This window comes from Marinobacter sp. Arc7-DN-1 (assembly GCF_003441595.1).
GTDB lineage: Bacteria > Pseudomonadota > Gammaproteobacteria > Pseudomonadales > Oleiphilaceae > Marinobacter > Marinobacter metalliresistant.
In genome coordinates, this window is record NZ_CP031848.1 from 2,931,826 (window position 1) to 2,988,851 (window position 57,026).

At 59.5% G+C, this 57,026-nt stretch carries 54 protein-coding genes and 1 riboswitch (2 of these 55 only partly in view); of the genes, 40 read left to right on the forward strand and 14 right to left on the reverse strand.

The features are described 5' to 3' along the window. A protein-coding gene (locus tag D0851_RS13745) for a putative nucleotidyltransferase substrate binding domain-containing protein (protein WP_117619150.1) crosses the window boundary here: on the reverse strand, positions 1–127 show its beginning. The gene continues 1,748 nt to the left of window position 1, outside the view; only the first 127 of its 1,875 coding nucleotides appear in the window; it begins with the start codon at positions 125–127; the stop codon falls past the left edge of the window. Positions 128–248: 121 nt separating this feature from the next. After that, positions 249–472, forward strand: a riboswitch (cobalamin riboswitch). A 135-nt stretch (positions 473–607) separates the two neighbouring features. Between D0851_RS13745 and D0851_RS13750 the strand changes: the two genes are divergently transcribed. Genes D0851_RS13750 through D0851_RS13765 form a run of 4 tightly spaced genes read left to right on the forward strand, consistent with a single transcriptional unit; the run spans position 608 to position 5,089 of the window. Continuing rightward, positions 608–2,449 (forward strand): TonB-dependent receptor plug domain-containing protein, encoded by a 1,842-nt coding sequence (locus D0851_RS13750; RefSeq protein WP_117619151.1) that lies wholly within the window; start codon positions 608–610, stop codon positions 2,447–2,449. A gap of 30 nt (positions 2,450–2,479) precedes the next feature. Continuing rightward, positions 2,480–3,364, forward strand: a complete 885-nt coding sequence (locus tag D0851_RS13755; RefSeq protein ID WP_117619152.1) for a cobalamin-binding protein — start codon at positions 2,480–2,482, stop codon at positions 3,362–3,364. Then, on the forward strand, positions 3,351–4,325 hold the full coding sequence (locus tag D0851_RS13760) for a FecCD family ABC transporter permease (protein ID WP_117619153.1): 975 nt from the start codon (positions 3,351–3,353) through the stop codon (positions 4,323–4,325). Before D0851_RS13755 ends, D0851_RS13760 begins: the two co-directional genes overlap by 14 nt. Next, complete coding sequence (locus D0851_RS13765; protein WP_117619154.1) at positions 4,325–5,089, forward strand: ABC transporter ATP-binding protein; 765 nt, start codon at positions 4,325–4,327, stop codon at positions 5,087–5,089. Before D0851_RS13760 ends, D0851_RS13765 begins: the two co-directional genes overlap by 1 nt. Positions 5,090–5,104: 15 nt before the next feature. On the opposite strand, the gene D0851_RS13770 is transcribed toward D0851_RS13765, so the two are convergent. Beyond that, on the reverse strand, positions 5,105–5,284 hold the full coding sequence (locus tag D0851_RS13770) for a tyrosine-type recombinase/integrase (protein ID WP_205422205.1): 180 nt from the start codon (positions 5,282–5,284) through the stop codon (positions 5,105–5,107). Positions 5,285–5,697: 413 nt separating this feature from the next. Here D0851_RS13770 and D0851_RS13775 point away from each other — a divergent pair, with 413 nt between their 5' ends. After that, positions 5,698–6,183, forward strand: a complete 486-nt coding sequence (locus D0851_RS13775) for an acyl-CoA thioesterase (protein ID WP_117620411.1) — start codon at positions 5,698–5,700, stop codon at positions 6,181–6,183. A 40-nt stretch (positions 6,184–6,223) separates the two neighbouring features. Then, the gene (locus D0851_RS13780) at positions 6,224–6,799 is read left to right on the forward strand and encodes an acyloxyacyl hydrolase (RefSeq protein ID WP_117619155.1); all 576 of its coding nucleotides are present in this window, start codon (positions 6,224–6,226) and stop codon (positions 6,797–6,799) included. 168 nt (positions 6,800–6,967) lie between these two features. Here the strand turns inward: D0851_RS13780 and D0851_RS13785 are convergent, their stop codons facing one another. Next, entirely contained in the window at positions 6,968–8,008 is a 1,041-nt protein-coding gene (locus tag D0851_RS13785; RefSeq protein ID WP_227539307.1) for a hypothetical protein, read from the reverse strand. Continuing rightward, positions 8,005–9,489: a hypothetical protein gene (locus tag D0851_RS13790; RefSeq protein ID WP_117619157.1), complete on the reverse strand. Its 1,485-nt coding sequence runs from the start codon at positions 9,487–9,489 to the stop codon at positions 8,005–8,007. Before D0851_RS13790 ends, D0851_RS13785 begins: the two co-directional genes overlap by 4 nt. A gap of 226 nt (positions 9,490–9,715) precedes the next feature. Here D0851_RS13790 and D0851_RS21095 point away from each other — a divergent pair, with 226 nt between their 5' ends. From D0851_RS21095 to D0851_RS13835, 8 genes are all read left to right on the forward strand, one after another. Continuing rightward, positions 9,716–9,859 carry an ATPase domain-containing protein gene (locus tag D0851_RS21095; protein ID WP_117619158.1) on the forward strand — a complete coding sequence of 48 codons (144 nt, stop codon included), beginning with the start codon at positions 9,716–9,718 and terminating at the stop codon, positions 9,857–9,859. Positions 9,860–9,920: 61 nt separating this feature from the next. After that, a complete protein-coding gene (locus D0851_RS13800) occupies positions 9,921–10,643 on the forward strand; it encodes an ATPase domain-containing protein (protein ID WP_227539548.1) in 723 nt (240 codons plus the stop codon). A gap of 12 nt (positions 10,644–10,655) precedes the next feature. Next, positions 10,656–11,807: a GAF domain-containing protein gene (locus D0851_RS13805; RefSeq protein WP_117619160.1), complete on the forward strand. Its 1,152-nt coding sequence runs from the start codon at positions 10,656–10,658 to the stop codon at positions 11,805–11,807. Between the two features lie 20 nt (positions 11,808–11,827). Continuing rightward, positions 11,828–12,433 (forward strand): EAL domain-containing protein, encoded by a 606-nt coding sequence (locus D0851_RS13810; RefSeq protein ID WP_264756449.1) that lies wholly within the window; start codon positions 11,828–11,830, stop codon positions 12,431–12,433. Positions 12,434–12,913: 480 nt separating this feature from the next. Next, positions 12,914–13,171, forward strand: coding sequence for a type II toxin-antitoxin system Phd/YefM family antitoxin (locus D0851_RS13820; RefSeq protein WP_117619162.1), 258 nt, complete (start codon positions 12,914–12,916; stop codon positions 13,169–13,171). After that, positions 13,159–13,461, forward strand: coding sequence for a type II toxin-antitoxin system RelE/ParE family toxin (locus D0851_RS13825; RefSeq protein WP_117619163.1), 303 nt, complete (start codon positions 13,159–13,161; stop codon positions 13,459–13,461). The genes D0851_RS13820 and D0851_RS13825 overlap by 13 nt, the downstream gene beginning before the upstream one ends. Before the next feature lie 296 nt (positions 13,462–13,757). Then, on the forward strand, positions 13,758–14,027 hold the full coding sequence (locus D0851_RS13830; protein ID WP_117619164.1) for a type II toxin-antitoxin system Phd/YefM family antitoxin: 270 nt from the start codon (positions 13,758–13,760) through the stop codon (positions 14,025–14,027). Continuing rightward, the gene (locus D0851_RS13835; RefSeq protein WP_117619165.1) at positions 14,028–14,327 is read left to right on the forward strand and encodes a type II toxin-antitoxin system RelE/ParE family toxin; all 300 of its coding nucleotides are present in this window, start codon (positions 14,028–14,030) and stop codon (positions 14,325–14,327) included. Between the two features lie 118 nt (positions 14,328–14,445). Here the strand turns inward: D0851_RS13835 and D0851_RS13845 are convergent, their stop codons facing one another. After that, on the reverse strand, positions 14,446–14,976 hold the full coding sequence (locus D0851_RS13845) for a cytochrome b (RefSeq protein WP_117619166.1): 531 nt from the start codon (positions 14,974–14,976) through the stop codon (positions 14,446–14,448). Between the two features lie 243 nt (positions 14,977–15,219). Between D0851_RS13845 and D0851_RS13850 the strand changes: the two genes are divergently transcribed. Both D0851_RS13850 and D0851_RS13855 read left to right on the forward strand, forming a co-directional pair. Then, positions 15,220–15,945: a response regulator gene (locus D0851_RS13850; protein ID WP_117619167.1), complete on the forward strand. Its 726-nt coding sequence runs from the start codon at positions 15,220–15,222 to the stop codon at positions 15,943–15,945. Then, positions 15,942–17,384, forward strand: a complete 1,443-nt coding sequence (locus D0851_RS13855; protein WP_117619168.1) for a sensor histidine kinase — start codon at positions 15,942–15,944, stop codon at positions 17,382–17,384. Before D0851_RS13850 ends, D0851_RS13855 begins: the two co-directional genes overlap by 4 nt. 49 nt (positions 17,385–17,433) lie before the next feature. Here D0851_RS13855 and D0851_RS13860 read toward each other — a convergent pair whose 3' ends face one another. The 8 genes from D0851_RS13860 to D0851_RS13895 form a co-directional block, all read right to left on the reverse strand. Then, complete coding sequence (locus D0851_RS13860; protein ID WP_117619169.1) at positions 17,434–19,182, reverse strand: ArnT family glycosyltransferase; 1,749 nt, start codon at positions 19,180–19,182, stop codon at positions 17,434–17,436. Positions 19,183–19,191: 9 nt separating this feature from the next. Then, positions 19,192–19,860 (reverse strand): TVP38/TMEM64 family protein, encoded by a 669-nt coding sequence (locus D0851_RS13865; RefSeq protein WP_117619170.1) that lies wholly within the window; start codon positions 19,858–19,860, stop codon positions 19,192–19,194. Between the two features lies 1 nt (position 19,861). Continuing rightward, a complete protein-coding gene (locus tag D0851_RS13870; RefSeq protein ID WP_117619171.1) occupies positions 19,862–20,629 on the reverse strand; it encodes a glycosyltransferase family 2 protein in 768 nt (255 codons plus the stop codon). Between the two features lie 95 nt (positions 20,630–20,724). Then, the gene (locus D0851_RS13875) at positions 20,725–22,137 is read right to left on the reverse strand and encodes an ATP-binding protein (RefSeq protein WP_117619172.1); all 1,413 of its coding nucleotides are present in this window, start codon (positions 22,135–22,137) and stop codon (positions 20,725–20,727) included. Continuing rightward, positions 22,134–22,817, reverse strand: a complete 684-nt coding sequence (locus D0851_RS13880) for a response regulator transcription factor (protein ID WP_117619173.1) — start codon at positions 22,815–22,817, stop codon at positions 22,134–22,136. Before D0851_RS13880 ends, D0851_RS13875 begins: the two co-directional genes overlap by 4 nt. Positions 22,818–22,839: 22 nt before the next feature. Beyond that, positions 22,840–24,387: an ArnT family glycosyltransferase gene (locus D0851_RS13885; RefSeq protein ID WP_117619174.1), complete on the reverse strand. Its 1,548-nt coding sequence runs from the start codon at positions 24,385–24,387 to the stop codon at positions 22,840–22,842. Beyond that, a complete protein-coding gene (locus tag D0851_RS13890) occupies positions 24,371–25,378 on the reverse strand; it encodes a glycosyltransferase family 2 protein (RefSeq protein WP_117619175.1) in 1,008 nt (335 codons plus the stop codon). Before D0851_RS13890 ends, D0851_RS13885 begins: the two co-directional genes overlap by 17 nt. Further along, complete coding sequence (locus D0851_RS13895) at positions 25,350–25,763, reverse strand: GtrA family protein (RefSeq protein ID WP_117620412.1); 414 nt, start codon at positions 25,761–25,763, stop codon at positions 25,350–25,352. Before D0851_RS13895 ends, D0851_RS13890 begins: the two co-directional genes overlap by 29 nt. Positions 25,764–25,983: 220 nt before the next feature. Here D0851_RS13895 and D0851_RS13900 point away from each other — a divergent pair, with 220 nt between their 5' ends. The 7 genes from D0851_RS13900 to D0851_RS13930 all read left to right on the forward strand — a co-directional run bounded on the left by D0851_RS13900 (position 25,984) and on the right by D0851_RS13930 (position 34,816). Further along, a complete protein-coding gene (locus D0851_RS13900; protein WP_205422206.1) occupies positions 25,984–26,694 on the forward strand; it encodes a thermostable hemolysin in 711 nt (236 codons plus the stop codon). Continuing rightward, entirely contained in the window at positions 26,678–28,864 is a 2,187-nt protein-coding gene (locus D0851_RS13905; protein ID WP_117619176.1) for an AMP-binding protein, read from the forward strand. Before D0851_RS13900 ends, D0851_RS13905 begins: the two co-directional genes overlap by 17 nt. After that, complete coding sequence (locus D0851_RS13910; RefSeq protein WP_117619177.1) at positions 28,851–29,633, forward strand: SDR family oxidoreductase; 783 nt, start codon at positions 28,851–28,853, stop codon at positions 29,631–29,633. Before D0851_RS13905 ends, D0851_RS13910 begins: the two co-directional genes overlap by 14 nt. Before the next feature lie 233 nt (positions 29,634–29,866). Beyond that, the gene (locus D0851_RS13915; protein ID WP_117619178.1) at positions 29,867–31,381 is read left to right on the forward strand and encodes a GGDEF domain-containing protein; all 1,515 of its coding nucleotides are present in this window, start codon (positions 29,867–29,869) and stop codon (positions 31,379–31,381) included. An 85-nt stretch (positions 31,382–31,466) separates the two neighbouring features. Continuing rightward, a complete protein-coding gene (locus D0851_RS13920; protein ID WP_117619179.1) occupies positions 31,467–32,333 on the forward strand; it encodes an MBL fold metallo-hydrolase in 867 nt (288 codons plus the stop codon). Between the two features lie 8 nt (positions 32,334–32,341). Continuing rightward, complete coding sequence (locus D0851_RS13925; RefSeq protein WP_117619180.1) at positions 32,342–34,075, forward strand: SulP family inorganic anion transporter; 1,734 nt, start codon at positions 32,342–32,344, stop codon at positions 34,073–34,075. A gap of 81 nt (positions 34,076–34,156) precedes the next feature. Beyond that, complete coding sequence (locus D0851_RS13930) at positions 34,157–34,816, forward strand: energy-coupling factor ABC transporter permease (protein WP_117619181.1); 660 nt, start codon at positions 34,157–34,159, stop codon at positions 34,814–34,816. Between the two features lie 12 nt (positions 34,817–34,828). Here the strand turns inward: D0851_RS13930 and D0851_RS13935 are convergent, their stop codons facing one another. Continuing rightward, positions 34,829–36,961 carry a GGDEF and EAL domain-containing protein gene (locus D0851_RS13935; protein ID WP_117619182.1) on the reverse strand — a complete coding sequence of 711 codons (2,133 nt, stop codon included), beginning with the start codon at positions 36,959–36,961 and terminating at the stop codon, positions 34,829–34,831. Between the two features lie 464 nt (positions 36,962–37,425). On the opposite strand from D0851_RS13935, the gene D0851_RS13940 reads away from it, so the two are divergent. The 17 genes from D0851_RS13940 to D0851_RS14020 all read left to right on the forward strand — a co-directional run. Beyond that, positions 37,426–38,874 (forward strand): YfcC family protein, encoded by a 1,449-nt coding sequence (locus D0851_RS13940; protein WP_117619183.1) that lies wholly within the window; start codon positions 37,426–37,428, stop codon positions 38,872–38,874. 24 nt (positions 38,875–38,898) lie between these two features. Next, on the forward strand, positions 38,899–40,128 hold the full coding sequence (locus tag D0851_RS13945; protein ID WP_117619184.1) for an arginine deiminase: 1,230 nt from the start codon (positions 38,899–38,901) through the stop codon (positions 40,126–40,128). Between the two features lie 18 nt (positions 40,129–40,146). Continuing rightward, positions 40,147–41,148, forward strand: a complete 1,002-nt coding sequence (locus D0851_RS13950; protein WP_117619185.1) for an ornithine carbamoyltransferase — start codon at positions 40,147–40,149, stop codon at positions 41,146–41,148. Between the two features lies 1 nt (position 41,149). Then, positions 41,150–42,058, forward strand: coding sequence for a carbamate kinase (arcC, locus tag D0851_RS13955; protein WP_117619186.1), 909 nt, complete (start codon positions 41,150–41,152; stop codon positions 42,056–42,058). A 12-nt stretch (positions 42,059–42,070) separates the two neighbouring features. Then, positions 42,071–43,459 carry a F0F1 ATP synthase subunit beta gene (gene atpD, locus D0851_RS13960; RefSeq protein WP_117619187.1) on the forward strand — a complete coding sequence of 463 codons (1,389 nt, stop codon included), beginning with the start codon at positions 42,071–42,073 and terminating at the stop codon, positions 43,457–43,459. Next, entirely contained in the window at positions 43,456–43,866 is a 411-nt protein-coding gene (locus D0851_RS13965) for an ATPase (protein ID WP_117619188.1), read from the forward strand. The genes atpD and D0851_RS13965 overlap by 4 nt, the downstream gene beginning before the upstream one ends. Further along, positions 43,863–44,171, forward strand: a complete 309-nt coding sequence (locus tag D0851_RS13970; RefSeq protein WP_117619189.1) for an AtpZ/AtpI family protein — start codon at positions 43,863–43,865, stop codon at positions 44,169–44,171. Before D0851_RS13965 ends, D0851_RS13970 begins: the two co-directional genes overlap by 4 nt. Beyond that, a complete protein-coding gene (locus D0851_RS13975) occupies positions 44,158–44,454 on the forward strand; it encodes an ATP synthase subunit I (RefSeq protein ID WP_205422207.1) in 297 nt (98 codons plus the stop codon). Before D0851_RS13970 ends, D0851_RS13975 begins: the two co-directional genes overlap by 14 nt. Further along, complete coding sequence (locus D0851_RS13980) at positions 44,454–45,149, forward strand: F0F1 ATP synthase subunit A (protein ID WP_117619191.1); 696 nt, start codon at positions 44,454–44,456, stop codon at positions 45,147–45,149. The genes D0851_RS13975 and D0851_RS13980 overlap by 1 nt, the downstream gene beginning before the upstream one ends. Continuing rightward, positions 45,146–45,433 carry a F0F1 ATP synthase subunit C gene (locus D0851_RS13985; protein WP_117619192.1) on the forward strand — a complete coding sequence of 96 codons (288 nt, stop codon included), beginning with the start codon at positions 45,146–45,148 and terminating at the stop codon, positions 45,431–45,433. The genes D0851_RS13980 and D0851_RS13985 overlap by 4 nt, the downstream gene beginning before the upstream one ends. 3 nt (positions 45,434–45,436) lie before the next feature. Beyond that, a complete protein-coding gene (locus D0851_RS13990; RefSeq protein ID WP_117619193.1) occupies positions 45,437–46,204 on the forward strand; it encodes a F0F1 ATP synthase subunit B in 768 nt (255 codons plus the stop codon). Beyond that, positions 46,197–47,732 (forward strand): F0F1 ATP synthase subunit alpha, encoded by a 1,536-nt coding sequence (locus D0851_RS13995; RefSeq protein ID WP_319922337.1) that lies wholly within the window; start codon positions 46,197–46,199, stop codon positions 47,730–47,732. The genes D0851_RS13990 and D0851_RS13995 overlap by 8 nt, the downstream gene beginning before the upstream one ends. Next, on the forward strand, positions 47,716–48,606 hold the full coding sequence (locus D0851_RS14000) for a F0F1 ATP synthase subunit gamma (protein ID WP_117619194.1): 891 nt from the start codon (positions 47,716–47,718) through the stop codon (positions 48,604–48,606). Before D0851_RS13995 ends, D0851_RS14000 begins: the two co-directional genes overlap by 17 nt. 86 nt (positions 48,607–48,692) lie before the next feature. Next, entirely contained in the window at positions 48,693–49,772 is a 1,080-nt protein-coding gene (locus D0851_RS14005; protein ID WP_117619195.1) for an efflux RND transporter periplasmic adaptor subunit, read from the forward strand. Beyond that, positions 49,769–53,005: an efflux RND transporter permease subunit gene (locus D0851_RS14010; RefSeq protein ID WP_117619196.1), complete on the forward strand. Its 3,237-nt coding sequence runs from the start codon at positions 49,769–49,771 to the stop codon at positions 53,003–53,005. Before D0851_RS14005 ends, D0851_RS14010 begins: the two co-directional genes overlap by 4 nt. A 63-nt stretch (positions 53,006–53,068) precedes the next feature. Beyond that, on the forward strand, positions 53,069–54,307 hold the full coding sequence (locus D0851_RS14015; RefSeq protein ID WP_117619197.1) for an efflux RND transporter periplasmic adaptor subunit: 1,239 nt from the start codon (positions 53,069–53,071) through the stop codon (positions 54,305–54,307). Beyond that, positions 54,304–57,026, forward strand: the 5' portion of a protein-coding gene (locus D0851_RS14020; RefSeq protein ID WP_117619198.1) for an efflux RND transporter permease subunit. It continues 445 nt past the right edge of the window; only the first 2,723 of its 3,168 coding nucleotides appear in the window; it begins with the start codon at positions 54,304–54,306; its stop codon lies beyond the right edge, outside the window. Before D0851_RS14015 ends, D0851_RS14020 begins: the two co-directional genes overlap by 4 nt.

A 57,026-nucleotide genomic window follows, 5' to 3' on the forward strand; every position in this document is an offset into this window, starting at 1 on the left:
GGGTGCCGGCCTTGAAATACACCACCTCAATGCCGCCAACCACCCTGTCGAGCAGCTCCTCGGGCAGCTCGTCAAACGGCGGGTACTGCGCCATGTGATTGCGGATGTCGATAAGCTCGGCCTGCATAAAACTCCCTGTTTTGACGGAGGAAAATCAATCTGAGATAAGCAATATAGCAGTGGTAGGAAGCAGCGGCCATGTCGACATTTGACGGATCTCATTGACCGCTTTCGTCGGTGTTGCTAGCCTTCCGGTACTTTTTTCAGGTGTCCGTCGCACAGCGCGACGGGTGAAACGGGAAATCGGTGAGCCTGGCATTGCCAGCGCAAGTCCGATGCTGCCCCCGCAACGGTAAGCAGGATAACGGCAATCTGATGCGCCACTGTGTCGTCATGGCATGGGAAGGTGATTGCCCGGGAACCTCGGTTCCGCCTGCCAGCCCGGAGACCGGCCTGGAAAAACACCCGATGTTGCGGTGGGCGACCTGGGTGGGTGATAGTCCGGTTCCGCTTTCCTGCCACCCGATGACCGCCCGCCCCCTGCTTTCCCGTTCCGCAACAAAACCCAGATTCCTGCGCGGGTGCGCGCGGTGCGGAGCCACGAATAATGACTGTGAAACCTTCCTTCCCTGCCCTGGTGACGGCAACGTCGCTGTTAACCCTGCCTGTCCTTGCGTTGGGCCAGAATGACAATGACACCGAAGCCCTTGATCCGATCATCGTCACGGCAACCCTTGGTCCGAAAACCGTGGGTGAAAGCCTGTCGTCGGTGACGGTCATCGAAAAAGACGACATCCGTCGCCAGCAACCAGCCGAATTCCGGGATCTGCTGGACGCCCAGCCAGGTGTTAATGTGGTTTCCGATGGCAGCTATGGCAAGACCACCAGCGTATTCCTGCGCGGTGCCGGCAGTTCCGGTACGGTTCTGCTGCTGGACGGTATCCGCCTGCGCTCAGCCACCGCCGGCATCCCGCCCTGGCAGTTCCTGCCGCCGGAGCTGATGGAGCGGGTCGAGCTTGTACGCGGTGCGAAAAGCTCCCTGTATGGGGCGGATGCGGTGGGCGGTGTTATCCAGGCGTTTACCCTCGAGCCAGAAGCGGGCCGCCAGGGCTGGGCGGAACTGTCCGGTGGCTCCCACGAGACGCTTGAAACCACGGCCGGCGTGGCCGGAAGGGAAGGGCAGTCGGCGTTTCTGGCCGGCGGGGTTTATTCCGATACCGAGGGCACTAGCTTGCGGGCCGGTGGCGAGGATAAGGGGTTTCGCAATGCCGGCGGGCTGGCAAAGATCAGCCACGAGTTTCGCCAGGGCGGCGGTGCCGGGCTGACGGTGTTCCAGTCCGAGGGCAATACCGAGTTTGAAGGTGGTGATACCGATTTCCTGATCCGTGCCATGGGGCTGTATCTGGAGGCGGTTGCCAGTGACTACTGGCGCACCCGGATTCAGTTCTCAGAGGCCAGGGATGAACAGGACACCTTCGGGAGTTTTCCGAGCACCTTCGACACCCTGTCCCGCTCTGCGCGCTGGGAAAACACGTTGACTGCCGGCGTCCACGAACTGGTTCTTGGCTCGGAGGTGGTGATCGACGAAGTGGACGGCAGTAGCGACTTCCTCGAAAACAGCCGGTCGAACAGCGCGGTATTTGGTCAGGGACGCCTGAACTTCGATGCGACAGACCTGATGCTCAGCCTTCGCCTTGATGACAACGAAGCCTACGGCAAGGATGAGACGGGGGGTGTGGCCCTTGGCCACCAACTGGACCGGGCCCATCGTTTGCGCCTCAGCTATGCCACTTCGTTCCGGGCTCCAACCTTCAATGATCTTTATCTGACAGTACCATTCTACACCGGTAATCCCGACCTTGATGCGGAAGAAGGCCAGATGATCGAGGCCGGTTTTACGGGGCGTTATGACCACTGGTACTGGGACATTGCGCTCTATCAGAACGATGTGAAAGACCTCATTACCTTTGTCTCTGACCCGGTAACGTTTGAGGGCACAATGGAAAACGTAGAGACGGCCCGGATCCGCGGTATCGAAGTTTCCTCGGGTATTGAAACCGCGGACTGGAACCTGGCAGCAGCCGTAACCTACGCGGACACCGAAAATCGGGATAGCGGTGCCCGCCTGCCGCGCCGTGCCGAAAAGAATGTGCGTCTCGACGTTGATCGCCTGTTTGCGCAATGGTCTGTCGGTGCCAGCTTCATCGCCGAGAGTGACCGCTATAATGATGCAGCCAACACCAGCCTTCTGCCCGGGTACGGCACAGTCGATATAAGAACAGCCTGGAACTTTCAGCCGGGCTGGTCGGCGTCACTCAAGGTCGACAATCTGCTGGACCGCCGCTATGCCACCAGTCGGGGCAATGACAGCGTGACCTTCGAACCTTTCGACTATCTGGCCGCTGGCCGGACCTTCATGGCCTCGGTGCGCTATGATTTTCAGCAGTAACTTTATTGATCGGAAAGGCTTTCTGTCTTGATGAGGCATCTCGGGCTCGCCGCACTGTTTGTCCTGGTTCTGCCTGCGTCCTTGTCGGCGCAGGCAGGCGGCCCGTGTGCTCGCGACGCGCTCGGCCATGAGGTGTGCCTGGCTGATCCCGCCCGGCGGGTTGTCTCGCTGTCACCGGGCGCCACCGAACTGCTGTTCTCCGCCGGTGCCGGCGGGAAGGTGGTGGCGGTGAGTGCCTGGAGCGACTATCCGGCAGAAGCGGTGCAGTTACCGCAGGTAGGCGACAGTAGCCGGCTGGATCTGGAGGCCATCGTCTCGATGGCACCGGACCTGGTGGTGGCCTGGGTGGATGGCAACTCCCGCAGCCAGCTGGAACGGCTGTCAGAGCTTGGCGTTTCCGTATTCTGGCTTGCCCCGCGGGCGTTCGATGATATCGCCACGGCGGTTGAGGCGCTCGCGTTACTGACCGGCTCACCGGCTGTTGGTGAGGCCCGCGCGGAATCCTTCCGAAAGGAAATCGCGACACTGGAGGACCGTTTTGCCGGTGCCAGGCCCGTCAGGGTGTTTTACCAGATATGGGACCAGCCACTGATGACCGTGAACCAGGAGGAGTTGATCAGCAAGGCCATCACGCTGTGTGGGGGAACCAATGTATTCGGCCAGTTGCCGAGACTGGTGCCCCGGGTCAGCCGGGAGGCGGTTCTGGAGGCCAATCCGGAGGCGATTGTCACCGCCGGGTCGGCGGAGAACGAAGGGTGGCTGGCAGCATGGCGCCAGTTCCCGGGCCTTGCGGCGGCGGCAGCCGGCAACCTGTTCCTGGAACCGCCCGATCTGCTGGCGCGACCCACGCTTCGCATGGCAGAAGGCGCCAGACACCTGTGCCAGACCCTGGAGCAGGCCCGTGCCAATCTCTAGTCCCCTGAAACCCATGCTGGTCCTGGTGCTGGCGAGCCTGGTGGCGGGCTTTTTGTCGGTCAGCATTGGCAGCAGCGCCATCGGTATTGAGGACACCTTGCGGGTGCTGGCCGGCAGCGGCAGTGAACTGCAGCAAACCCTGATTCTTGATCTGAGGCTGCCCCGTACGCTGAGCGCGTTCGCCACCGGAGGTTTACTGGCAGTGGCCGGAGCGTTGATGCAGGTACTGCTGCGCAATCCGCTTGCAGACCCCTATGTGCTCGGATTGTCCGGGGGTGCTGCCGTCGGTGCCTTGCTGGCCATGCTGGCCGGAGCCGCCGGTTACCTGGTTTCCGGTTCGGCCTTTGCCGGTGCCATGCTGGCGACCCTGCTGGTCTTTGGTCTCGCCCATGGCAGCGGAAGCTGGACACCCTCCCGTCTCCTGCTTACCGGTGTGGTGGTGGCCGCCGGCTGGGGTGCTGTCATTACCCTGATCCTGTCCATGACACCGGCCAGCCGGCTGCCCGGCATGCTTTACTGGCTGATGGGGGACCTTTCCCACGCCACCACGGCCTGGCCGGGTCTGGTTATTCTGGTTCTGGTCTGCCTGCTGGTGTTTCCGCTCGGGCGGGCACTGAATGTTCTGGCCCGGGGCTCATTGCAGGCCGCGGCTCTGGGGGTTTCGGTCCGGCCACTGGAGTGGTTGATTTATCTGATGGCCAGTCTGCTGACGGCGACCGCCGTGACCATGGCAGGGGCCGTTGGTTTTGTCGGCCTGGTGGTGCCCCATATGCTCCGGCTGGCGTTGGGCAATGATCAGCGGCTGATTCTGCCCGCCTGCGCGCTGGCGGGCGGTACGTTGCTGGTTTTGGCGGACACGCTGGCCCGGGTGGTGATCGCGCCGGAACAGTTGCCGGTGGGCGTGATCACGGCGCTGATTGGGGTGCCGACCTTCCTGTACCTGCTCTACCGGAGTCGATAATGGCAATATTGACCACCGAAGAATTGATCATCGACATTCCCGGACGCGCCCCGGGTGTGCCCCTGAATCTGTCCTTGCAGCCGGGCCAGGTCTGGGGCGTTCTTGGCCCCAACGGCGTGGGCAAAACCACACTGCTGCATACACTGGCGGGTCTCCGGGAGCCCCGCAGCGGCGAACTCTCTCTGGATGACAAACCGCTGACGGAAATCCGGCGCAAACTGGTTTCGCAACAGATGGGCCTGGTGTTCCAGGACCGGCAGGACGGTTTCCCGGCCACGGTGCTGGAAACCGCCCTGATCGGGCGCCATCCCTGGTTGTCACCCTGGCAGATGGAGCGTGGCGAAGACCTGGCAATTGCAGAGCAGGCACTGGAAGCGCTGGATGTAAGCCACCTGAGGGACCGGCTGGTCAACACGCTTTCCGGGGGCGAGCGGCAACGGGTGGCCATTGCCACGCTGATGACCCAGGCGCCGGGAATCTGGCTGCTGGACGAGCCCACCAACCATCTGGACTTGCGGCACCAGACCTCGGTGATGAAGCTGCTGCGCAATCAGGCCGCATCCGGCCGGGCGGTATTCCTGTGCCTGCACGACCTCAATCTGGCCGCCCGCTGGTGTGACCAGATCCTGCTGATGTTTCCTGACGGCCAGGCATGCTGGGGACCGGCCCGGGACATGCTGGTTGCCCCGGCGCTGGAAAAGCTGTTTGGCCAGCGCCTGCTTTCTGCCGAACTGGACGGCTTTCCGGTGTTTGTTCCGGGTTAGCGTAAAAAATGCCTCTCAAGCATCCGGCGGGCTGCTGATGCCACACTGGTGTGTTCCAACAACGTGGGTATAAATCTGTGTTGTGGAGATATCATTGTGGCCCGGCAACTCCTGAATACTGCGAATGTCTGTACCCCCTTTGAGCAAGTTGGCGGCGAAGCTGTGGAAGGTATGGGAAATGGTCGTTGCGACCATGAACCTGGCGGAATTTGAACGAACTCATAAATTCTTTTTGAATCAGTGGCATGCCCTGGACCCATTGGGCGAGGATAGTAGTCTTACTGACCATTTTTGTCTGGAAAACGAAAAGGGAAAGTAATGGGAAGTTATTGACCTGAAGGGATTTTCTGCCTAGCAGCCTGTCGGACTTAAGGCTGCTAGGGCGTGCCGCAAGGCGGACCGCTCTCTGGCAGGCATGGCACCAGACTCGTCGGGTGAAAGTCCCGATACCAGGTATTCGCAGAGCCGAAGGTTAGCGAAAGGGGGAAGGGCAAACCCGCGAGGGGATGTCTCCGGAGCGCCGGCCGGAAGTAAGCCCAACGCAAAATTGGGGGGTGGCGGACAGGAACTGCGCATATACTGAATTGTCAGATAACAACGAGCGCATTATGGAACTCGAATCTACAACACTCACCATGACCATTTTGATGACGCCGGATAAGTCCAACTTTTCTGGCAACGTGCACGGTGGCACCTTGCTTAAGTGTCTTGATGAAGTGGCCTATGCGTGCGCCAGCCGTTACGCAGGTACGTATGTGGTTACCCTGTCCGTAGACCAGGTAATGTTTCTTCAACCCGTTCATGTCGGTGAATTGGTTACCTTTCTGGCCAGCGTCAACTACACAGGGCGCACCTCAATGGAGGTGGGCATTAAAGTGATCACGGAAAACATCCGTGAAAAGCTGGTCAGACATACCAACAGTTGCTTTTTCACTATGGTAGCTGTTGATGAAAACGGAAAAGCCGTTGCAGTGCCTAAACTGGAACCACGCACTGATGAGCAAATCAGGCGCTTTGCTAACGGCCAGGAACGTCGTGCGATTCGAGTTGAGTTAGAGGAACGTTATAAGGCTCTTCACCGCTCACAAGCGTAGCAGCGAAAGCCTTCCTCATAATAAGCATGGGCTGCCAGCAATGGTTTTTTCTCGCCATTTCTTTCATTTCGGACTGCTGCCGATCATCCTCTGCGGCCTTCTCATTCCTGGCCCGAGCTACTCGTACTCCGAAGACCTGGAATTACAGAGTCTCAGCATACGCGCACGGATTTCAGAGAAGACCTTGCTTGGAGAAGAGGCTCCGGAGGATTTTAAGGAATACGATGTGTCGGCGAACTTCCATTTGCCCTGGAATAACTACTCCACTTCAGGCTGGGGTATCGGCAGCCGTTTAATGGCGAGTGGCGGACTTTTGCGGGGAGCGGGTAAAAATGCGCTCGTCGTTTCGCTCATCCCGGAATTGACGCTGGGTAGTGAGGACGGGCGCTTTGTCCTGGATTTGGGCATGGGTGGCGCTTTGTTCAGCAGGTGGCGCTTCGGCACCCAGGATTATGGCGGGCCTTTCCAGTTTGCCCTGACCTCGGGTGTCGCTGTTCCGCTTTATAGAAATCTGGGGCTGGGATATCGGTTCCTTCATTATTCAGATGCCGGCGTTAATGGATCTGACACGATAGGGGCGGATTTTCATATGATTGAGTTCAGCTACCGATTTTGATCGTCGTCTGTCAGGTCGGGTTTAACCTTGGCCATTGCGTATCCGTGGACTTTCCCCACTCTAGCTGGACCTAATCCGGGGTCAGGGTCAGTGCGTAGTAATGATTGCCAGGGAGTGAAAATGCCGGGTGCCTGAAGCCCGCAGCGTCGCTCTGGGACTCTTTGGATTCTAAAAAATGGGTTCGCCTGTTGCTTTGACCGCATAGAACAGGCAGTCGCTCTTCGCAATAACCGGGTTGGTGGTAATCATAAAGGCTCTGATGGCCTGTGCGGGGTAGATCTGCCCATCCTTGACTCGAAGAACCTGCTCCATGTTCTCGGTCCGGTTGTGGCTGATCGCTGTGAGTATGCCGAGGCCTTTTTTGCCAATCCATCCCAGCGGCTCATCTGGGGAAACAATCCCGAAATTGCGGTGTTCGATGTCTGGCGGAAACGTGAGGTCAGCCTGACCGGTGGGCTCACGGCGGTATTCTATGGTCGCTTCAGGCGCCAGCTCCACCCGAATCGGATTTCGCAGTACGGCGACGCCCCACTCCGCTTTTTCCAGTGACAGCACGTCTGGTCTTGAGGCATACCGAACGAGTCCCTCGTACGCCAGTTGATGAGCCTGATCATCCTGGGACCCACCACACTCGATGGTTACCGTGGGCACCTCCTGTTCAGAATATTCCATCAGCGCACCCAGACGAAGATCCGTCATTATGAGGCGGTCGGTGTAGAGAGAGGTCAGCGCCTGGTGGGCGGCGTCATTGGTGATGGTCACAGCGAAGGCTGGGCCTGTGCCTGAGGTGTTGTGCACGTCCAGCAGGCATTCGGGTTTCGCTTTGCGAAGCTCTGCCAGCATGGCCTCGGCAATCGCACCTTCTTCCCCCTTAAAGGGCTCTTTGAAACACCGGTTCAGGTCACGTCCTTCGGGTAGCTGGCGCAGTGAAAGCCTGGGTGGGATCTTCGCCGGATAGACGCCTCCCAGCAGAAACAGCATGTTGACCTCGGGCGTGTGCTGCTCAAGTAGCCACCGGTGAAGCGCAAAAAGACCCGAAGGTTCATTGCCGTGAAGAAGCGTTGCCATGGCTCGGGTGCGGGAGCGATCACGACCGGCAACACGAACAACCGTGGGCTTGTGCAGTCGGTCCAGCCACTCAAGGGGTGAGCGGCCCAGCGTCTGGGGTGACGGGTGATTCAGACAATCAAGAACGTTCGAGTTACTCACGGTGACAGTGTCCATTCATGGAGCGGAATGTTTTTCTTCTGGTTGGCCATGTACAGAGACAGCATACTCCGGAACGCCTCATCGGGGCTCAGGGACCTGAAAAAAGACTCGGTGATGTGGCGCTGCCAGCGGGCGCCAGACATGTTGGCTTCAATGCGGCCTTCGATGATTCCCAGCAAGTGGTGGATTTCTGTCTCGTCCACGGCGGTTCGTTGCAGTGCTTCCCGGGCGCGGGGCAGCAGCTCACGGGCCACGGCCAACAGGGGCATATCCTGCAACTGAACCTGATCCTTGTGCGGCCAGATGATTTCTGCGCCGATGCCATATTTTGCTGCGCGGTAGAAATTGTGTTCGGTGTAATGGAAGGGGAGTATCGACGTCAGATGACGGATGTCATCGAGCACTGCCAACGCAGCGCCGATCACAAACAGTCCGTTCGCACACATATCCACTGCAGTCGGACCTGCAGGCATAGAACGAATTTCGATGCGTAGATGACCACCGTCTGCGGGATCAAAGATGGCCCGGTTCCAGGGCCATGTGGTTCCCTGGTGCAGGCGCAGCTCGGCCAGTTCCGGTACTTCGCCACGATCAATCACGGCCATCGGATCTTCATCTGACATCAGTGGAATGATGGGGGGATACAGCGATGCGGAGGCCGCAAACAGTTCCCAGGCGCCGCGTGCCCAGCCGTTTCCGTAATAGACCCTTGGCGGGTGGCGCCAGGTTTTATGATTGGGGGGTCGGCTGTCGATGGATTGCTTGAACAGGGCAATACGGGTTTCGTCCCAGAGGTGGTGGCCAAACAGGCTGGGCGAATTGCTGGCCAGAGCGAGAACAATCGGCATGACCAGCTGGACCGCATTGAAATAGTCGGCGAAACGGTGGGCGGGGACACGCCAGTGCAGCTGGAACGAGGTATTGGCCCCTTCCATGGTGACGTCGTCCGCCTCCAGATCTATGACATCGTTGCCACCGATATGAATGCTGAAGGGCTCGCCCCGTTGCTTGAGCAGGGCGTTGGATAGCGCATGGTAGCGGGGTTCGTCTGTCATCGCCTTCGCGCCCATATCGGACTGCCGGAGTGTGGGCAGAATGCCGATTGGTACCAGTTCCCCTTCCAGTGGTGCGGCGTGCTGGTCGATTCGTTTGATGGCAGCGAGCAGCTCTTGCTCTGTTCTGGCAAACGGAGCTCCCTTGAAAGCCTGGGGGCTGAGGTTGTATTCAAGATTGAAGCGATTGAGCTCAACCGTCAGTTGGGGATCCTGAACGCTGGCGGCGATTTCTGTGTTGATGGGTTGAACTCGCAGGTCAGGGTTTACGATGTAGAACTCGACCTCGGCTCCAATGGAACTTTCTCCCTCACCAAAGCCGGGCCGGTTCAGAAGGCGTAAGAGTGCTGTAAGGTCCGTCCGGACCTTGGCAGCAAAACGTTCAAACTCTTCCGCCGTAAATTCCGATTTTTTGATCGACAGTCCCACGGTAACGTCGTCTCTAGCGCGAACGTACCTTGATAGTAGTGGAAGATGCGCCCGGCAGCACCAGTTCCCCAGGCGATCCGTGCAGCACTGGCCAGAATCGCACCACAGGGCCCCGCCAGATAGCAACACAATAACCGTGATTTTCTTTCGCACGGTTATTGTATGCTGTGGGCTCAATGGCTATGTTGGTCGCTCAATGTTCTGACATTTATCGAGGTTAATCTCAGTGACGTCACCAGAACAGCGCATTTCCACCGGTGTTCAAGGTCTGGATGAAATCGCCTGCGGCGGCCTCCTTCCACAGCGAGCGTACTTGGTCAGAGGGGGCCCCGGTGGTGGAAAGACGACCTGGTTCCGGCGTCTGATATAGAGCTTCAACCCCTGATTGCGCAGGTCTGCGACGCGTTTGATACCTATCTCTGGGCGGGGGAATTGAGCGTGGCACTGTGTCGGTTCTTTCCGGGCCGACAGGCGTGGGGAAAACAACTCTGGGTATGCAGATCATGCGCACAGCGGCGTTGCAAGGCGAGCGGGCCGTGGTGTACAGCTTTGAGGAACAGCCCCGTATTCTCAAGCACCGTTGCCGCAGCCTCAGCATGCCGCTGGACGATCTTCTGGAACAGGATCAGCTGCATATCGAGACCGTTGAGGCGGTGAGCTATTCCCCGGATGAGCTTTCGCATTCGGTTCGTGAAGAAGTTGAAATCAACAATACCCGCCTGGTCATGCTGGACAGCCTTTCCGGCTATAAACTGTCCGTGGGTCGCCTCTCGGTGGCGGGGGATGACGTGGTTGAACGACTCCACGCGCTGTGTCGGTATCTGGTCAGCCGTGGCGTAACCGTGCTGATTCTTAACGAAATTGCATCAATTGCCGGCAATGAGGTGCGAGCCACCGACTCCGGCATCAGCTATCTGGCCGATACCATCGTCATGCTGCGCTATGTGGAATTCAACAGCGAACTTCGCAAAACCATTGGCGTCCTTAAAAAGCGCACCAGTGATTTCGAAAGATCGTTGCGGGCATTCGAAATCACCCCCAATGGCCTGAATGTCGGCGAGCCGCTAAAAGGCCTCCAGGGCATTCTGCACGGGCAGCCTCATTTTGTGGATACCCACCGAAACCAGACAGCGCCCGAAGAAAAAACCATATAAGCGAAATACCTAATGGCGCAGATTCTTGTTTTACTTGGGCATTCCGGTAACAAGCGCTTGTTGTCCCAGATTCTGGAGAACCACGAGTTGCTTGGCCCCCAAAATGGCCTCATTCCGGACCGAAACTTTGACATGGTTATTGCGGATCTGGGGGCGCTTGTAAAGTGGCGGGACACGCTGGCAGCGCATCGTGAAGCGCAGGCGCCCGCCTTGATTCCTGTTCTGCTTGTGGTCAGGGAAAGCCAGCTAAGCCGGGCGAGAAGTACGCTGGACGGCCAGTTCGAGGATGTCGTGGTGTCCCCTCTGCGTGCGCCCGAGCTGATCGCCCGAATCGCAAACATGCTCCGGCTGCGGCAGTCCACCGTGGAACTGAGCCAGCGGGCCAATGAGAGCGAAAGCGCGCTGGAGAATATGGACCGGGCTTTCCGTATTTTCTCAGCCTGCAATGAGCTGGTGATTCGGGCCAAGACCGAAACGGAGCTTCTGGATGAGATGCTTGGGCAATTGGTGGGCGATCACGGTTATCGGTTCGCATGGTTCGGCATAGCGCAACACGATGAACAGAAGTCCGTTGAGGTGATTGCTCACTGTGGCGGCGCGGCGGAGTACCTGGAAAACATGCAACTCTCCTGGGGCGACAACGCCCAGGGGCAAGGCCCTGCTGGCAGCGCCATACGCCGCTGCCAGCCGGAAGTCTCGCAGAACTTGCACACCGACCCCCTTTTTGACCCCTGGCGGGGCAGCGCCGCCCAACACGGCATGAACTCAGTGCTGGCGTTACCTCTGCTGATCTCAGAGAACACGGTCGGTGTACTGGCACTTTATTCCGAAAAACCGAACGCCTTCGGAGAATCGGAAATAGAACTGATGTGGCGCCTGGCCAAAAACATCGCCCTTGGGCTAAGCGCGCTGCGCAGTCATCAGGCCCTGGATGCGGAAAAGGAGCGCGCCGAAGAGCGGGCCTACCGGGATGCCCTAACCAAATTGCCGAACCGTCAGTGGGTGCTGGAAGAGCTGGGCTCGCTGGAAGCGAAATCAGAGCGGGAGCAGGCCCACGCCGCTGTGCTCTTTATTGACCTGGACGGCTTCAAGAGAGTCAACGATGGCCTGGGTCACGAAGCAGGCGACTGCTTCGCTGGCCACAGGAAGATGGCACCCTGCTGAGCCCCGCCCACTTCATTCCAATGCTGGAGGAAAGCGGGCTCATCGTGCGCCTGGGAACCTGGATCATCAAGCAGGCCTGTCGCGATCTTCGCAAAGCACGGGAATTTGCTCCCAATCTACGCATGGCCGTGAACCTGTCTGTGCGCCAGCTATGGCAACCGACCTTGACCCAACAGATCCAGCAGACCATCCAGGATGAAGGGTTACCGCCCGGCGCACTGGAACTGGAAGTCACCGAATCGTCAATGATGAGCGATGTTCCCCGCATGGAAAGGATGCTGCACGAATTTCACGATCACGGATTTACCGTCGCCATCGACGACTTCGGAACCGGCTACTCGTCCCTCGCCAGACTTGCCTTCCTTCCGGTCAACACCCTGAAGCTGGACAAGTCCTTCCTGGATGACATGCACAAGAGCGACATGGCTCGCCAACTGGTGACCACCATCGTGCAAATGGCGGACAACCTGCGTTTGAATCTGGTGGCGGAAGGCATCGAAACAGACGACCAACTGCAAATGCTGGCGGAGCTTCAGTGCCCGCTCGGCCAGGGATTTCTGTTCACAAAACCTCTGCCATTTGATGCGCTGGTCACCTATCTCAAGACCCCATCCCGACTCTCTTAAGGCTGTACATCCATGTCTATGTTGGCTTCTTCTGATGGTACGCTTCAACAATACTGTATAGACAGTCCTTCGGTGGAGCACACCATGAAAAGAGTCGATGCTAACTTCTGCATGCCAGTGCCAACGCCAGGTCAATCTGGAAAAGCACGGAATTAATTTCGAGGCCACCCAAAGGCTGTGGAAAGTTCCGTACTTGCTGGAAATCCGCGTAAAATCAGAGGGCGAGCCAATCATTGTTGCATTTTATATAGCTGAAACCACAGCATCCTTTGACGAAAGAAATGCAGCGATAGCTGAGCTTGGAAGCGTTATCAGAGAAATAGTTGAGTCAAACTGATATTGCATCAAGGCCATGCACCGGATGCCAAAATCTCCGCTTCGCTCCGGTTTTGTCACCGGTGATGGCGGGCGTTAGCTGTGATTGCCCCACCCGAATAGTGATACTATAGTGTCACTAATAGTCTGATTCAGGGGGAGCCGATGAAAGTTGAGCTTGTTACGAACCTCAAGCGCCAAGCCACGAAGATTCTGGCGGACCTGCATTTGTCAAAGGAGCCGATACTGATCACGGAGCATGGTCAGCCATCGGCCTATCTTGTCGATGTTCAGGATTACGAGTTTATGCAGCGCCGGCTTGAGCTGCTTGAGGGGCTCTCACGGGGAGAGCGTGCGGTACTTGAGGGAAGAACATGCAGCCAAAGTGAGGCCAGGGCGAAAATGAGTAAATGGCTGAAGTAATCTGGACGGAGCCCGCGCTTCAGGAACTGGACGCTATTGCCGAGTACGTTGATCTGGATAATCCTGCTGCCGCAAGCCATTTGGTCGAAGAAGTCTTCGATAAAACCGAGCGTTTGCAGGATTTTCCCCAATCCGGACGGATTCCTCCGGAGCTCCCCAATTCGGTATACAGAGAAGTAGTGGTGCCCCCTTGTCGAATTTTTTTTCGTGAAGATAAGAAACGGGTTCTCATACTCTGTGTTATGAGAGAGGAGCGGCAGCTTCGTGCATACATACTTGGGAGTAGCTAACCAGGTGCGCTTCGGCGCCATGCACCAAGGAGAGTGAAGTGCCAATAACCGGCGAGTGTTTTTGCGGTGAGGTGAGGAGGAGTCCATCCCATTGCTTACGTGGGAAATACTGCCCGATACAGCGACTCAGTATCATGAGCAGGGTCCCAGGAATGCATAACACAGGCACGGCGAAGGCTATTACTACATTGCGGCTTCGCCTCCATTCCGCAGCCGCGCGTGCTGTTGGCGTTTCTTGACCGCACCTGTTAACTGGTGCTAGTAGTTATACCAGTTCTGTCGATTTGGTGACTGCCATGCAAGTGAAATTTTCTGAGGATGTTATTCCTCTTTCAGACCTGAAGATTAATCCCGGAAAGGTGGTTGGTCGAGCTCAGGATACGCATCGTCCAATCCTGCTTACTAGCCGTGGCCGTGGTGTCGCTGTTGTTCAGGGGCTTGAGGATTACGAGCGAACCGCAGAGGAACTACGGTTCGTAAAGGCGGTGGCGCAAGGGCTCATGGACGTTCGTGAGGGCAACACTGTATCTTTGGAGGAAGCCAGGAAAACGCTAGGCATCAAGTAAATGGAATTACGCATCGCACAGTCTGCCCTTGAAGATTTGCAGGCTATTCAGGAGTACTACACAGAGCAGGATGTGCCGCATATTGGTGACGGGTATGTGACTGCTATTTTGGAGCACTCGGGAATGCTGAAGCATCATCCTGAGGCTGGCCGAGCTGTTCCTGAATTCAGTCTGGATCATATTCGAGAGTTGATTCACTCGCCTTTTCGAGTTGTTTACCTGAGGCAAGCCACCGAAGTTGTGCTTATTCGAATCTGGCGGAGTGAGAGACAACTCGAATTACCAGAAAACGAAACATAACCCATATGCGGGAGCTGTGCAGAGTTGCGTCCGAGGTCCGCGTCTTTCCTGTTGTCTCGTTGCAGCCTGTTGGCTACCGGTTTCAAAAAGGTGCCACAGAAATGTTGGTGGCTGTGGCCTACGATCCGGCCATACGCTTCATGATCCGGTCACCGAGCAGGTACTGGTGTGCCAGCGCTGCAGTCACATGCAATCCGATCATCAGCCAGAGCACGTTTGCCAGGACCTCATGGATGTCTTCGCCACTGTCTTCCAGCCACGCCACTTCCGGGCCGGAAGCAAAAACCGTCCACCCGAAGAAAGTGACAGTGTCTCCCTCCCCAAGGGCCGTCGCCAGCCCTGACAGAGGCATCAGAATCATCAGTGCATACAGAGCGAAATGCCCCCACTTTGCCATGGTCGCCCAGTGTGCAGGCGCTGTAAGGCGCGACCGGTTCAGCCATCGCCACAAACCACGAAATACCACCAGCGCGAACAATGCCAGCCCCACACTCTGATGCCAGGCCATCAAGGAGGCCTCCGAGAGGCTATCCTCCAGAGCCTCGAACCACACCTCGCTGCCGAGCATGGCCAGCAGCAGGACTGCCATAATCCAGTGCAAGGCACGGGAAACGGCACCGTAACGGCTTCCAGCGTCCATCATTGTCATCGTCGATCTCCTTCAGAATGTTGGCGAACTCCCCCTCCAGGGCTCTCGCGCTAATTACGGCGTATCAGTCCCGGTGCGAGCTATTGCACCAGAAAAACGTCGCAGAATTGTCTCGGGTGGCAGCCGAATTTGTCGCAAATTGTCTCAACAGCCTGAATTGGGATGATTTTTGACAACCTCATGCCCATGCCCCGCGATGACTCCCCTATAATCGGGACAGTGAGTACACAGACGGAGTAATGAGTGAGCACTTCTCCCACGATTCTGGTGGTCGACGACCACCGAGACATTCGCGACCTGGTAGGCCGTTATCTGCAGGAACACGGGCTGCGCGTGCTCCTGGCCGATGGTGGGGATGCCTTGAAGCGCCAGCTGAGAGACCACTCTGTGGACCTGGTCGTGCTGGACATCATGATGCCGGGAGAGGATGGCCTGACTCTCTGCCGCTACCTGCGCGAACACACCGGGTTGCCCGTTATTCTGCTGACCGCCATGAGCGAGGAGACCGATCGCATCGTCGGCCTGGAAATGGGCGCCGACGACTACCTGACCAAACCCTTCAATCCGCGGGAGCTTCTGGCCCGCATTAAGGCGGTTCTGCGCCGCACCATCGCGCTACCACCCCAACGCAGCCCGATGGCCGGGCAGTGCCTGTCATTCGAGGGCTGGACCCTGGACGTCGATCGCCATCAACTGATCGATCCCGAAGGCGTCGAAGTGTCTCTCAGCACCGCCGAATACAAGTTGCTGCTGGCCTTTCTGGAGCACGCCGGTCGGGTGTTGTCCCGGGATCAGCTCATGGACCTGACCCTCGGCAGGGAAGCAGACGCCTTCGATCGCAGTATCGATAATCATGTCAGCCGGCTACGCCGGAAAATCGATCCGGACCCCCGCAACCCCCGGCTGATCAAGACCATCTGGGGGGGCGGGTACCAATGGATTGCCAGCGTGGGAGGCGCAGGGCAATGAAGTTGTGGCCCCGGCGTGCCGGCGGGCAGCTGGCACTCTTGCTGATCCTGGTGCTGCTGGTGGCACAGATCATCACCATCGCGATTCTGGCCGGAGAGCGACAGGGCGCTCTGCGCAGCGCCAGCCTCGAACATGTGCTGCAACGGGTTACGGATGCCTACACCCTGCTAGACACTACCGACCCGGAGCGGCAGGAACGCATATTACGGGCACTTTCCAGCCCCTCCCTGCAGCTTTCCATCGATCCGTCAGCGCATCTCACCAATGACCTGTCCCCAACAATGACTGAGCAACTGGCTATAGAGTTGGGTCTGCCCCGGGGGCAGGTGAGAGCCGCAATGGAAGCCGATAAACAGGAATGTTTGTCATGGCACGAATCGGAGCAGGATGAACATGACGAACGCGCGAAACACGATGACCATGAGCAGCATCTAGAGGATGAAGAGCGCCGGGAACACCGCAAGGAAAGAGAAGAGGAGCGGCAAGAGAAACGACAAGAGTGCCCGCCCATTCTGAGCGTGTCCCTGGCATTGCCCACGGGGCAGTGGGTCAACGCCCGGGCTCAGCCGCCTGCACCCTCGTGGCTCTGGCTCAAGGCAACGCTCACCAGTGTAGGCATTACTGCCATACTGCTGATACTCACGCTCCTGCTGGCTATCCGCCACATTCTGCGCCCCGTTAACGAACTGAGTAATGCCGCCCATGCCTTCGGGCGTGGTGAAAAGGTCCGGATTCCGGAGCGTGGTCCTGAAGATATTCGCGAAGTAACGCGCGCCTTCAATCAGATGCAGCATCAGGTCAGCCGCGCGCAGGAAGACAGGGGGCGCCTGCTGGCGGCCCTCGCCCACGATCTGCGTACACCTATTACCTCCATGCGGCTGCGGGTGGAAATGCTGCCTGAAGGCGAGGACCGGGACCGCCTGCTCGAGACCCTGCAGGAGATGCAGCACCTGGCCGAAGCCACCCTGGATTTCATTCGTGGCAGCACTACTGAACAACACCGGCGTTATGATTTGGCCACCCTGCTGGACAGTCTCTGTGGTGATCTGCAGGAGATGGGGATGGCCGTAGAGTACGAGGACAGCCCACGATGCGTCCTTCAGGGGCAGCCGGAAGCCGTCAAACGCGCCCTGCGCAACCTGATCGAGAACGCGGTGAACTACGGGCAGCGGGCCGTGGTGAAACTCGACGCCACAGAAAAAGAGGCTGTCATCACCATCACCGACCAGGGCCCGGGCATCCCGGAAGCCGAACGCGAACGGGTATTCCAGCCCTTCTACCGCCTGGAACAATCCCGCAGTCGTGAAACTGGCGGCGCCGGCCTGGGGCTGGCCATCGCACGCACCCTGATTCGTGGCATGGGAGGAGACATTCGGCTCGATACCGGCTCGGAAGACCAGGGTTTGCAGGTTTCGGTGACGCTGCCAAAAACCGGGTAGATCCGATTAAAACAGAACGTCCGCCCGTGCAAATCCCGGCGCATCCGGCTCAGTCTTGCCAACTACCGGGAGTGCGCGTGGTAAACCGTTTAACCTTGTCTGGCGGCGCGCAGCTGGGCTTCATTTGTTGATCACCCAGTAAAAGATAGTTTTCCCGGTGAGCTGTTCCCAGAGGGATAGCACCTTCTTTGGTGAAGCACTGCAACTCAATCTGATCCGCCACGATGAGATAGCTATCTGCGGTTTCGTTCATCCACAGCCATGCGTTGCGATTTTCCTGTTCAAGGCCGGTGAAATAGCTGAAGTGGGTGAAATCGAGCCTGGAGAACAGGATAAATTGTTCCCGGAAATCGATCATGCCGAGTTGCGCATCGGCGGGAATGCTCCGTTCCGCAGCCGCGAGGATATTGCGAGGCGTGCGCAAAGGTTCCAGAACCCGGTAACCCCAGGTTGTGTATAGCAGCCAGCTGATCATCATGGCCACGAATAGGCGCCCCAGCGCATTAGAGCGCCAGAACACCGCAAGGCTGACCAACCATGCCAGGCCAACGCTGAAAACCAGTGTCCCGGCCTCATGCAGCCGCGCCGGGTCTCGGCTGTAGTCCGCCACTTTTTCGACCAGCCTGGGATGATCGTTCCAGGCCATGACTCCGACGACGACCAGGGCTGTGGCCAACAGAAAATGCAGTCCCGTGAGAACGGCCGGAAACCAGCGGGCTGGTTGCTGAGTGCTCAACACCGGCGCAAGACACAGGGCGAACATGGGCAATGCCGGCAGAATATAGACCCCCCGCTTGCCGGGGCTGATGCTGAAAAACACCACAACCAGTGCGATCCAGACCAGCAGAACGGGAAGGACCGGGTTTCGCCGGATGGCTCCCGCAAGGGGGCGTACTAATGCAAGCAACAGTAACGGCAGAGGAAACCACAGCGAGGGGATAGCATTGGTCAGGTAGTAATACCAGGGCTGGATATGGCCCCAGGAGTCGGCATATCGTTCGCCGGTTTGCCTGAACAGAATGTTATTCCTGTAGGCAAGGGCTTCTTCTGTACCCAGGTTGTTCACGTAGAGCACCATTGGGATCAGCCAGGCCGCAACGACGGCTATCATGGCCAGCGGACCGAGCGCACAGCGCCAGGTAAGTGTGTCGGAAAAAAGCTGGCGGTTCCGGAGCCAGAGTATCAGGATCGGGATAAACATGAATGCGGGCAGGAAGCCGACACCTTTGGTAATGATTCCAAGGCCCATGAATGCCCAGGCCACGAAGTACCAGCCCCAGGCCGGTCCGGTGAAAAAATGCCGGATCAGGCCATAGGAGGCGACGGTAATCCAGGCCGCAACCATGGCATCTATCTGGGCCTTCTGTGCCTGAATCAGGAACTGCGGCGCAAGCAACAACAGCAACACGGCGATAGTGCCGGTACGCTGGTTCCATAGCCGCGTGCCTAGATCAAAAACCAGTCCCAGGGTTAGCAGGCTGCTAAGCGCATTTGGCAACAGGAAGGCGACTTTCAGGCTGCCAGTTAACCAATAGAACAGGGCAATGCTCCACATGAAGACCGGAGGCTTGTCCGGATAGAACTCGCCACCTCTCATGGGAATCAGCCACTGTCCGGAAGCCACCATTTCCCGGGCAACTTCGGCAAAGCGGGGTTCATCGGCCGGCCAGGGTGAGCGCAGGCCGATACCGGTGAAGATCATCACTGTGGCAAATGCCAGCAGCACGAGCAGTAGCCGGTTCCGCGAAAGGTTGAAAAGGTATTCGGGGAGATGGCGAACGAAAGGCGATGCGGGCATGGTTCGGTCTCAGGGATGATCGGAAACGGAATTGGCCAGGGTTCTGGCTCTTTGATTGTGGTAGAGCAGCGCGCCAAGCATGGAGGCCAGAATGAACAGGGCAACGCTCAGGGTCAGTTGATATTCGTCAGCAGTGCCAATGCCGGCGCCGGCCAAAGCAAACACCAGCATTTGCGGAAGATATCCGAGCGTGCTGCCGGCCAGGAAGGGCAGAAAACGGATGCCGGAACAACCGGCAACGAGGTTGGTGGCCAGGTTGCTGCCGACAGGTAACAGGCGGACCATGAGCACCTTCAGCAGGGTCTGCTCCTGAAACAGTTCGTCAAACTGGCGCATGCGCCGGCTGAACCGGCGGGTCAGGGATGTTCGCAGCAGCCATCTTGCGGTGAAGAAGCACCCTGTGGCGCCAATAGTGGCTGCCAGTGTTGAGACCAGGGTACCGCTGATCCCGCCCAGGGCAAAACCGAGCACAAACGCTAGCAACTGGCGGGGGGCGCCGATGCCGGTGAAAATCGCGCCTGCCAGGGTAATAGCCAGCAGGCCCTCAACTCCGTGGCTGTGCAGGTAACTGGCTACCTGGGCCCTGTCCGCAATAAAATCGAGCCAGCCATTCTGGATTGCCAGATAGCCGACCAGCGCCAGCACAGCAAACGCCAGCCAGCGGGACCAGTTGAACATGTCAGGACTGCTCCGTTACTGATACCGGCGTGTCGGAATCGACGGGGTTGACAATGACGGGAGTACGGATGCGGTGTAGCAGCCATAAAACGCCGAGCAGGTCGAGTATGCCGGCCCAGGTCCGATTCCACGCGTTGTATTTGGAGGTGCCCGCGGTACGTGGCCGGTGGTTTACTTCCACGACCGCAATCTCACCACCAATACCCCGCACCAGCGCCGGTATAAAGCGGTGGCCGTGGTCAAACCAGGGCAGTTTGAGAAACGTGGAGCGGGGGAACAGCTTGAGGCCGCACCCGGTGTCCGGCACGCCGTCATGCAGCAGCGCGTCGCGCACGCGATTGGCCAGACGCGACTGGAACCGTTTCCAGGCAGTGTCTTTGCGGTTCTTTCGATAGCCCGCGATGCAGAAATCCGATGCCCGGATTGTGTTTGCTTTTTGCAGCAGTGCCGGAATGTCAGCGGGGTCATTCTGGCCGTCACCATCCATCGTCACGATAAGACGACTTCGGGCGTGCCTGATGCCTGTGGCCAGCGCACCACTCTGGCCGATGCTCTGCTCATGACGAACCGTGATGAGGCGGCCACCAAGGGACCGGGCCGTCCGAATAGCGGTGTCCAGTGTCTGGTCGCGGCTGCCATCGTCCACCAGAACGACTTCGAAGCCGGGGTAATCCCGCATGACACCGAAGGCTTCTGTCAGAAGGTTAGCAATGTTTTCCTGTTCATCTTTGGCCGGAATAATCAGCGACAGGGTTCGTTTCTGGCCCATTTCAAGACATCCTCGAAAGCAGAACATCAACGGGTTCATTGAATGCTCCCCATTAATAAGACCGGATATCGTATACCCTTAACCTTAAGTCAACCTTAAGAACGGCTGTTTTGAGAGGAGGGGCGTGCGGGCAGCCAGATGCTGACGCACAGTCCGGGCTGCCCGTCTGCCCTTCCCGCGAGGGTAAGCTGGCCCCGGTGGAGTTCTGCGATGCGGCGGGCGATGGCGAGCCCGAGCCCGGCGCCGCCACCAAGTCGCTGATCAAGCCTGACAAAACGGCTGAGCGCCCGTTCCCGCTCTTCGGTTGGGATGCCGGTGCCCTGGTCGCATACGGTGATGTGGTAGCCGTCGCCGGAAGGCGTGATGTGGGTGGTAATAACCGTATGTTCGGGGCTGTACTGAATGGCATTGGCAAGCAGGGAGCGCATCAAGGTATTGATCAGAGCGCTGTGGCAGCAAACCAGGACCTGGCCTGCATCGTCTTCCAGCACCGGCTCAATATTCTTCTTCATGGCCAGGGGTGCCACATCGGCAATGCTTTGTTCAATAATCGCTGACAGGTTGTGGTACGCCGGAGCAAAATCGGTACCTGCATCGACCCGACTCAGCAACAACATTTGCTCAACAAGGTGCACCATACGGTCAACCGACCGGATCAGATCCTGATACTGCTCCGGGTGGTCCTCGCAGGCTTTCTCCAGATTCAGTCGAAGTGCCGTCAGCGGCGTTCTCAGTTCATGGGCGGCATCCGCGGAGAATCTGCGCTCTCGTTCCAGAGCCTGGTTAAGTCGTCGCAACAGGCCGTTCACCGCCTGCACCAGTCCGGCCACTTCTTTGGGAGCCTGGCGGTCGTCCAGCGGATGAATACTTTCCGGTGCCATATTGCGCACCGGTTTCTCAAGTTTCCTGAGGGGCTGGAAGCCGACCTGTATCGACACAAGCACGGCCAGTGCAAGCAGCGGGAGGGCAACCAGGAAGGGCAATACATTACCCATTGCGATCTCCTGACTGAGTTCGTCCCGGACATCTTCACGCTGGGCGGTGCGAATCCAGTAGCCGGTAGACGGATCCCTCAAGGTAAATGTGCGCCATTGATAGCCTGCTACCTCCTGCCAGGCGAAACCCGGATCGAGCCCATGGGAATCGTTGGCGCGGAGTGTATCGAGAATCGGTTCTTTGTCCGGCGACCAGACTTCAAAGGCAATCTTGCGTTCGTACTTGTGGCCCGCTCCGCCGGGAAGGATCTCGTCTTCTTCCTCCTCGCCACGGTATGCACTCTCGGGCAGTTTCAGCGTTTTCGACAGGGTGTGGGAGAGCTGATCAGCCGGCTGGGTCGTTGATAAGTGGTCCACCAATCCCTGGACGATGCGAGTGCTCTGTGCCAGTTCCGCGTCGAACAACTCCTCAAGCTGATGGTCAGTGACGTAGAAACCCCACCCGGCGGCGATCAGAGTGATGAAAAGGACGGTACTGGTAACCAGGACCGTGAGTTTGCGGGTCAGGCTCATTCGGGTTCCCCAAGCGCCGCAGCCTCACTGTCCAGAAGGTAGCCCACTCCCCGAACGGTTCGAATGGTTTTCTTGCCGACACGGCGGCGGAGATGGTGAACGTGCACCTCCAGGGCATTGCTTTCGGCGCCCTGTTCCCAACCATAGAGCTGTTCTTCCAGGCGCCGTCGTGTTGCGACCTGGTCCGGATGTCGCATCAGGTAGTGCAGGATCTGGAACTCGCTGCGCGGGAGAATCGACGTCTCGGTGCCAACCGCTAACTGGCCGGAGTCCGGGGCCAGAGTTAGCCGACCCACCTTCAGGCCGGCGGTTCGGACGCCGGAGCCACGCCGGGTAACCGCCCGGATTCGGGCTTTCAGTTCTGCCATGGCAAAGGGTTTGGTCAGGTAGTCGTCCGCTCCTGCATTCAAGCCCCGCAATTTCTCATCCAGATCACCCCGGGCAGTGAGGATAATCACCGGTGTCTCGATGCCCTCGTTGCGGACCTTCTTAATGATATCCAGACCATCCACTCGCGGCAGGGTCAGGTCCAGGATGGCCAGATCGAAACTGTCGTTGAGCAGGGCGTTCAGGGCCTGCTGGCCGTCATCCAGCCAGTCGACGGTGTTCTGGTCGTCACGCAGCATCCCGAGCATGGTTTTGGCCAGGAGGTGATCGTCCTCTATCAGCAGTATTCGCATGTAGCAGGAATCCGGTTGGTTTTCAGCTCAGCGGGTGTTCTTTGGTTGCAGTGTAATCGATTCTGCTGCTTTTGCTTTCCCGGTCGCCGTTGTGCGCTTTATTCCGGAGCCGGGTATCCAACAGGAATACGCGGTAACGCCGGTTCTCATCAATGGGATCGGCAAGCGTTTCAAGCCGATGCAGCATCGCTGTGTTGCCTTTCTCCACAGCCAGCAACATCGATCTGGAAAGCGCTCGCTGCTCCAGTTGGCGCTTTAGTGTCTCCGGGGTTACGGTACGCACTTTTCCCAGACTGTAGAAGCGGGCTGAAAATGGTGCCTTGCCGACATAGACCAGTTCGTTGGCGCTCATGTCGGGCAGGCGGTCAACCCGAGCGATCAGTTCACGTTCGGTTTTCAGTTGTTCCGGATGAAAGGCAAGCCAACTCACGGCCACTGTGCCGAGCATTGGTATCAAAAGAATCGCAGCCAGTGCGGAGTGTTGCATTGGCCTGGCGGGACTCTGTGGCCAGAGGCTTGATGCCAGTACTGCGAGAAACGGCAAGCCGGGAAGAACATAAGTCCAGAGGATATTGCCCGACAAGGTGAAAAAGAGCGCCGGACTCAGGGTACATGCCAGCACCAGTCCGCCAATGCCTTTTTCACGGGCCTGCCATTCATGCACGGTGTCGTGCCCACGCCAGCGATTGAGCAGAAATGCCGCCAACGCCACCAGACCCCAGGGGAGGCTGGCCACAACCAGGTACAGCCAGATGGTGCCACGGGGAAATTCGTGGGCGTTGCCATACAGATCACCTTGCCAACTGCTGACCAGGAACCGCTTGACGTGCTCGCCCACAATAAAGTAATCAAGAAAACCGGGGGTCTTGAGCTCGGCCAGGACATACCAGGGTACTGCAATGGCCAGCATCAGCATGGAACCACGGATCCAGGGCAGGCACTGCCAGAGGGTACGCCAGCGCCGGGTAACGGCGACCCACAGAAACACCGGTAATCCGGTCAGAACCAGAATCAACGGGCCCTTGGCCAGCAAGCCGATGGCGAGACCGACGAAGAACAGCCAGCCCCACGGCGCCGGGCCGCCCTGAAGACGGACAATCAGGCTGGTCAGTACCAGCGTTGAGCCCAGGGCGAGGAAGGAGTCGGTCATCACCGTGCCCGCCGACAGGAAGCCCAGGGCAGTGGTGGCGTAAATGAGAGCAGCCCAGAGGCCGGCTGCTTTTGCCGCATCGCCAGTGCGATCAGGGTGCAGGAAACGGCGCAGGGTAAAGACCAGATAGACGATGACGGCATTGGCCAGCCAGGAGGGTAGTCTGCCGGAAAATTCACTCACACCGAATACATTGAACGACACTGCCTGCGCCCAGAAAGACAGGGGTGGCTTGCCCCAGAATGGCACGCCGTCATCGAACCAGGGCGTGATCCAGTCGCCGGTCTCGGCCATGATGCGGGCAATCTCGGCGTAACGGGGTTCAGTTGTGTCGGCCAGCGGGAGGATTGCGGTCAGGCCAAGCCGGATAGCCAGAACCGAAAACAACAGCCAGAGCAGGGTGTTAATGTTTCTGGTCATTACCGGCAACTCTCAGTTGGGGCACAACCGGCTGGGCGAGGTCCTCGCTGTCTTCGGCAACAATGAAGACCGGGCGTTGTTTGGTTTCCATGTAAATGCGTCCGACGTATTCCCCCAGCAGGCCCACACAGAGCAGTTGAACGCCGGACAAAAACGTGATCATGGCAATCATGGACGCATAGCCCGGCGTGGAAATGCCAAAAATCAGCGCCCTCAATACTTCCCAGGTTCCGAACAGGCCTCCCGCTCCGGCGGCGAGCAGGCCGAGAACCAGCGCAAGGCGCAGGGGCCGGGTGGAGAACGAGGTGATCCCCTCCATTGCCAGGTGCATCAGTTTGAGATAGTTCCACTTGGTCTTGCCCGCCGCTCGCGGGTCACGGTCAAATTCCAGGATGACGGTAGGCATACCGACCCAGGCAAACATCCCTTTCAGGTAGCGGTTGCGTTCGGGTAACCGGTTCAGGGCATCGACCGTGCGCCGGCTCATCAGTCGGAAATCGCCGGTATCGACCGGTATCGCCGCATCGCTGATCCGGTTGATTAAACGGTAAAAGATGCTGGCCGTTGTCCGTTTCAGCCAGCTCTCGCCGGCCCGGGACCGGCGCTTCATCAACACCACGTCTGCCCCCTTACGCCATTCGGCAACCATTCTCGGGATCAGCTCGGGGGGATCCTGTAAATCAGCGTCCATCAGCACGACCGCGTCTCCGCGAGCATGCTCCAGGCCCGCGGTCACCGCCGCTTCCTTACCGAAGTTCCGTGACAGCTGTACTACCCGTATGCCGGGCTGGCGATCTCTGGCCCGCATCAACTGGGCGACGGAATTGTCATGGCTGCCGTCGTCCACGAACAGCAGTTCCACCGTGCCCTCCAGTTGCCGGCTCACCAGGTCCAGCCGAGTCAGAAGGGTTGGGATGACATCCGCCTCGTTGTGAACCGGAATGATGACGCTGAGCACTGGGTCACTGAATGTCGGTTGTCGGTTCTTCATGAAAAACAAACCTCTCGGCAAAGAGATAGTTGGCGAATGCCACCAGGCCGGTCGCAATGAGTTGGGAAAGCGCAACGCTGATCCCCGCCGCCAGTAGCAGGGAAAAACTGAGCAGGTTCAGAATCCAGCCTAAACTGGCTCCGGTGAGATAACGAGGGAAGGCGATCCGGTGTGGCAGGCCAGAGCAAAAAGCATAGCGGTGCTGGGCGAGGTAGTTCATCAACAGGCCAATAGTTGCGCCGATGGTGGTTGCGACCACCGCGCTCATGCCGAACCCAATCAGTGCCAGCATGGTCAGCCAATGGAGCAGGGTGGCGAATCCTCCGGCCAGCAGGAAGCGGGGCAGTCTGCCCCATTCGTTTGTCAGCAAATCCGGAAGTTTCATGCAGCCTCGCTTCAGCACCCGAGCCCATCCGGGGGGAATCCGGATAATGGCCCGTCACTTTACACAGCCATTCTTAAACAAACCTGAAAAACCTCCCGGCAAAACCTTAAGGCGGTCTTAAGGTTTTTGCGGTGATGTCTTAAGGCCCGTTTAAGGCTGCCTTTCTAATCTGGCGGTCGTGATGGAAGGGGCCACAAGGCCGTGTGACCGGAGAATACCCATGACAGACCCGCTGACAATGTCGACCTGTTGCCCACCGGATTCCGGGGACGTGGTGCCTGTCATCCGTTGTGCCGGTCGCTGGTTTAACGAAATCCGCCCGGATACCCCGATGGCTGAGACAGTCGCGGGTTTTATACGCCGCCGCTTTCTTCATGCTTATGGCGCCGAACCTTGTCTACGCCTGCCGGCTCTTCTAGCCCTGACGACGGCTCAGGGAACCTTGCTGGCGGCAGTGGGTGTGCGCAATGCGGCGCTGGAGAAGCTGTTTCTGGAGGATTATCTGTCGGTTCCGGTGGAAACGATGATGCCGGTTCCGGGTATCGAGCGCCACAGGATCGCCGAGATTGCCCACCTGGCCGGTGTCGAGGCCGGTGTCAGCCGTTTTCTGTTTGCCTCTCTGTCGGTCTGGCTGGATGGCGCCGGTTACGACTGGGTGGTGTGCACCGGCACTGACCAGCTCCGCAATAGCTTCCATCGCCTGGGGATCGCCACGCAGGTTCTGGGTGATGCGGACCCTGCCCGGCTTCCGGGCGGCGGCGCCGGTTGGGGCCGGTACTACGATCACCACCCGGTGGTGATGGCTATCAGGGTCTCGGACGGGCTTGCCGCCCTTCGCCAGGCGGGCCTTTTACGGGTAACTCAGCCGGTTGCTCCGGTCATTGATGCCGGAGGCGCGGCTCAGGAGGGTGCTTATGGCCGCCTTGCCTGAATTGCTCCAGCGCCAGGCACTGGCTCACCCCTCACGCACTGCCCTGCAGGGGCTGGATTCGGCAATCAGTTATAGCCAGATGATGCAGGCGGCCGAAGCTCTGGCCGATCAGTTGCGGCTGTTGGGAGTAAACCGTGTTGGCCTGTGCGGGGACAATTCCCTGGCCTGGATTCTGGCCGATCTTGCCTGCCTGCTGGCAGAGGTCGTGTGCGTCCCGGTGCCGGTTTTTTTCTCGAAATTCCAGGCGTCGCACCTGATCGAACGGGCGGGCCTCGACTGCCTGCTGTCCGGTGAGCAGGGTACCGGCAGTGAGCATCTGGGCCATGGTGTCTGGCTCCAGCACCTGCCGGTGACCGCAGCCGGGGCCTGGATGCCGGAAACCACCGCCAAGATTACGTTCACCTCCGGCAGCACTGGCACGCCCAAAGGTGTGTGCCTGTCCTCAGCACAGATGACGTCAACCACGCTGGCCCTGAAAGACCGACTGGCAGGCGTACAGCTGCAACAGCACCTGTGCATCCTGCCACTGGCCACGCTGCTGGAGAATATTGCGGGTGTGTACCTGCCCCTGCTGATGGGCGCCACCGTCACCGTGGAACCCCTGCTGAGCCTGGGGATGACCGGCAGCAGCGGTCTGGACCTTGGTCGGCTGGTGGCGGGCATCAACCAGAGCAAGCCGCAGTCACTGATTCTGGTGCCGGAGCTGGCCATGGCGCTGGTGGCGGCCGCCGAACAGGGACAGCTGGACAACCGGTGGTTCCGGTTTCTCGCCGTTGGCGGTGGCCGGGTGTCTCCGGAGTTGCTGGCCCGTGGCCGTGCCGTCGGACTGCCCCTCTACGAGGGCTATGGCCTGTCGGAATGCAGTTCTGTGGTTGCCCTCAACGTACCCGGTGATGAATGCGAAGGCACCGTTGGCAAGCCGCTTCCCCACGTTGAAGTGATGGTGGATTCGGACCACCACATTCTGGTCCGTGGCAATACCCACCTGGGCTATCTGGGCGATGAACCCGAAGGTGACGAGTGGCTGGATACCGGGGATCTGGGGCGCCTCAGTCCTGACGGATTTCTGATGGTGAATGGCCGTGCCAAGAATCTTCTGATTACCAGTTTCGGCCGCAACATCAGCCCCGAATGGCTGGAGAGCGAACTGATCCAGGCCCTCGGTGCCCAGCAGGCGGTGGTATTTGGAGACGGCGATCCGAACCCGGGCGCGCTGGTGGTTATCCGGGATGGCCGCTCGCCGGAGCAGTTGCGTTCAGCGCTGACTGCGCTCAATGCCGGCTTGCCGGACTATGCCCGGCTGGAAGCACTCTACATTCGCCGGCAGCTCCTGACACAGGCTAGCGGCCATCTGACCACAAACGGCAGGCCGGTACGCCACAGAATCCAGGCCGACCTGCCGACGCTGATTTCCGACAGTTTTCAGATTTTCATGAACGTAACGGTTGCTTGTTCAGCCTCATCCAACACGCCAGGAGAATCTCACATGGCATTTTTTGACAGATTGCAGCAGGAAACAGCAGGGGCCCGGGTGCACGTCACCGGCGCGCCTGTGGTCAAGGCGATTGCCGAGGGGCGTTTCAGTCTTGAGGCCTACACCTGGTTTCTGACCCAGGCCTACCACCACGTCAAGCACACGGTCCCTCTGATGATGGCCTGCGGTGCCCGATTGCCCGAACGGATGGAGTTCGTCCGCAAGGCGCTGGTTGAATACATCGACGAGGAATATGGCCACCACGAGTGGATCCTGAATGATCTGGAAGCCTGCGGTGCCGACAAGGAACAGGTTCGCAACGGCAAGCCGGACCTGTCCATCGAGCTCATGGTTTCGTATCTGTACGACCAGATTAACCGGGGCAACCCTGCGGTGTTCTTCGGGATGGTTCAGGTGCTTGAAGGCACTTCCATCGAACTGGCGACACCACTGGGTGAGCAGATCCAGAAGCTTTTGGGCCTTGCTGATGAGGCATTCAGCTACCTGTATTCCCATGGTGCCCTGGACCAGGAACACTTTGAGTTTTTCCGCAACCTGATGAATGACGTCACAGACCCGGACGACCAGCAGGCCATTATTGATGCCGCCCGGGTGGTGTACAGGCTCTATGGCGACATGTTGCACAGTATACCGCTGCCGGCCAGCCGAAAGGGGCAGAATCATGAGGCTGCATGACCGGGTATTCCTCCTGCTCGGTGGCACCGGTGGTATTGGCAAGGCGCTGGTGGATCCGCTGGTGCGCGCCGGAGCGAGAGTGATTGTTGCTTCCCGGCATCCGGAAAAGATCGGACACCGGGAAGGGGTGTCCGTGGTGCACCTGGATCTGGCTGCCGCCGATCTCGACCAGCAGTTGCTGCGCTTGAGTGAAGCCTATCCGGATATTGACGGGGTGATCCACTGTGCCGGCCAGAATCGCTTCGCCGGGCTCCCGGCCATGGCCGTTGGTGAACTGGACACCCAGCTCACCGTGAACCTTCGCTCTGCCATGCTGGTGGCCAGGCATTTTGCACCCAGATTCGAGAAGTCCGGGAGCGGTGCTCTGGTGTTTGTGGGGTCCACCTTCGGCAGCATCGGTTTCCCCGGCTATACCGCCTACTGCGCCACAAAATTCGGCCTTCGCGGTTTCACCGAGGCACTGCGCCGGGAATTGGCGGATACCGCCGTTCAGGTGGTTTACGTGGCGCCCCGGGCCACCGCCACGGAAATGAATCCGGAAGAAGTGAATGAGCTTAACCGGGCCCTCGGCAACAGCGTCGACACACCGGAGGCGGTGGCATCCCAGATTCTGGAAGCCATGGTGAATGATGACCGCCGCCGGTTCCTTGGCTGGCCGGAGAAACTGTTCGTGGTCATCAACGGAGTGCTCCCGCGCCTCGTCGATAAAGCCATGCTCAAGCAACTGCCGATCATCCGGCGTTTTCTCAATTCAGGGGTATTGTCATGAAGTGGATGGTTCTGATGATGGCCTGGGTGCTCCTCCCTCGGCAGTCTCTACTATCGGGTACCCGGTTGGCCACTGGGATTCGGTGACGACGACAAAGCCCGGAACTACCTGCAGAGAGCACTGGCCATTAATCCGGACGGTATCAGACTCCCATGGGTTCGCTGCCCCTGTCATGGTGAACTACACTCTTTTATGAGAAGGGGCAAAGCCTCTGTCAGGGAGACGTATTGTCCATGGCAACCAGGTCCAATAACGGGCAGAAATTCCCCATGTCTGCCCGGTTTTTTCAGAAGCTGGCTTCGGGCGTTCCTGGTGTGCTCTTTACCTACTGGCTGAGTGCTGACGGACAGTCCCACCACTACCCTTTTGTCAGCAATCAGGTGCAGACGCTTTTTGGTATCGATCCTTCGGTACTCAATGAAAACGCCGATGCCGTGTTCTCTGTGATTCATCCGGACGACGCCTCCGCCGTCATGGCAAGCATTCAGGAATCGGCACTCAAACTGGAGCCCTGGTGTTATTGCGCCCGCCTGAGGCTCAGTCATGGGGAATACGAATGGTTCGAGGCGTATTCGGCACCGGAACGCCAGCCTGACGGCAGTACTGTCTGGTACGGTCAGTTTCACAACATTCAGCATTACAAAAACCTGGAGCGTAGCCTCCGGGAAAGCGAGTCCGAGTTTTCCTTCCAGGCGGGCTTTCAGAAACTGATTGCCCGTCTGTCCACCGAGTTTATCAACCTTGGTTTTGGCACCATTGATGAGTGCATTGACGAACTGCTCAGGTCGATCGGTGAATTCTTCGACGTAGACCGGGCTTACTTGTACCGGTTCTCAGACAACTATGCGCTCATGACCAACACCCATGAATGGTGTCGTGATGGCGTTCAGGCGCTGATCGACTCCCAGCAGGAGGTTTCGATTGAGGACTTTTACTGGTGGCAGGAAAAAATCGACGGCATGGTGGCCGGCAATCGGGCGGTTTTCATTGAAGATGTAGACAGTCTTCCGCACGAAGCCGCGCCGGAACGTGCACTGCTTCAGGCGCAGGGTGTTTCTTCCATGTTCTGTATGCCCATCCGGGTCCGTGGCCGGGTCACCGGTTTCTTTGGCGTGGACTCATTACGGCGTCGTGAATGGCGCCAGGATCAGGCTGATCTGCTTATCATCGTTTCCGGGCTGCTGTCGGGGGCGCTGGAACGTCACCGCCTGGAAGAGGAGTTGCTGAATCAGTCAATCCGGGACCCTCTTACCGGGCTGCACAACCGTCGCTACCTGATGCCAAGGTTGAACGAGATGCTGAGCCGGAGTAACCGGCGTGGTGAGGGGTTTGCCCTGGCAATGTTCGATATTGACCATTTCAAGCGGATAAACGATTCCGTCGGACATCTGGGGGGAGACTATATCCTCCAGCGGTTTGCCGAGATCCTGAACCAGCAGACCCGGTCCATGGATGTTGTGGCCCGCTTTGGAGGGGAGGAGTTCATCGTTGTCTTCAACGCTGTTGAAGTCAACGATGTGCGTCAGCTCGTTCTCCGGATTCTGGAAGCGGTGTATGACGAGACGTTTGTGTTTGATGACCAGATCGTTCCCGTCACGGTCAGCGCCGGTGTGGCTGGTATTGAAGAGCTGGCCGAGATCCCGGCGAGCCCGGATGCCCTCATTGCCCGGGCAGATGACCGGCTGTATCTTGCCAAGCAGTCGGGCAGGGGCTGCCTTGTCGATGCATCAGGGACATTGCGCATATAAGGAGAGATCATTTCACCTCATATTACTAGATAGTATATCTTTAGAATTAAATCTCTAGATATCAACTCCGATAGAGGTGACAGTCATGAGCAACCCGACCGTTCTGCATTTTTTTGATGAACCCACCAACACCTTCAGTTATGTAGTGCGGGACCCGGAAAGCCAGGCCTGCGCCATTCTCGATTCTGTCCTGGATTTTGATTATGCCGCCGGTACCACCGACGTTCGGTCTGCCGACCAGATCATTGAGTATATTCGCAGTAACGACCTGAACGTTGAGTGGGTTCTGGAAACCCACGTGCACGCAGACCACTTGTCTGCCGCGCCCTACCTGCACGAGAAGCTGGGTGGTAAAACCGGCATTGGCGCGCACATCCGTGACGTTCAGGAGATTTTCGGCAAGGCGTTCAACGCCGGTACTGAATTCCTGCGCGACGGCAGCCAGTTTGACCAGCTTTTCCGCGAAGGGGACACCTTTGCCATTGGCGGCCTTGAAGGGCGGGTATTGCATACGCCTGGTCATACACCTGCCTGCCTGACCTATGTCATCGGCGACGCCGCCTTTGTCGGGGATACCCTGTTCATGCCGGATTACGGCACTGCCCGCTGTGATTTTCCCGGGGGAGATGCCCGCACCCTGTACCGGTCCATCCAGAAGGTGCTGGCCCTGCCGGCGGAAACCCGCATCTTCCTCTGTCACGATTACAAGGCGCCGGGACGTGATGAATACCAGCACATGACCACTGTGGCTGAACAACGTAAAGCGAACATTCATGTTCATGAGGGTGTTTCCGAGGAAGAGTTTGTGAAGATGCGGACCGAACGGGACGCGACACTGGATATGCCGCAGCTGATTCTGCCGTCGGTGCAGGTCAATATGCGGGCAGGGCACATGCCGCCTGCCGAAGACAATGGGCAGGTTTACCTGAAAGTGCCAGTTAACCTGTTCTGAGATTCACGATGAATCTTAAACGCTATCTGCCCATTCTTGACTGGGCGCCGCAGTACAGGCGCAATCAGGCCACCAGTGATCTGGTGGCCGCGGTTATCGTGACCGTGATGCTGATTCCCCAGTCCCTGGCTTACGCCTTGCTGGCAGGCCTGCCCGCCCAGGTGGGGCTGTACGCCAGTATCCTGCCGCTGGTGATCTATGCCGTGTTCGGTACCAGCCGCACCTTGTCCGTAGGACCGGTGGCGGTGGCTTCCCTGATGACCGCGGCCGCGCTGGCGCCGCTGGCGGAAGCGGGTACTCCAGAATACGTTTCCGGAGCGATTCTGCTGGCGGTCATGTCAGGCCTGATGCTGACCCTAATGGGTATTTTCAGGCTTGGCTTCCTCGCCAATTTCCTCAGTCACCCGGTCATTTCCGGCTTTATTACCGCCTCCGGTATTGTCATTGCGGCCAGCCAGCTCAAGCATATTTTCGGGATTCAGGCCTCCGGCCACAACCTGTTGGCGATTGGCCAGTCCCTGATCCGGTCGATCGGCGATACCAATCCGGCGACCCTGGCCGTTGGCATCGGCGCGCTGCTGTTTCTGGTGCTGGCACGCAAGCGCCTGAAGCCGCTTCTGATGGCTGTGGGGCTGGCGCCGGGAAGGGCGGATATCCTGACCAAAACCGCTCCCATTCTGGCGGTTCTGGCCACCACCCTGGTGGCCTGGCAGTTCCAGCTTGATGCCCGGGGTGTGCGCCTGGTGGGCGATGTTCCCCGGGGATTGCCGGAGCTGGCTTTGCCCAGTCTGGATATGGGGCTGTGGCAGCAACTGGCGGTTAGCGCCCTGCTGATCAGCGTGGTCGGTTTCGTGGAATCGGTATCCGTCGGCCAGACTCTGGCCGCCAAGCGGCGCCAGCGAATCGATCCGGACCAGGAACTGATTGGCCTGGGTACCGCCAACCTGGGCGCCGGCTTTTCCGGCGGTATGCCGGTAACCGGCGGTTTCTCCCGCTCAGTGGTCAACTTTGATGCCGGTGCCGAAACGCCGGCCGCGGGCGCCTATGCGGCGGTGGGCATTGCCCTGGCAACGCTGTTCCTGACGCCGGCGATTGCGTATCTGCCCCAGGCGACTCTGGCGGCAACCATCATTGTTGCCGTCGCCACCCTGATCGACTTTCCGGCCCTGGGCCGCACCTGGCGTTATTCCCGGACGGATTTCGGTGCCATGCTCGCCACTATCGTGCTGACACTGGTGCACAGTGTGGAGGCGGGCCTCATCGCGGGTGTGGCCTTGTCCATCGGGCTGTTCCTGTATCGTACCAGCCGTCCTCACAGCGCGGTAGTTGGCCGGGTGCCCGGCACTGAGCACTTCCGCAATGTGCTCCGCCACGACGTGGAGCTGTGCCCCAAGGTCACCTTCCTGAGAGTGGATGAAAGCCTCTACTTCGCCAACGCCCGTTTCCTCGAGGAAACCGTGATGGATCTGTTGACCCGGGAACCGGAACTGAAAGACCTGGTGCTGGTGTGTCCGGCGGTCAACCTGGTGGATGCCTCTGCGCTGGAAAGCCTTGAAACTATCAACGAGCGCCTGAAGGATGCCGGGGTCCGGTTGCATCTTTCCGAGGTGAAAGGGCCGGTGATGGACAGGCTGAAGGGTACGGAACTGCTTTCCCACCTGGGCGGCGAGGTGTATTTGAGCACCTACGAAGCCTGGCAGCGCCTGACCGACCCTGGCAAGCTCGAAAAACAGGTCGCCTGATTAATCAGGATCCGCTTGCGCCGGGGGTGGGGCCGGCCGTTATGATGTCATTCCCGACCTGGTTTCTGCGGTATTTTCGCTATGGGCATGACTGAAAACCTGCTATCGACCAGCCAGTGGATCACCACCCTTCTGCTTTTCCTGGTCATTCTGGTCCGGGCAGTGCGTTCGATTGACTGGCAGGCGTTCCGAAAGGATAGCGCACTCCAGCATTCGTTTTTCGGGGCAGCCGTGGTGCTGGGGTTTGTCTGGCAGTTGCGGGCGGGGATTTCTCCGGGCCTGGCCATCCATATTTTCGGTATCACAGCTTTAACGTTGATGCTGGGTTGGGCTCTGGCGGTTCTTTCGGGGCTGCTGGCCCTGGTGATTACCGTGATTACCGGCCGCGAGCCGTTGCTGATGTTTGCCGCCAACGGCCTGGTTACGGTGATGGCGCCGGCACTTGTCAGTCACTGGATCATGCTCTGGGAGCGTCGGCGGGATTTCCGGAATTTTTTCGCCTACATCTTTTTCTGCGGCTTTTTCGGCGCGGGCATTTCGGTGGCCGCTGCCGGCACCGTCATGTGCCTGATGCTATGGACCAGCGGCGTCTATACCTTTGATGAGCTGGTGCATGAATACCTGCGCTATCTGCCTCTGTTCATGATTCCGGAGGGCTTTGTGAATGGCACCCTGGTGACCGGGCTGATGGTGTTTCACCCGGACCGGCTGACAACACTCGATCAGAGGCGTTACCGATAAGCCCATCCCGGCTCAGAGGCCTTCGCCGGAAGCCAGAACCGGATTGAACGCATCCCCGTGTTTGCCAGACGCCACCCGTTCCTGCCACTGGCGTGCCCAGTCCAGAACCTCCCCTGCGGGCATCGGGCGGGCGATACCATAACCCTGAACAAAGTTACAGCCCATCTGGCGCAGCGCCCGGGCGTGTTCCGCGGTTTCCACCCCTTCAGCGAGTACCGGGTGGGCAAACCGCTGGGCCAGGAAGATCACGCTCTCCACAATGGCGTGGTCGCTGGCATCCTCAAGCATGTTCCGCACGAAACTCTGATCAATCTTGATGATGTCCACCGGCAGCGTGCGCAGGTAGGTGAGCGATGAAAATCCCGTGCCGAAGTCATCCAGGGCCACCTGCAGGCCGAGTTTCCGGCACCGAGTGAGGACATTGCTGGCCCGTTTGGTATCCTCAAGGGCCGTTGTTTCCAGTACTTCCAGGGTAATCTGCGCCGGATCGAGATCAGGGTGGCTGTGAAGGTAGCTTTCCAGATAGTCGATAAAGCTTCTGTCCATCAGGTGTGGTGCGCTGATGTTGATACTGATGGCGAGGTTCTCGCCGGCTTCCCTCCAGACGTTCATCCGGTGGATGGCCTCTTTCAGCACCCACTGGCCCAGGGGAGCCTCCAGGTGGCTGTTTTCCACAACGGGCAGAAACTCACCCGGAGAAACCAGGCCCTTTTCCGGGTGGTTCCAGCGGATCAGCGCCTCGAAACCAAGCAACTGGCAGTCGGTAACCCGGACCTGGGGCTGGAAAAAGAGCTCGAATTCCTCATTTTCGAGCGCCCGGCTGATTTCCATCAGCTGGTTGCGACGGTTCCGGCGATGCTCATCCAGGCCGGGGTCGAAGAAGTGATACTGGTTACGGCCCTTTTCTTTTGCTGAATACATGGCCTGGTCGGCGTGACGGATCAGACCTTCGGCGTCTGCCCCGTCTTCCGGGTAGCGGGTAATGCCGAGGCTTGCCGTCAGGGTAACGCTCTGGTCGCCTACTGGCACGGGTTCGCCAACGGTGGCAAGAAGGCGCTGATAGACCGCGTCGTGATTGTCGTCGCCCTGTAGCAGGAGCACAAACTCGTCGCCACCGATCCTGGCCACCGTGTCGCCACTGCGCATTGATCGTGTCAGCCGCTCGGAAAGGGTCCGCAAGGTCTGATCGCCCGCCCGTTGCCCAAGCTGGTCATTGATGGCCTTGAAGCCGTCCAAATCGAGGTAGCATACCGACAGGCTGCGGCCTTGCCGGTCAGCATGATCCCGGGCGGTGCGCAGCCGCTCCTCAAGCAGCTGGCGATTCGGCAAGCCGGTCAGGTCATCGTAGTTGGCCGCCCGGACCAGTTCCCTGGCGTGGTTCTTGATCGCCGTAATGTCTGAAAACGCCGCAACATGGTAGTGCTGGGCGGGTTCGTCCAGGTGTACGCGGCTGATGGCGAGCAGCTCAATGTATTCTTCCCCGTTTTTCCGGCGATTCCAGATTTCACCACACCAGTGACCGGTTTTCTCGATTGATCGCCACATGGACTGGTAATAGCCCGCCGAATGGCGCCCGGAACTGAGAATGGCGGGGTTGAGCCCCAGAACCTCGTTGCGGCTGTAGCCCGTGATCCGGGAAAACGCGGGATTCACATCCAGAATCTGGTTCGACTGATCGGTAATCAGAATGGCTTCGTGGCTGTGGTCAAAGACGCTGGCGGCAATGCGCAGACTGCGTTCACTGTGTTTGCGGTCTGAAATATTGTTGTGGATAGCGATAAAGCCTTGGCCAACGTCCTGATCGGCACTGATCGGAACACAATAGGTATGCACCCAGTAGGGAGAACCGGCCTTGGTGTAGTGAAGGATATCCTCTTCAATAACCTCCGCCTGGCGCAGCTTCTGGTTGATGCGTTTCGCAGTCTCCGGGTTCGTGCCGGGCCCGTACAACACGTCTCCCGGGAAGCGCCCCTTAACCTCATGAAGGCGGTAACCCGTGTGCTTTTCAAAGCTGGGATTGACCCACTCGATACGCCCCGCGTTGTCCAGCATGACCAGAAAGTTGGGCGTTACCGAGGCAATCAGGGCGAGCCGACCGGGGTCGATGTCTGAGAGGGGCTTTGTCGCAGTCGGGCGTCTGGCCATAAGAGCGGGTTCCGGATCATCGGCGGGTAAATGTTGCGAACTCCTCTGCCTTCGAGACACTTTTGTAAGTGTAGCAGCTGAGCAAACATTCACCGTCTGTAGTTTAGGCAACGGGTCGAGGTTTGGCTCTGGATTCTCCAATCGGGTCCAATAGGGCAGGATAGGGTACCGGAACGGCGCTGGAAAACTATTGGTTGTTGGTCGAAGGGAATTGATGGGTGTCAGTTTTTTGCCAGATTGTTGTCGATGTTCACTGTCGCCAGCTGGGCCACCGGGGCTTTGGGGCTTTTTCGGGGGCTGTTAAAACTTGCTCTACCTCAACTTCGGAAATGACTTGATGAACTATGCTGTTGCCATGCAGACCTGAACCGGTGGCGCGCAGCCACGTGAGGATGTGTTCAGCCCCCCGAGGTTCCTGGAAGGGACCTGTCTGCACAATGCGATTAAGGACAGGAGACCGCATCGTGACTGAAGACGAAACGCCGCCCGAAAATACCGAAAACGATCTTGCTTCGCGATTCCCCACAGCTTACACCATTCTGTTCTGTCTGATTGCCCTGGTCGCTGCTCTGACCTGGATCATCCCGGCAGGGCAATATGAACGGGCGATGAATGAAGAGGTCGGCCGTGAAGTCGCAGTGCCTGGCACCTATCAAACGGTGGATCCCAATCCCCAGGGCTTTGTTGATGTCATGCTGGCACCGACTGCCGGGTTCTACGATCCCGACAGTTACGCGGCCAACGCCATTGATGTTGCCCTGTTCGTGCTGTTTCTCGGGGGCTTTCTCGGGGTGATGAATGCAACCGGTGCCATAGATACCGGCATTCGCAGCGCCATGCGACACCTGGAAGGCCATGAAATCTGGATGATTCCTATCCTGATGACCCTGTTTGCCCTGGGTGGCACCACCTACGGGATGGCCGAGGAAACCCTGGCCTTCTACGCGATTCTGGTTCCCGTCATACTCGCGGCCGGCTACGACGCAGTGACCGGTGTTGCCATTATCCTGGTCGGTGCCGGGGTTGGCGTGCTTGGCTCCACCATCAATCCCTTCGCCACCGTGATCGCCGCCAATGCAGCCGGCATACCGTTTACCGACGGCATCGTGCTGCGTTTCATTCTGCTGATCGGTGGCCTGCTGATCTGCATTGCCTATGTCATGCGGTATGCCCACCGGGTCAAGGCAGACCCGTCACGTTCGGTGGTGTCAAAGCAGTGGGCAGCCCACCGTAAGCTGTTCCTGCAGGGGCATGATGAAGAGATTCACAGCGCAAGCCTCACCACCATTCAGATCATTTCCCTGATTATCTTCGGGCTGACCTTTGCGGTGATGATCTGGGGCGTGTCCTCCCAGGGTTGGTGGATGGCACGAATGGGGGCCCTGTTCTTCGGCGCCGCGATTGTGATTGGCCTTATTGCCCGCCTGGGCGAAAAGAAACTGACCGGCAGCTTTGTGGATGGCGCCCGGGATCTTCTAGGTGTCGCCCTGGTGGTCGGCCTTGCCCGTGGCATCGTGGTGATCATGGAGCAGGGCATGATCGCCGACACCATTCTGCACAGCGCGGAAACCTCGCTGGGTGGTCTGCCGGAGCTGGCTTTTATCAACCTCATGTTCTGGATCGAGGTAGGCATGAGCTTCTTTGTGCCTTCGTCCTCGGGGCTAGCCGTCCTGTCCATGCCAATTCTGGCACCGCTGGCGGACTTCGCGAATGTGGGGCGGGATCTGGTGGTTACCGCCTACCAGTCTGCCAACGGTCTGGTAAACCTGATCAATCCCACCTTCGCGGTTGTGGTTGGCGGTCTCGCCATCGGCCGGGTCTCCTACGATCGCTGGATCGCCTTTATCTGGCCCTTGCTGCTCATTCTGACTGTGTTTATCAGCGTGATAATCAGCATCGGCACCATGCTGTGAATTTTCTGAAAAAGGAGTTTCGCCATGTCTGAACCAAGCCTTGGAGTGCATTCTGAAACAGGAACCCTGCGACAGGTCGTTGTCTGCCGACCTGGCCTGGCCCACCGGCGGTTGACGCCGTCGAACTGCGATGCCCTGCTGTTTGACGATGTGTTCTGGGTAAAGCAGGCACAGAAAGACCACGATGTGTTTGCCAGTGTCATCCGGAGCCGGGGTGCGGAGGTCCTGGATGTCAACGAGCTGTTGGCGGAAACCCTGGATATTGCTGAAGGCCGGGCCTGGGTGCTGGACCACCGGATCAACTGGAACCACATTGGTGTCGGCATGGTGTCGGACCTGCGGGCCTGGATGGACGAGCTGCCCGGAAAAGCCCTGGCCGATTTCCTGATTGGCGGCCTGGAGGTGGCGGATCTGCCCTTTGATCCGGTGGGGCTTTTTGGTAACCATCTCGGACGTCTGGGATTCGTGCTGCCTCCGCTGCCCAATTTCCTGTTCACCCGGGACAACAGTGCCTGGATCTATGGTGGCGTGACCCTGAACCCGATGTACTGGTCCGCCCGCCGGCCCGAAACCCTTCTGATGGCAGCTATCTATAAGTTTCATCCAAGGTTCGCGGGCAAGGTAGAGGTGCATTGGGGCGATCCTCTGGCGGACCATGGCCTGGCCACTCTGGAGGGCGGGGACGTCATGCCGGTGGGCAATCGTACAGTGTTGGTCGGGATGGGCGAGAGGTCCTCGCCACAGGCCATTGGCCAGCTGTCAAAAGCACTGTTTGACGGTGGCATGGTGGATCGGGTTGTTGCCTGCCAGTTGCCGAAAGCCCGTTCAGCGATGCATCTGGATACCGTATTTACGTTTTGTGGCGGCAACGTGGTCACTGCCTTCAAGGAGGTGGCCGATGCCGTGATCTGCTTTGACCTGAGGCCGGGCGAGGGCGCAAAAACGCTGTCCTTCCGGCAGGAATCGCGACACTTGTTCGAGGTGGTTGCGGAGATTCTCGGGTACCCGGCCCTGGAGGTTGTGCCCACGGGTGGCGACAGTCTGGAAGAGCGGGAGCGTGAACAATGGAACGACGGTAACAACGTGCTGGCGCTGAGCCCTGGCGTGGTTGTCGGTTATGACCGAAATGACGATACCAATGCCGCCCTGTCCGCGGCGGGCATCGAGGTCCTGGCAATACCCGGTGCCGAGCTGGGCCGGGGCCGCGGCGGTGGCCGCTGCATGAGCTGCCCAACCATCAGGGATGCTGTCTGACAGCGAAGGAGACGTGTAATGGCTTTTAACCTCAAGAACCGGCATTTTCTGACCCTGCGCGATTACACCCCGCGCGAAATCAGTTTCCTGCTCAAGCTGGCGGCGGATCTGAAAACCGCCAAGTATGCCGGCACCGAGGTGCCACGGCTGCAGGGCAAGGACATCGCGCTGATCTTCGAGAAAAACTCCACGCGAACCCGGGTCGGGTTCGAAGTTGCCGCCTTCGACCAGGGCGCTCGGGTGACCTACCTGGGGCCGACCGGTACCCACATAGGGCACAAGGAATCGGTCAAGGATACCGCCCGGGTGCTGGGCCGGGTCTACGATGCCATCGAGTACCGGGGCTTCGGGCAGACCATTGTGGAAGAGCTGGCGCAATACGCGGGCGTGCCGGTCTACAACGGGCTGACCAACGAGTTCCATCCGACCCAGATACTGGCGGATTTCCTGACCATGCAGGAGCATGTGGAGAAGCCCCTGCGCGAAGTGGCCTATGTATTTATCGGCGATGCCGCCAACAACATGGGCGACAGCCTGCTGATCGGTGGCGCCAAGATGGGGATGGATGTGCGCTTGTGCGCCCCGCAAGCCTGCTGGCCGAAACAGGCCGTTCAGGATGAGGCGAAGGCAATCGCGGCCGAAACCGGCGCCCGGATCACCATCACCGATGACACAGACGCGGCCGTGGCCGGTGTCGACTTCGTCTATACCGATGTCTGGGTCTCCATGGGGGAACCCAGGGAGAAGTGGGCCGAGCGCATCAAGCTGCTGATGCCCTATCAGGTCAACGCCGCGCTGATGGAGAAAGCCGGCAATCCCCGCGTGCGCTTCATGCATTGCCTGCCGGCGTTCCATAACACCGAGACCACGGTGGGTAAGGAAATGCGGGACGAATTTGGCATCGACGCCATGGAAGTGACCGAGGAGGTGTTTGAAAGCCCGGCGTCCGTCGTCTTCGATCAGGCAGAAAACCGCATGCATACCATCAAGGCCGTCCTCGTGGCGACCCTGGGAGGCTGACATGCTGGTGGTCGCAGCTTTGGGTGGTAACGCCCTTCTGAAGCGCGGAGAGCCGCTGACGGCAGAGGCTCAGCGCCGTAATGTGCAGGTCGCGGCCAAATCGCTGGCACAGATTGTCCGTGCCGGACACGATCTGGTAGTGACCCACGGCAACGGTCCGCAGGTGGGGTTGCTGGCACTTCAGGGCGCGTCCTACAAGCCGGATGAGGCTTATCCGCTGGATGTTTTGGGTGCGGAAACCGAGGGCATGATCGGTTATATGATCGAACAGGAGCTGGAAAACGCCCTGGAACATGACCGTCCGGTCGCCACCTTACTGACACAGGTGGTGGTGGACCCGAAAGATCCCGCCTTTGCGAAACCGGCCAAGTTTGTCGGGCCGGTGTACGAACGCGCTGAGGCCGAGCGCCGGGCAGCAGGCGCGGGCTGGAGTATTGCGCCGGACGGTGACAAGTGGCGACGGGTGGTGCCCTCCCCCAAACCCCTGGAAATACCGGATTTGCGAGTGTTGCAAATGTTGCTGGAGCAGGGTGTGGTCGTGGTCTGCACCGGTGGTGGCGGAATACCGGTGCTGCGCCGGGAAGACGGCAGTCTGGTGGGCATTGAAGCGGTCATCGACAAGGACGCCGCCAGCGCGCTGCTGGCCAGACAACTGGGCGCGGATGCGCTGCTCCTGCTGACCGATGTTGATGCCGTCTACCGGGATTTTGGCACCGATCAGTCGACGCCGGTTTCCACACTGACGGTGGCCGAGGCGCGAGCACTGGATATGCCCGCCGGCTCGATGGGGCCGAAGCTGGCCGCCGCCTGTGAATTTGCGGAAGCCGGCGGATTCAGCGGCATCGGCCGGCTGCGGGATGCCATTGCCATACTTCAGGGGGCGGCAGGCACTCGTGTGTCTGCCGGGTAACAGGTTCCTGTTATGAGTCAGGATACGCTGGACGCGTCGCCGGGGCCTGGCACCGGCATCATCGTTGGTATCAGGGGCGGTGTTGTGAGTGTCCGGTTTCCTGAGCCGGTACCCCACATTCGCGAGCTCCTGTACGCTGGCAAGATTGCCCTCGAGGTGGCCGCACTTGAGGACAAGGGCGTGGTCCGTTGCATGGCATTGGCCCCGGTGAAGGGGCTGGGCTTGGGGATGCCGGTTCGGGCGACCGGTTCGTCGATCACCGTGCCGGTGGGTGATGCCATACTGGGGCGTATGCTCAACGTATTTGGTGCGCCTGTGGATAACAAACCGGTCCCGGCTACCAGTGAGCGCCGCGCTATCCATCAGCTCCCGCCGTTGCTGGAAGACCGTGTGGTCCGAAGCCAGATTCTGGAAACCGGCATCAAGGCCATTGATCTGCTGTCTCCCATTGAGCGGGGTGGAAAAACCGGCCTGTTCGGTGGCGCCGGGGTGGGAAAGACGGTTCTGATTACCGAACTGATCCATAACACGGTTCAGCAACACAAGGGCGTCAGCCTGTTTTGCGGTATTGGCGAACGGTCCCGGGAGGCGGAAGAGCTTTACCGGGAAATGGGCGAGGCCGGTGTACTTGATAACACCGTCATGCTGTTCGGGCAAATGAACGAGGCTCCGGGTGTCCGGTTCCTGATCGGCAAGACCGCGCTGACCATGGCGGAATATTTCCGCGACGAACAGCACCGGGATGTGCTGTTGCTGATCGACAACATTTTCCGCTTTGTCCAGGCGGGCTCGGAAGTGTCCGGGCTACTGGGGCGGATGCCTTCGCGGGTTGGCTATCAGCCGACACTGGCGACCGAGCTGGCCGAGCTGGAGGAGAGAATCACCTCAACCCGCAGCGCCGCAATCACGTCGGTTCAGGCCGTTTACGTGCCGGCCGACGATTTCACCGACCCTGCTGCCGCCCATATTTTCTCCCATTTGTCCGGTTCCGTGGTGCTGTCACGAAAACGTGCGAGCGAAGGTTTGTACCCGGCGATAGATCCCCTGGCATCGTCCTCGGTCATGCTTACGCCCTCTGTGGTCGGGCAGCGACATTACGACATTGCCCGGGCGGTGCGCCGAACCCTGGCTGAATACGAGGAATTGCGGGATATCATCGCCATGCTGGGCATTGAGGAGCTGTCGGCGGCGGACCGGTCAACCGTTGCCCGTGCCCGCCGGCTGGAAAGATTCCTGACCCAGCCGTTTTTTACCACCGCGGCCTTTACCGGTGCCGAAGGCAAGCGTGTGACCATCGCTGAGACACTTGATGGCTGTGAAACCATTCTGGAGCAGACTGAGTTCGGGCAGAGCGAAAGTGAGTACTACATGATTGGCGCATTGCCGGAGGTGGTGGCATGACAATGGCGACGGAGATGGAGGTGTGCCTCAGGCTGCCGACCCGGGTTCTCTATCAGGGCATGGCCCGCAAGCTGTTCGCCGTGGCGGAAAACGGAGCCTTCGGGCTATTGCCCAATCACATTGATTTCGTCACCGCGCTGGAACCGTCGGTGTTGATTCTGACCCTGGCGGATGGCAATGAGCAGATCTTCGGCATCGACGAGGGCATTCTGGTGAAAAAAGGCCATCAGGTGGATATCGCCATCCGGCGAGGTGTCCTCGGCGAGAACCTCGACTCCCTGCAGGCAAGCGTCAAGAAGAATTTTATCGAGGTGGACGAAGACGAACGCGTGGCCCGATCCGCACTGTCCAGGCTGGAGGCCGGCATGGTGCGCCGGTTTGCCGACCTGCAGCGGCCCAAGCCATGACCCGGCGGCGCGGATCCCCGGAGGACGATATTGGCCGTCGGGCCCGACGTCTGAAAAAAACCAGGGATAACCCCGGGGTCAGCCCGCTGCGCGGTTTGGGGGCCTTCGGTATGATTGGCTGGTCCATTGCCGTCCCGACCGTGGGTGGCGCTTTCCTGGGGATGTGGCTTGATCGCAACCTGCCCCAGGAATTTCCGTGGGTTATTGCGCTGATTCTGGGCGGTGTCGCCCTGGGTGGTTTCATTGCCTGGGCCTGGATCAGCAGGGAAAGCAGGGAAGAGGAGGATGACAATGGTGATCATTGACTGGCCGGGCGCGCTGATGGGCTTTGGTGCCGGTGTGGTGGTGAGCATTCTGTATTTTGCGGGTCTGGCAGTGACTGTGCGTGTGGCACTGGGTGCCTCCCGTCCCAGTTCGGTGCTTCTGCCCAGCGCTCTGGTTCGGATCGGGCTGCTGCTATCCGTTGGTTGGCTGGTGACTGCCGGTGTAACCCTGCCTTGGGCCTTTGCCGGTTATGGACTGGCCTTTTTCCTCGTGCGCTTGTTTGCTACCACGCTTGCCCGCCTGCCACGTCCGGAGGATATCTGATGGAACTGACACCCGATGAGACCATAGTGTTCACGATCTGGGGCATGGGCATTAACGAAACGGTCGTTAATACGTGGATCGTCATGATCATACTGACCGTTGCCTCAATTCTCATTACCCGCAATTTACGGCCGGATGTGCCACCAAACCGCTGGCGCACCACCCTGGAAGTGATTGTGACGGTCATCCAGAGCCAGATCGAGGAAATCTCGCCGCACGCTTCGCGCCATGTGCTCTATTTTTCCGGAACGCTGTTCCTGTTCATCGCGTTGTCGAATCTGCTGCTGGTGGTGCCGGGCTTTTCCCCGCCGACTGCCTCGCTCTCCACCACCGCTGCCCTGGCGTTGTCGGTACTGATTGCTGTGCCGCTGTTCGGGATTACCCGGCAGGGCATCGGTGGCTATCTCAAAACCTACATCCAGCCATCCGTCATCATGTTGCCGTTCAATATCATCAGCGAGTTCTCGCGTGGTATCTCCCTGGCCATCCGTCTGTATGGCAACGTTATGAGCGGCGCGGTCATCGCGGGCATCCTGCTGGGTGTCGCCCCATTCTTTTTTCCCGTGGTTATGGATGTACTCGGTTTGCTGACGGGCCTGATCCAGGCCTACATATTCGCCATCCTGGCGACGGTTTATATCTCATCGGCGACAGCCACCACTGGAAAGTCCCTGAGCAAGGAGAACGACAAATGACTGACTTTGCGCTTATTGCTGCGGTCTCGATTCTGACCGCTGGCCTGTCCGTGTCTTTTGGTGCAATCGGCCCTGCTCTGGGAGAAGGCAGGGCTGCAGCCGCGGCCCTTGCCGCCATTGCCCAGCAGCCGGATTCGGCATCGACACTTTCGCGGACCCTATTCGTCAGCCTGGCAATGATTGAGTCCACGGCAATTTACTGTTTTGTCGTGGCGATGATCGTCCTGTTTGCCAATCCCTTCTGGGATCAGGCTCTGCAGTCCGCCCAGTCGGCCGCGGGTTGAACCATGTCTGTTGACTGGGTCACGATCCTTGCCCAGGTTGGCAACTTTCTTGTGCTGGTCTGGCTGCTCAAGCGCTTTCTGTACAAGCCCATCCTGAATGGGATTGATGCCCGTGAGGCGGAGATCGCAACACGCATGGGTGAGGCGGAGGTCGCCCGGAAAAAAGCCGCCGCAGCCGAAGCCGCGTTTCTGGAACAGAAGCAGAAATTGCTGGCAGATAACTCCGTTAATGCGGAGCGGATTCGCGAGCAGGCGGAACAAGAGAAAGATGCCCTGCTGGCCGACACTCGCAAGAACCTGGAACGCGAAAAACAGGACTGGCAGTCGCATCTGGAGGCAGAGCGGGAAAGATTCACCAGGGAGTTGCACCTGGCCAGCGCCGAAACCCTCTACCGACTGGTTCGCCGGGCACTGCATGATCTGGCGGATGAGGATCTGGAGGAACACATTGCCCTGAATGTGATCGGCAAGCTGAAACCTTTGGTACGGGAGCTTACCTCCGCTGCTGGCCGTTCGGAACAGGCCATTGCCACTACCCATACGCCGCTTCCGGAGAACACGCAGGAAAAGATCAGGGCCGCGCTGGAACGTCTGGCTCCCGGTCTTTCCTTGAGTTTTACCACGGATGCCCGTCAGGCTCCTGGTCTGATTCTGCGGATTGGCAGTGTTCAGGTGGCCTGGACAGTCGATAGTTATACCGACGAGCTGACCGGGTTATTGGCAGACCGGCTGGCCGCCGGTGGATCCGGCAGGGTAAACAATCATGGCTGAAGAACCGGCGATGACCGCAACAAAGAGGTTCATTGATACCCTGATGGACATCCCGAGTCCTTCACTGGCACTGACCGAAGTGGGCATGGTTACGGAGGTGGGTGACGGTATTGCCGTGGTGTCTGGCCTGGCGAGGGCCCTGGCGGATGAGCTGCTGGTCTTTGCCTCGGGTGTCCGGGGTGTGGTGCTTGATCTGGAGCCAGGCCGGCTGGGCGTTATCCTGCTTGGGCCCTCGGAGCGGGTGATGTTCGGGGAGGATGTCTGGCGGACTCATAAAGTGTTCAGTGTGCCGGTGGGGCCTGGCCTCATCGGCCGTGTTGTCGATGCCACCGGCGAGCCCCGGGACGGGAAAGGCAGGGTGGCCTCGACCGCGGAAAGGCCGGTGGAGGCCAGCGCCCCGGGTATACTGAGCCGTGCGCCGGTCACCCGCCCCCTCGCCACCGGCATCAAGGCGATTGATGGCGCGGTGCCCGTTGGGCTGGGCCAGCGGGAGTTGATTATCGGCGACCGGCAAACCGGAAAAACGTCCATTGCTGTCGATACCATTCTCAACCAGGCCCGTTCGAATGTTCTCAGCATTTATTGCGCGATCGGCCAGCGCGGTGACGCGGTTGCCCGTGTGATTGAAACCCTTCGGCAAAGTGGTCAGATCGCGAACACCATCGTGGTTGCTGCCGGCGATGAGGACACGCCGGGCCTCGCCTACATCGCACCGTATGCGGCGATGACCATGGCCGAATACTTTTCAAACCATGGCAGGGATGTGCTGGTTGTTCTCGACGACCTGACACACCATGCCCGTTCCTATCGCGAGCTGTCCCTGCTACTGCGTCGCCCGCCGGGTCGGGAAGCCTTCCCGGGTGACATATTCTATGTGCACGCACGACTCCTCGAACGGGCGGGACAGTTCACGCCGGAAGCTGGGGGGGGGGCCATCACCGCGCTGCCCATTGTCGAAACGCAGGCGGAAAATCTGTCCGCGTACATTCCGACCAATCTGATTTCGATTACCGATGGCCAGATCTATCTGTCGCCCCGGCTGGTGCGAAAAAACCAGTTTCCTGCGGTGGATATCGGGTTATCCGTATCGCGGGTAGGGGGCAAGGCCCAGCATCGGGCGTTCCGGGATGTGGCGGGCAACCTGCGCGTCACCCTGTCCCAGTTTGAGGAACTGGAGGATTTTGCCCGTTTTGGTACCCGCCTGGATGATAACACCCGGGCCCGCCTGAGCCGCGGGGCTGCCGTGCGTGCCGCGTTGCGTCAGCCCGAGCGGGACCCGGTTCCGGCAGTGGAACAGCTTCTGGTGCTGATGGCCGCGATGGAAGGGCTGCTCGACGGACTGTCCGAAACCGCCGTTGCCGAGGCCATGGCCAGGATCCGGGAAGGTGTCGGCGACACCCTGAAAGGCGTTGCCGGGAGCATCGGGCAAAACCGTTCTCTGGACGACGACGAAAAGGCAACCCTCCTGCGGGTGGCCCGTGAGGTGTTAAAGTTGCCTGGAGGCGATGGCCATGACCCAGACACTTGAAACCCTGTCCCGCCTCACCGCCACGCTGACCAGTATTCGCGGCATTGTTCACACCATGAAAACCATGTCCGCGATCAACGCGGTACCGTATGAGCATGCGGCGAGGTCTGTTGAGTCCTACCACCAGACGGTGCTGACCGGCATCCGGGCATTTGTTGCCAAAACCGGCCCCATTGCGATGCCTGTCGCTGCGCGGGCTGAACGGATTCTGGTGGTGTTCGGCTCTGATCATGGCCTGTGTGGCAATTACAACGAGGTGCTTGCCGCGAGGGCATTGATCGAGGCTTCCCGGAGCGAGGGCGGTACCCGGGTATTGTGCGTCGGCGCCCGCATGAATGACGCCCTCAGCGATCAGGGGCTTGGCCCGGAAGTCACCTTCCTGCCGCCGGCGTCGGCCGATGGCATCGGGCGCCTTGCCAGTGACATCGTGACCCGGCTGGACGAGATCGGGGGTGGCGACGTACATAACCGGATTGCCGTAACCCTGGTGTTCACCCGGCGGGCAGGAAAGGGGCAGCGTGAACCGGCAGTAAGCCCGTTGTTGCCCTTGCCACCCTCGCTGCTGTCGGATCCGGGCAAGGTGGGCTGGCAGTCCCGGTCCCTCCCCGACTACACGATGCAGGCGACGCCGCTGCTTGCAGCGCTGCTTCGTAACCATATCTTTGCCAGCGTTTTTCAGGCATCGGCGGAAGCAATGGTCACCGAGAACGCGGCCAGGCTTGCGTTGATGCAGCAGGCGGAACAGGCGGTTGATGAACGGCTTGAGGAGGTTGGAGGGCAATTCAGGCTGGTGCGTCAGGATGAGATTACCAATGAGCTCATGGACATCATTATCGGTTTTGAGGCACTGAAAAAGGAATCACCAGCGTTATGAGCAGCCCCCGCATGTTTTCAGGGGAGGATTGCTGATAACATTGGCTTATTAACTAATAACCAAATGTGTCATCCAGGAGGTGCTCAATGGGGCGGTTAGCTGCTGCGGGCTTTATCGTCACTCTGGGGCTGCTGGCCTCTGCGGTCCAGGGGCAGGACGGCGCCCGGGCGCTGATGACAGCGGTCACGGAGCGCAGCGAGTTTCATGAGACCGTCCATCTTGATGGTGTTATTGAGGCTGTTCAGCAGAGCACTGTCTCTGCCCAGACCAGTGGTACCGTCCAGAGCCTGCCCTATGATGTTGACGATTCTGTCGCCGCCGGAGACCTTATCGTTCAGCTCGAGGACAGTGAACAACGGTCCCGGCTGCGCCAGGCCCAGGCGGGACTGGAGGAAGCCGAAGCGGCACTCTCGGATGCGCGCCAACGCTTTGAGCGTATCGAGGCGGTTCATGAACGGGGACTGGTGTCCCGCCAGGAGTTTGATCAGGCTCGCAACAATCTGGCGGCCGCCCGGGCCAGGGTGGAGCGTGCCAGCGCCACGGTTGCCGAGGCCCGGGAGCAGCTGTCCTACACCCGGGTGCTGGCGCCCTATGGCGGCATCCTCACCGAGCGGCATGTGGAAGTAGGAGAGTCCGTAAATCCCGGCCAGCCACTGCTCAGCGGGCTCTCCCTGGAGCAGCTCCGGGTCGTGGTTGAACTGCCACAGAAATACGCGGAACTCGCGCGGACCGAGCGCCAGGCAAAGGTCACTCTTGCCGATGGCCGGGTGCTGGAGACCGGTGAGATGACCTTTTACCCCTACGCGAATCCGGAAACCCACACCTTCCGCCTGAGAATGCGCCTGAGTGAGCCCAACGGCTCCCTGTTTCCCGGCATGCTGGTCAAAGTCGGCGTGCCCGTCGCCAGTCGTGAGGCCCTCTGGGTGCCGGCCAGCAGCCTGATTCAGCGCAGCGAACTGAGAGCGGTTTTTGTGCTGGATGATCAGGGCCGGCCCCGGCTCCGCCAGGTGCGCACCGGGGTCCGCGATAATGGCCGGCTCGAAATCCTGGCGGGCCTGAGCGAAGGCGAACGGGTGGTTACCAACCCATCGGAGCTGGTTGGCAGTGATCGGCTGAACCTTGTCACGGAGTTAGGTACAGAGTCGGGCCCGGAGGCGAATCCGTGAGCCGGGAGCTGCCGCCTGTGGGGCCATCCGGGGCCATTGCCCGGGTGTTTCAGAACAATCATCTCACGCCATTGCTTGCTATTCTGGCGATTATTCTCGGTATCCTGGCCGTGGTGGTCACACCCAAGGAGGAAGAGCCCCAGATCGATGTCACCATGGCCGACATCATGGTGGCGTTTCCCGGAGCCAGCACCCGCGAGGTGGAAAACGCCATAGCCACGCCCGCCGAACAGGTGATGAGCGAGATTCAGGGCGTGGAGCATGTCTACTCGGTGTCGCGGCAGGGCCAGGCAGTGATTACCGTCCAGTTTGAAGTGGGCGTGCCGCGCCAGGAGGCGCTGGTGCGGCTCTACAACCAGGTGTATTCGAATCAGGACTGGCTGCCAGCCAACCTCGGAGCCAGCCAGCCGGTCATCAAGCCCAAGGGGATTGACGATGTTCCGGTGATGACCCTGACCCTTTACGATCCGGTTCACGGGCACACCGGGGAAGAGCTTACCCGCCTTGCCCATATGCTGGAGGTCGTCCTGAAGCGGGTTCCGGGCACCCGGGACGTCTACACCACCGGGGGCATCCCCGACCGGGTCGATATCCGGTTTGATCCGGCACTGCTGGCAGGCTTCAACCTGACCATTGACGATCTACGAAATGCGCTGTCTGCCGCCAATGCCAGCAGCCAGGAGGCCCGGATTACAAGGGATAACGTCTCCATCCCGGTTCAGGCCGGAACCCTGCTGGAATCGGTCGACGATGTTCGCCGTCTGGTGGTGGGTATGCAGAATGGCTCAGCGGTTTACCTGGCGGATGTGGCCGAAATCAGCCGGGGTGGCACGGTGGCCGATCAGAGCGTAATGACGGGCTTCGGGCCGGCACATGAAAACGGAATCGCCGGTCGGCCCGGCGAAATGTACCCCGCGGTAACCCTGGCGATCGCCAAGAAACCGGGAGAAAACGCCGTCAATATCACCACGGCCATTGAAGAGCGTCTGGAGCAGTTGCGAAACCGGGCATTACCCGAGGGCGTGGAAGTGCTGGTTACCCGGGACTACGGCGTGACGGCGTCCCGGAAGGCCCGCAAGCTGATCACCGATCTGATCTCCGCCACCCTGAGCGTGGTGCTGCTGGTGCTGGCGGCCATGGGCTGGCGCCAGGCCCTGATCGTCGGTGTTGCGGTCCTGATTACCCTGTTGCTGACCCTGGTGTTTTCCTGGGCCTGGGGTTTTACCCTCAATCGTGTGTCCCTGTTCGCGCTGATTTTCTCCATCGGCATACTGGTGGATGACGGTATCGTGATCACCGAGAACATCAATCGTCGGATCCGGAACTCCCGCCAGGCGGTGAAGGACATCATTCCCGTCGCCGTCGACGAAGTGGGAACGCCCACCATCATGGCCAGCCTGACCGTCATGGCGGCGCTGATCCCGATGGCCTTTGTCAGTGGCCTCATGGGGCCGTACATGAGTCCCATCCCGATCAATGCCTCGGCGGGGATGGTGCTGTCCCAGATCGTGGCCTTTGTTGTCGTGCCCTGGCTGGCCTTCCGGTTGCTGAAACACAAGCAAGGAGAAATGGCCTCCGAAGCGGACGAGGCTTCCAGTTCCGCTGACGGCGTCAGCCCCTTGTCCCTGCGCATTTTCCGGACGGTCCTGGGCCCGTTTCTCGGTGATCATCCCTGGCGTCGCCGACTGCTTGGGCTGGGTGTGGTTGGACTGACCATTGCGGCTGCGTCGTTGCCGGTCTTTATGGCGGTTATCCTGAAAATGCTGCCCTTCGACAACAAGTCCGAGCTGCAGGTCGTGGTCGACATGCCTGAATACACCCCGATGGAGCAGACCCAGCGGGTACTGATGGAAATGGGCGGGTACCTTGAATCGGTAGACGAAGTCGCCACCTGGCAGACCTACGCCGGCACGGCATCCCCTATCAACTTTAATGGCCTCGTACGCCAGTATTACCTGCGCAATGATCCCTACCAGGGCGATATCCAGATCAACCTGAGCAGCGAGGAAAACCGGGATCGACAGTCCCACGACATTGCCCAGTCCTTGCGGGCGCCACTGAAGGCGGTTGCCGACAAATACGGTGCCAGCGTGAAGGTCGTGGAGGTGCCCCCGGGGCCCCCGGTTCTGTCTCCGGTGGTGGCCGAAATCTACGCGGTGGATGAATCCCGTCGGGCGGAACTGGCCCGCGGCGTGGCAGAGGGTATGACGGAAGTCGATGGACTGGTGGATATCGACACCACCCTCGAAGCTCCGACCCGGCAGTGGGAAGTTGTGGTGGACCGTGAACGGGCGGCGCGGCTTGGCGTTTCTCAGGCCCAGGTCGTCGGTGCCCTGCAGACAGCGCTTGGCGGGACCAGTGTCAGCTTCCTGCATGACGATCACGCCAAGTATCCCGTTCCGATCCGGGTGATTCTTGCCGAGGGCGACAAGGCTCAGCCGTCGGTGCTTCTCTCCCTGCAGGTGCGCAGCCGTAACGGCAATCTGGTCCCGCTGGCGAGCATTGCCGACATTCGTGAAGCGGACTGGATGGGTGCGATCTATCACAAGGACCTGCTGCCGCTGACCTATGTGACGGCGGATATGGCTGGCGAGACTGATTCACCGCTGTATGGCATGTTTGCCATGGTGGAGCGCCTGAAGCAGCTGGAAGGCGCCCCGGAACAATACTTTATCGGCCAGCCGACGCTCCCGGAAAAAGGCGCGCTCAAATGGGACGGTGAATGGCAGATTACCTATGAAACCTTCCGGGATATGGGGGCCGCTTACAGCGTGGGTGTGTTCATGATCTTTGTTCTGCTGGTGGCGCAGTTCCGCTCGTATATCCTGCCACTGGTCATCATGGCCCCCATTCCGCTGACGCTGATCGGGATCATGCCTGGCCATGCCCTGCTGGGGCGAGAGTTCACCGCAACCAGTATGATCGGCATGATAGCCCTGGCCGGTATCATCGTGCGTAATTCCATTTTGCTGGTGGTGTTTATCCGGCAACTGATCGAGGAAGGGGTGGAACTGGACGAAGCGGTGGTTCTGGCCGGTGCGGTTCGGATCAAGCCCATTGTCCTGACCGCCATTTCGGCGATGGTAGGTGCTTACTTCATTCTGAATGATCCGATATTCAACGGCCTGGCAATCTCGCTGATCTTTGGTCTGGCCATGTCCACGCTGCTGACGGTTCTGGTGGTTCCCCTGCTGTACTACACTCTGGCTCGCCGATCCGAAAACGGTGGTTGACTGTATAGTAGCCTGAACCTAACAGCCCGACGGGCCTTATTTACCATAGCTGGCCAGCACGTAATGTCCAAAAGACTCACTCCTGTATTGATTCTCGCCATCGGCATTGCCGGTTTCCTGTTTCTCAAGATGACTCGCCCGGAGCCCGCCGAAGTGAGCACCACCGAGCGTAGCTGGCGTGTTCAGGTACAGCGGATTGAACCGGGCACCCACACTCCGGTGTTGCCGCTGTATGGGGAGGTCACCGCCCCGGAGCAACTGACGGTTATTGCAACGCTCGCCGGGCGTATCGGGGAACGCCCCGTGACCGAGGGTTGGAGGGTGAGGGAGGGCGACCTGCTGGTGGCTCTGGAGGATGCCGACATCCGGCCGGCGCTTGCCCAGGCGGAAGCGCAGGTGGCGGACCTGGAGGCCCAGATCCGTTCGGAACAGGTGCGCTACCGGAATGATCAGGTGGCGCTGGCCAGTGAGCAGGCCATTCTCGACAACGCCCGTCGCCAGCTTGAGCGTACGCGGTCACTGGTGAACCGCAACCTGGCGTCCCGGGAGGGGCTGGAAGCGGCCACTGACGCCGCCGCCCGGGCAGAACTGACCGTGACTACCCGGCAGCGGGCGATTGAGGAACATCCGGCCCGCCTGCAGAGCCTGGAGGCGAAGCTGGCCCAGGCCGAAGCCAACCTCGACAGCACCCGCCGGGATGCCGGGCGGGCCCGGATGATCGCGCCCTTCGATGGTATCGTCACCGACATTCAGGTGGCCGAGGGTGACCAGGTCAGCCGCGGCGAGTCCCTGCTGTCGCTGTATCCCGTCGACGGTCTCGAACTCAGGGCGCGGGTGCCGGAGATGTTTCGTGGCGAATTGCTGGATGCCCTGGAGCGGGGAGAAACCCTGATGGCGACCAGCACGGGTGGTCAACACCGGTTCCGGCTGGTTCGATTCGCCGGTACCAGCGATCCCTCCGGTACCGAGGCCATCCTGGAACTTGAGGGCGAACCCGGGGGGCTTCGCCCGGGAGAGCTGACGCCGGTGATCCTCGAACGCGCTGCCCGGGACAATACTGTCGCGATTCCTTTCAGTGCACTCTATGGTGCCGACAGCGTCTACCTGATGACCCCGGATAACCGGATGGAGCGGGCCAGGATCGAGCGGGTCGGCGAAGCCCGTGGCAGCAATGGCGAGCGTCGCCTGCTGGTGTCCGGTGAGGCGCTTGTCTCCGGGGCGCGCCTGATCACCACACATCTGCCCAATGCCATTGCCGGCCTCAGGGTGGACGTGGCAGATTCCGGAGCAGCGGCCCAATGAGGCGCAAAAAGGGGGTAATCGGCTTTTTCGTTCATCACCGGGTTGCTGCCAACCTGGTGATGCTGGTGATGTTGCTCGGTGGCGTGCTGGCCCTGACCCGGATGAACATCCAGTTTTTTCCCACCTTTGCCCTGGATGTGGTCAGCGTTCGCGTGGTCTGGAGCGGCGCTTCCGCCGAAGACGTGGAGCAGGGCATTACCAACCCGCTGGAGCAGCGCCTGCGCAGTGTCGACGGCCTGAAAAAAATGACCTCGACATCGGCCCAGGGCGTGTCGTCCATCACCCTGGAATTCGAGGAGGGCACCGATCCGATTCTGGCCCTGGACGACGTTCGCCAACAGGTGGACGAATTCACCAACTTCCCCGCCGAGGCGGAGGAACCCCAGGTAACCCGGATAGAACGGTATGAGCCCGTCGCCCGGCTGCTGGTTATTGGTGATGTGGACCGTAGTGAGTTGCGACAGCTGGCTTATCGGTTCGAGGACGAATTGCTGCAGCGGGGCATTGACCGGGTGTCCATTCGGGGCTTGCCGGAGCAGCAAATCAGCATCGATGTGCCGGTGGAGCGGCTGGAGACGCTGGGGCTGTCGCTGGAGCAGGTCGCTGAGCGAGTTGCCGCCATTTCACGGGATCTGCCAGCGGGCATGATGGCGCAACAGGATGCGACCCGGGAACTTCGGGCCGTGGAGCAGCGCCGTAGCCCCCAGGAATTCGAAAATATCCCGTTGCTCAGTGGTGAGCGCATCCAACTGAACCTCGGAGATGTTGCGAGCATCCGGCAGGAAGCCCGGGAAAGCCAGATAACCCTGGAAAAAGACGGCAAGCCGGCGGTTGAGCTCCAGTTGCAGCGGTCAGAAAACGGTAACTCACTGGCGGCCGCCAAGGTGCTGGAAACCTGGCTGGCGGACACCCGGCCGGCGCTGCCGCCGACGGTGGCACTGGAAGTCTACGATGAAACCTGGCAGTTGCTGGACGATCGCATTTCCCTGTTGGTGAAAAACGGCCTGGGCGGTCTGGTGCTGGTGGTCTGTCTGTTATACCTGTTCCTGCCGGGGCGGGTGGCCATGTGGGTGGCTATTGGCATCCCGACGGCGTTCCTGGCGGCGATGGCGGTACTCTGGCTGATCGGTGGCTCCATCAACATGATTTCCCTGTTTGCCCTGATCATGGCGTTGGGGGTCATCGTGGATGATGCCATTGTGGTCGGTGAAGACGCCGATGCCCACGCCCGAATGGGGGAGGAATCCATTTATGCGTCCGAGGGTGCCGCCAGGCGGATGGTCTGGCCGGTGCTGGCGTCTTCCCTGACTACCGTCGCAGCTTTCATGCCCCTGCTGGTGGTCGGTGGTGTGATCGGCAATATCCTGGGTGATATTCCGCTGGTGATGATTTGCGTACTGGTCGCCTCTCTTCTGGAGTGCTTTATCGTTCTTCCGGCGCACCTGCGCCACGCCTTTGTTCCCCGTCGAAAGCAAACAACAGGATCTGAGGCACCCGAATCGAAAAAACCGGGCCCGATCGAGCGGTTTCGGCGCGGCTTTGAGCAACGTTTTGACCAGTTCCGGGAGGGCCGGTTTCGCCGGTTTTCCCGCTACAGCCTCGAGCACCGGGGCGCGACGGTTGCCGGTGCGGTTGCCCTGGCAATTGTGACCGTCGGGCTACTGGCTGGCGGCCGACTCGGTTTCAACTTTTTCCCGACGCCGGAGCCGTCGGTGTTCTACGCCAATGCCAGTTTCGTGGCCGGAACTTCCCGGGGAACGGTGGACGGCTTCCTTGAGCAGATGCAACAAACCCTCAACGATACCGAAGAGGCCCTGGGGGGCGATTTCATCCTCCATGCGGTCACTACCCGGGGGGCAACCCAGGGCGCCGAAGGCAACTCACGAAGTGGCGATGAGCTGGGCTCAATGATGATCGAGCTGGTGCCCTCGGACCAGCGTTCAGTCCGTAACCCCGAATTCATAACCGAGTGGCGCAGCCGGCTGGAGACACCGGCCGGGCTGGATAGCCTGACCATATCCGAACGGCAGGCGGGGCCGCCGGGTCGGGATGTGAACGTCCGCCTGACCGGCGACAATGCCGAGAACCTGAAACAGGCAGCGGACGAGTTGATTCAGGCGCTTGCTACTCTGCCCGGGGTGCTGGACGTGGAAGACGACATGCCCTGGGGGCGGGAACAGCTGATCTATCAGGTCAGCGCCTACGGCGAGGCCCTGGGGCTGAGCACTTCAGATCTTGGCCGGCAGCTCAGGGCGGCCTTTGATGGCCGGATTGCCCAGATCTACCAGGATGGCCGGGACGAAGTGGAAGTTCGCGTACAACTGCCCCGGGATCAGCGTGAGCGTCTGTCCACCCTGTCCCGGATGACGGTTCGGGTTCCGGACGGGCGCTTTGTTCCGCTGACTCAGGTGATGAACCTGGACCACCGCCAGGGATTCCAGGCTCTGCGCCATGCCGAGGGCAGGTTGGCGGTTGAGGTAACCTCTGGCCTGAATACCCGGGTCAGCACCACAGACCAGATTCTGGCAAGCCTTCAGGCCGTGGCGCTGCCAGAAATTGCCAGCCGCTATAACGTGCGTTACAGCTTTGAGGGACGGGCCGCGGATCAGCGGGAAACCATGTCCGATATGCAGACCGGGTTGGTGATCGGCCTGGCGCTGATGTATGTGGTTCTGGCCTGGGTGTTTGCTTCCTGGAGTCTGCCGCTGATCGTCATGGC

What these genes read in the sequence shown, in the direction of transcription:
- D0851_RS13750 (WP_117619151.1), top strand. Translation starts at nt 608, where the DNA reads ATGACTGTGAAACCTTCCTTCCCTGCCCTGGTGACGGCAACGTCGCTG.
- D0851_RS13755 (WP_117619152.1), top strand. Translation starts at nt 2,480, where the DNA reads ATGAGGCATCTCGGGCTCGCCGCACTGTTTGTCCTGGTTCTGCCTGCG.
- D0851_RS13765 (WP_117619154.1), top strand. Translation starts at nt 4,325, where the DNA reads ATGGCAATATTGACCACCGAAGAATTGATCATCGACATTCCCGGACGC.
- D0851_RS13770 (WP_205422205.1), bottom strand. Translation starts at nt 5,284, where the DNA reads ATGGTCGCAACGACCATTTCCCATACCTTCCACAGCTTCGCCGCCAAC.
- D0851_RS13775 (WP_117620411.1), top strand. Translation starts at nt 5,698, where the DNA reads ATGGAACTCGAATCTACAACACTCACCATGACCATTTTGATGACGCCG.
- D0851_RS13780 (WP_117619155.1), top strand. Translation starts at nt 6,224, where the DNA reads ATGGTTTTTTCTCGCCATTTCTTTCATTTCGGACTGCTGCCGATCATC.
- D0851_RS13805 (WP_117619160.1), top strand. Translation starts at nt 10,656, where the DNA reads ATGGCGCAGATTCTTGTTTTACTTGGGCATTCCGGTAACAAGCGCTTG.
- D0851_RS13810 (WP_264756449.1), top strand. Translation starts at nt 11,828, where the DNA reads ATGCTGGAGGAAAGCGGGCTCATCGTGCGCCTGGGAACCTGGATCATC.
- D0851_RS13820 (WP_117619162.1), top strand. Translation starts at nt 12,914, where the DNA reads ATGAAAGTTGAGCTTGTTACGAACCTCAAGCGCCAAGCCACGAAGATT.
- D0851_RS13825 (WP_117619163.1), top strand. Translation starts at nt 13,159, where the DNA reads ATGGCTGAAGTAATCTGGACGGAGCCCGCGCTTCAGGAACTGGACGCT.
- D0851_RS13830 (WP_117619164.1), top strand. Translation starts at nt 13,758, where the DNA reads ATGCAAGTGAAATTTTCTGAGGATGTTATTCCTCTTTCAGACCTGAAG.
- D0851_RS13835 (WP_117619165.1), top strand. Translation starts at nt 14,028, where the DNA reads ATGGAATTACGCATCGCACAGTCTGCCCTTGAAGATTTGCAGGCTATT.
- D0851_RS13845 (WP_117619166.1), bottom strand. Translation starts at nt 14,976, where the DNA reads ATGACAATGATGGACGCTGGAAGCCGTTACGGTGCCGTTTCCCGTGCC.
- D0851_RS13855 (WP_117619168.1), top strand. Translation starts at nt 15,942, where the DNA reads ATGAAGTTGTGGCCCCGGCGTGCCGGCGGGCAGCTGGCACTCTTGCTG.
- D0851_RS13860 (WP_117619169.1), bottom strand. Translation starts at nt 19,182, where the DNA reads ATGCCCGCATCGCCTTTCGTTCGCCATCTCCCCGAATACCTTTTCAAC.
- D0851_RS13865 (WP_117619170.1), bottom strand. Translation starts at nt 19,860, where the DNA reads ATGTTCAACTGGTCCCGCTGGCTGGCGTTTGCTGTGCTGGCGCTGGTC.
- D0851_RS13870 (WP_117619171.1), bottom strand. Translation starts at nt 20,629, where the DNA reads ATGGGCCAGAAACGAACCCTGTCGCTGATTATTCCGGCCAAAGATGAA.
- D0851_RS13875 (WP_117619172.1), bottom strand. Translation starts at nt 22,137, where the DNA reads ATGAGCCTGACCCGCAAACTCACGGTCCTGGTTACCAGTACCGTCCTT.
- D0851_RS13880 (WP_117619173.1), bottom strand. Translation starts at nt 22,817, where the DNA reads ATGCGAATACTGCTGATAGAGGACGATCACCTCCTGGCCAAAACCATG.
- D0851_RS13885 (WP_117619174.1), bottom strand. Translation starts at nt 24,387, where the DNA reads ATGACCAGAAACATTAACACCCTGCTCTGGCTGTTGTTTTCGGTTCTG.
- D0851_RS13890 (WP_117619175.1), bottom strand. Translation starts at nt 25,378, where the DNA reads ATGAAGAACCGACAACCGACATTCAGTGACCCAGTGCTCAGCGTCATC.
- D0851_RS13895 (WP_117620412.1), bottom strand. Translation starts at nt 25,763, where the DNA reads ATGAAACTTCCGGATTTGCTGACAAACGAATGGGGCAGACTGCCCCGC.
- D0851_RS13900 (WP_205422206.1), top strand. Translation starts at nt 25,984, where the DNA reads ATGACAGACCCGCTGACAATGTCGACCTGTTGCCCACCGGATTCCGGG.
- D0851_RS13905 (WP_117619176.1), top strand. Translation starts at nt 26,678, where the DNA reads ATGGCCGCCTTGCCTGAATTGCTCCAGCGCCAGGCACTGGCTCACCCC.
- D0851_RS13910 (WP_117619177.1), top strand. Translation starts at nt 28,851, where the DNA reads ATGAGGCTGCATGACCGGGTATTCCTCCTGCTCGGTGGCACCGGTGGT.
- D0851_RS13915 (WP_117619178.1), top strand. Translation starts at nt 29,867, where the DNA reads ATGGCAACCAGGTCCAATAACGGGCAGAAATTCCCCATGTCTGCCCGG.
- D0851_RS13920 (WP_117619179.1), top strand. Translation starts at nt 31,467, where the DNA reads ATGAGCAACCCGACCGTTCTGCATTTTTTTGATGAACCCACCAACACC.
- D0851_RS13925 (WP_117619180.1), top strand. Translation starts at nt 32,342, where the DNA reads ATGAATCTTAAACGCTATCTGCCCATTCTTGACTGGGCGCCGCAGTAC.
- D0851_RS13930 (WP_117619181.1), top strand. Translation starts at nt 34,157, where the DNA reads ATGGGCATGACTGAAAACCTGCTATCGACCAGCCAGTGGATCACCACC.
- D0851_RS13935 (WP_117619182.1), bottom strand. Translation starts at nt 36,961, where the DNA reads ATGGCCAGACGCCCGACTGCGACAAAGCCCCTCTCAGACATCGACCCC.
- D0851_RS13945 (WP_117619184.1), top strand. Translation starts at nt 38,899, where the DNA reads ATGTCTGAACCAAGCCTTGGAGTGCATTCTGAAACAGGAACCCTGCGA.
- D0851_RS13950 (WP_117619185.1), top strand. Translation starts at nt 40,147, where the DNA reads ATGGCTTTTAACCTCAAGAACCGGCATTTTCTGACCCTGCGCGATTAC.
- arcC (WP_117619186.1), top strand. Translation starts at nt 41,150, where the DNA reads ATGCTGGTGGTCGCAGCTTTGGGTGGTAACGCCCTTCTGAAGCGCGGA.
- atpD (WP_117619187.1), top strand. Translation starts at nt 42,071, where the DNA reads ATGAGTCAGGATACGCTGGACGCGTCGCCGGGGCCTGGCACCGGCATC.
- D0851_RS13965 (WP_117619188.1), top strand. Translation starts at nt 43,456, where the DNA reads ATGACAATGGCGACGGAGATGGAGGTGTGCCTCAGGCTGCCGACCCGG.
- D0851_RS13970 (WP_117619189.1), top strand. Translation starts at nt 43,863, where the DNA reads ATGACCCGGCGGCGCGGATCCCCGGAGGACGATATTGGCCGTCGGGCC.
- D0851_RS13975 (WP_205422207.1), top strand. Translation starts at nt 44,158, where the DNA reads ATGGTGATCATTGACTGGCCGGGCGCGCTGATGGGCTTTGGTGCCGGT.
- D0851_RS13980 (WP_117619191.1), top strand. Translation starts at nt 44,454, where the DNA reads ATGGAACTGACACCCGATGAGACCATAGTGTTCACGATCTGGGGCATG.
- D0851_RS13985 (WP_117619192.1), top strand. Translation starts at nt 45,146, where the DNA reads ATGACTGACTTTGCGCTTATTGCTGCGGTCTCGATTCTGACCGCTGGC.
- D0851_RS13990 (WP_117619193.1), top strand. Translation starts at nt 45,437, where the DNA reads ATGTCTGTTGACTGGGTCACGATCCTTGCCCAGGTTGGCAACTTTCTT.
- D0851_RS13995 (WP_319922337.1), top strand. Translation starts at nt 46,197, where the DNA reads ATGGCTGAAGAACCGGCGATGACCGCAACAAAGAGGTTCATTGATACC.
- D0851_RS14000 (WP_117619194.1), top strand. Translation starts at nt 47,716, where the DNA reads ATGACCCAGACACTTGAAACCCTGTCCCGCCTCACCGCCACGCTGACC.
- D0851_RS14005 (WP_117619195.1), top strand. Translation starts at nt 48,693, where the DNA reads ATGGGGCGGTTAGCTGCTGCGGGCTTTATCGTCACTCTGGGGCTGCTG.
- D0851_RS14015 (WP_117619197.1), top strand. Translation starts at nt 53,069, where the DNA reads ATGTCCAAAAGACTCACTCCTGTATTGATTCTCGCCATCGGCATTGCC.